The sequence below is a fragment of the Parabacteroides sp. AF48-14 genome (assembly GCF_003477465.1).
Taxonomy (GTDB): Bacteria; Bacteroidota; Bacteroidia; order Bacteroidales; family Tannerellaceae; genus Parabacteroides; species Parabacteroides acidifaciens.
Window position 1 is genome coordinate 57,672 of the sequence record NZ_QUDI01000018.1, and the last position, 43,309, is coordinate 100,980.

33 protein-coding genes, 2 tRNA genes and 4 pseudogenes (1 of these 39 running past the window's edge) are annotated in these 43,309 nt (G+C 46.4%); 21 read left to right on the forward strand and 18 right to left on the reverse strand.

Features of this window, described 5'->3' with window-relative positions; translation table 11 throughout:
• Positions 1 to 1,771 carry the 3' portion of a membrane protein insertase YidC gene (gene yidC / locus DW083_RS10165; protein WP_122332306.1) on the forward strand. Its footprint begins 134 nt before the window's first position, so only the last 1,771 of its 1,905 coding nucleotides appear in the window; its start codon lies beyond the left edge, outside the window; its stop codon occupies positions 1,769 to 1,771.
• A 302-nt stretch (positions 1,772 to 2,073) separates the two neighbouring features.
• Positions 2,074 to 2,901, forward strand: a complete 828-nt coding sequence (locus DW083_RS10170) for a DUF6057 family protein (RefSeq protein WP_122332307.1) — start codon at positions 2,074 to 2,076, stop codon at positions 2,899 to 2,901.
• On the opposite strand, the pseudogene kdsB reads toward DW083_RS10170, so the two are convergent.
• Positions 2,876 to 3,639 (reverse strand): annotated as a pseudogene (gene kdsB / locus DW083_RS10175) (3-deoxy-manno-octulosonate cytidylyltransferase). The gene DW083_RS10170 and the pseudogene kdsB overlap by 26 nt on opposite strands.
• Positions 3,640 to 3,680: 41 nt before the next feature.
• Positions 3,681 to 5,948, reverse strand: coding sequence for a cation:proton antiporter (locus tag DW083_RS10180; RefSeq protein ID WP_122332308.1), 2,268 nt, complete (start codon positions 5,946 to 5,948; stop codon positions 3,681 to 3,683).
• A gap of 70 nt (positions 5,949 to 6,018) precedes the next feature.
• On the opposite strand from DW083_RS10180, the gene DW083_RS10185 reads away from it, so the two are divergent.
• Positions 6,019 to 6,657 carry a helix-turn-helix domain-containing protein gene (locus DW083_RS10185; protein ID WP_115498196.1) on the forward strand — a complete coding sequence of 213 codons (639 nt, stop codon included), beginning with the start codon at positions 6,019 to 6,021 and terminating at the stop codon, positions 6,655 to 6,657.
• Positions 6,658 to 6,681: 24 nt separating this feature from the next.
• Here the strand turns inward: DW083_RS10185 and DW083_RS10190 are convergent, their stop codons facing one another.
• Positions 6,682 to 8,028 (reverse strand): nodulation protein NfeD, encoded by a 1,347-nt coding sequence (locus DW083_RS10190; protein WP_233552124.1) that lies wholly within the window; start codon positions 8,026 to 8,028, stop codon positions 6,682 to 6,684.
• Between the two features lie 303 nt (positions 8,029 to 8,331).
• Between DW083_RS10190 and DW083_RS10195 the strand changes: the two genes are divergently transcribed.
• The 5 genes from DW083_RS10195 (at position 8,332) to xpt (ending at position 13,932) form a co-directional block, all read left to right on the forward strand.
• Positions 8,332 to 8,841 (forward strand): RNA polymerase sigma factor, encoded by a 510-nt coding sequence (locus tag DW083_RS10195; RefSeq protein ID WP_115498198.1) that lies wholly within the window; start codon positions 8,332 to 8,334, stop codon positions 8,839 to 8,841.
• Positions 8,842 to 8,937: 96 nt separating this feature from the next.
• Entirely contained in the window at positions 8,938 to 9,987 is a 1,050-nt protein-coding gene (locus tag DW083_RS10200) for a low specificity L-threonine aldolase (RefSeq protein WP_122332310.1), read from the forward strand.
• 190 nt (positions 9,988 to 10,177) lie between these two features.
• Positions 10,178 to 12,013: a metallophosphoesterase gene (locus tag DW083_RS10205; RefSeq protein ID WP_233552147.1), complete on the forward strand. Its 1,836-nt coding sequence runs from the start codon at positions 10,178 to 10,180 to the stop codon at positions 12,011 to 12,013.
• Between the two features lie 19 nt (positions 12,014 to 12,032).
• The gene (locus tag DW083_RS10210) at positions 12,033 to 13,364 is read left to right on the forward strand and encodes a nucleobase:cation symporter-2 family protein (RefSeq protein WP_122332312.1); all 1,332 of its coding nucleotides are present in this window, start codon (positions 12,033 to 12,035) and stop codon (positions 13,362 to 13,364) included.
• 1 nt (position 13,365) lies between these two features.
• On the forward strand, positions 13,366 to 13,932 hold the full coding sequence (xpt, locus tag DW083_RS10215) for a xanthine phosphoribosyltransferase (RefSeq protein WP_115498202.1): 567 nt from the start codon (positions 13,366 to 13,368) through the stop codon (positions 13,930 to 13,932).
• Positions 13,933 to 13,953: 21 nt separating this feature from the next.
• On the opposite strand, the gene DW083_RS10220 is transcribed toward xpt, so the two are convergent.
• The 5 genes from DW083_RS10220 to DW083_RS10240 form a co-directional block, all read right to left on the reverse strand.
• Positions 13,954 to 14,478, reverse strand: a complete 525-nt coding sequence (locus DW083_RS10220; RefSeq protein WP_122332313.1) for a histidine phosphatase family protein — start codon at positions 14,476 to 14,478, stop codon at positions 13,954 to 13,956.
• Positions 14,479 to 14,544: 66 nt separating this feature from the next.
• Positions 14,545 to 14,619, reverse strand: a tRNA-Met gene (locus DW083_RS10225).
• A 135-nt stretch (positions 14,620 to 14,754) separates the two neighbouring features.
• Positions 14,755 to 15,072 carry a chaperone modulator CbpM gene (locus DW083_RS10230; RefSeq protein WP_115498204.1) on the reverse strand — a complete coding sequence of 106 codons (318 nt, stop codon included), beginning with the start codon at positions 15,070 to 15,072 and terminating at the stop codon, positions 14,755 to 14,757.
• A gap of 15 nt (positions 15,073 to 15,087) precedes the next feature.
• The gene (locus DW083_RS10235) at positions 15,088 to 15,999 is read right to left on the reverse strand and encodes a DnaJ C-terminal domain-containing protein (RefSeq protein ID WP_122332314.1); all 912 of its coding nucleotides are present in this window, start codon (positions 15,997 to 15,999) and stop codon (positions 15,088 to 15,090) included.
• A gap of 335 nt (positions 16,000 to 16,334) precedes the next feature.
• Positions 16,335 to 16,406 (reverse strand) — tRNA-Met (locus DW083_RS10240).
• 264 nt (positions 16,407 to 16,670) lie between these two features.
• On the opposite strand from DW083_RS10240, the gene DW083_RS10245 reads away from it, so the two are divergent.
• From DW083_RS10245 to rseP, 10 genes and pseudogenes are all read left to right on the forward strand, one after another.
• Positions 16,671 to 17,264, forward strand: coding sequence for a TetR/AcrR family transcriptional regulator (locus DW083_RS10245; protein WP_115498206.1), 594 nt, complete (start codon positions 16,671 to 16,673; stop codon positions 17,262 to 17,264).
• A 14-nt stretch (positions 17,265 to 17,278) separates the two neighbouring features.
• Positions 17,279 to 18,223, forward strand: a complete 945-nt coding sequence (locus DW083_RS10250) for a 3-oxoacyl-ACP synthase III family protein (RefSeq protein ID WP_115498207.1) — start codon at positions 17,279 to 17,281, stop codon at positions 18,221 to 18,223.
• 19 nt (positions 18,224 to 18,242) lie between these two features.
• On the forward strand, positions 18,243 to 18,989 hold the full coding sequence (gene fabG / locus DW083_RS10255; protein WP_115498244.1) for a 3-oxoacyl-[acyl-carrier-protein] reductase: 747 nt from the start codon (positions 18,243 to 18,245) through the stop codon (positions 18,987 to 18,989).
• A gap of 3 nt (positions 18,990 to 18,992) precedes the next feature.
• Entirely contained in the window at positions 18,993 to 19,667 is a 675-nt protein-coding gene (locus tag DW083_RS10260; protein WP_122332315.1) for an RluA family pseudouridine synthase, read from the forward strand.
• Between the two features lie 106 nt (positions 19,668 to 19,773).
• Positions 19,774 to 20,385 (forward strand): DUF4290 domain-containing protein, encoded by a 612-nt coding sequence (locus tag DW083_RS10265; RefSeq protein ID WP_115498209.1) that lies wholly within the window; start codon positions 19,774 to 19,776, stop codon positions 20,383 to 20,385.
• Entirely contained in the window at positions 20,382 to 21,686 is a 1,305-nt protein-coding gene (gene murA / locus DW083_RS10270) for a UDP-N-acetylglucosamine 1-carboxyvinyltransferase (RefSeq protein ID WP_115498210.1), read from the forward strand. Before DW083_RS10265 ends, murA begins: the two co-directional genes overlap by 4 nt.
• A gap of 11 nt (positions 21,687 to 21,697) precedes the next feature.
• Entirely contained in the window at positions 21,698 to 22,219 is a 522-nt protein-coding gene (gene rimM, locus DW083_RS10275; protein ID WP_122332316.1) for a ribosome maturation factor RimM, read from the forward strand.
• 15 nt (positions 22,220 to 22,234) lie between these two features.
• A pseudogene (locus DW083_RS10280) lies at positions 22,235 to 23,106 on the forward strand (M23 family metallopeptidase).
• 5 nt (positions 23,107 to 23,111) lie between these two features.
• Positions 23,112 to 24,260 carry a 1-deoxy-D-xylulose-5-phosphate reductoisomerase gene (locus DW083_RS10285; RefSeq protein ID WP_122332317.1) on the forward strand — a complete coding sequence of 383 codons (1,149 nt, stop codon included), beginning with the start codon at positions 23,112 to 23,114 and terminating at the stop codon, positions 24,258 to 24,260.
• 26 nt (positions 24,261 to 24,286) lie between these two features.
• On the forward strand, positions 24,287 to 25,612 hold the full coding sequence (rseP, locus tag DW083_RS10290) for an RIP metalloprotease RseP (RefSeq protein WP_115498214.1): 1,326 nt from the start codon (positions 24,287 to 24,289) through the stop codon (positions 25,610 to 25,612).
• 272 nt (positions 25,613 to 25,884) lie between these two features.
• Here rseP and DW083_RS10295 read toward each other — a convergent pair whose 3' ends face one another.
• The 10 genes and pseudogenes from DW083_RS10295 to DW083_RS10335 form a co-directional block, all read right to left on the reverse strand.
• The gene (locus tag DW083_RS10295) at positions 25,885 to 26,418 is read right to left on the reverse strand and encodes a hypothetical protein (RefSeq protein WP_233552134.1); all 534 of its coding nucleotides are present in this window, start codon (positions 26,416 to 26,418) and stop codon (positions 25,885 to 25,887) included.
• A 151-nt stretch (positions 26,419 to 26,569) separates the two neighbouring features.
• Positions 26,570 to 27,673, reverse strand: coding sequence for an alanine dehydrogenase (ald, locus tag DW083_RS10300; protein ID WP_122332318.1), 1,104 nt, complete (start codon positions 27,671 to 27,673; stop codon positions 26,570 to 26,572).
• 132 nt (positions 27,674 to 27,805) lie between these two features.
• Positions 27,806 to 31,163: pseudogene (gene secA, locus DW083_RS10305) on the reverse strand (preprotein translocase subunit SecA).
• Positions 31,164 to 31,278: 115 nt separating this feature from the next.
• Positions 31,279 to 32,879: pseudogene (locus DW083_RS10310) on the reverse strand (alkaline phosphatase family protein).
• Positions 32,852 to 34,051, reverse strand: a complete 1,200-nt coding sequence (locus DW083_RS10315) for a DUF4105 domain-containing protein (RefSeq protein ID WP_122332326.1) — start codon at positions 34,049 to 34,051, stop codon at positions 32,852 to 32,854. Before DW083_RS10315 ends, DW083_RS10310 begins: the two are co-directional and overlap by 28 nt.
• Positions 34,052 to 34,209: 158 nt before the next feature.
• On the reverse strand, positions 34,210 to 34,593 hold the full coding sequence (locus DW083_RS22745) for a hypothetical protein (RefSeq protein WP_233552136.1): 384 nt from the start codon (positions 34,591 to 34,593) through the stop codon (positions 34,210 to 34,212).
• 2 nt (positions 34,594 to 34,595) lie between these two features.
• Positions 34,596 to 35,924, reverse strand: coding sequence for an ABC transporter permease (locus DW083_RS10320; protein WP_233552142.1), 1,329 nt, complete (start codon positions 35,922 to 35,924; stop codon positions 34,596 to 34,598).
• Between the two features lie 49 nt (positions 35,925 to 35,973).
• A complete protein-coding gene (locus DW083_RS10325) occupies positions 35,974 to 36,861 on the reverse strand; it encodes a slipin family protein (protein WP_122332319.1) in 888 nt (295 codons plus the stop codon).
• 5 nt (positions 36,862 to 36,866) lie between these two features.
• Positions 36,867 to 37,247, reverse strand: a complete 381-nt coding sequence (locus tag DW083_RS10330) for a GntR family transcriptional regulator (RefSeq protein WP_115498221.1) — start codon at positions 37,245 to 37,247, stop codon at positions 36,867 to 36,869.
• A 263-nt stretch (positions 37,248 to 37,510) separates the two neighbouring features.
• Positions 37,511 to 39,064: an ATP-binding protein gene (locus DW083_RS10335; protein ID WP_122332320.1), complete on the reverse strand. Its 1,554-nt coding sequence runs from the start codon at positions 39,062 to 39,064 to the stop codon at positions 37,511 to 37,513.
• 217 nt (positions 39,065 to 39,281) lie between these two features.
• On the opposite strand from DW083_RS10335, the gene DW083_RS10340 reads away from it, so the two are divergent.
• The 3 genes from DW083_RS10340 (at position 39,282) to DW083_RS10350 (ending at position 42,600) form a co-directional block, all read left to right on the forward strand.
• Positions 39,282 to 39,683 carry a hypothetical protein gene (locus DW083_RS10340; protein WP_122332321.1) on the forward strand — a complete coding sequence of 134 codons (402 nt, stop codon included), beginning with the start codon at positions 39,282 to 39,284 and terminating at the stop codon, positions 39,681 to 39,683.
• Positions 39,684 to 39,737: 54 nt separating this feature from the next.
• The gene (locus tag DW083_RS10345) at positions 39,738 to 41,327 is read left to right on the forward strand and encodes a PQQ-binding-like beta-propeller repeat protein (RefSeq protein WP_147382124.1); all 1,590 of its coding nucleotides are present in this window, start codon (positions 39,738 to 39,740) and stop codon (positions 41,325 to 41,327) included.
• A 151-nt stretch (positions 41,328 to 41,478) separates the two neighbouring features.
• Positions 41,479 to 42,600: an energy transducer TonB gene (locus DW083_RS10350; RefSeq protein ID WP_233552148.1), complete on the forward strand. Its 1,122-nt coding sequence runs from the start codon at positions 41,479 to 41,481 to the stop codon at positions 42,598 to 42,600.
• Positions 42,601 to 43,309: the final 709 nt, after the last annotated feature.

Here is a 43,309-nt window from a genome sequence, read left to right on the forward strand (position 1 = left end):
TGCAAAGCAGTTGGAGCAGCAGAAAGAATTGAATAAGGAAACAAAGGCGGACGACGAACTGGCGGATGTGCCCGATTCTGTACGGGTGGCACGTCTGCAGGGTAGTTTCGGAGTTTTTGCCGATGCGATGGTAGGAGAGGACGGTTCCACTGTTTTGGAAAACGAGCTGATTGAAGTCCGTTTGGAGAATAAGGGAGGACGTGTCGGTTACGTTCGCCTGAAAGAGTATGATAATTATAAGGATGAACCTTTGGTGTTATTCGATGCGAAAGATTCGAAGTTCGATTTCACCTTGGTGACAGCCACTAACCGTGTCGTAAATACCGGTGACCTCTATTTTACTCCGGTGAAGGGATCTGATCCCAACAGTGTGACCATGCGCCTGAACACAGGCGAAGGAAGCCATCTGGACTTCATCTATACATTGAAGCCGGACGATTATATGTTACAGTTCTCTATCAAGGGAACCGGCCTGAACGGTGTCTTGGCGCCAAGTACGACAGCTTTGGACCTGCTGTGGCAGCAGAAGATAACCCAGCAGGAGAAAGGGCGTAAGTTTGAAGATCGTTATGCAACGGTGTATTATAAATTTGTGGCGGATGATGTCGAGTACCTGAGTGAGACGAAGAATGACAGCAAACAACTGTCCAACCGTTTGAAATGGGTCGCTTATAAGGATATGTATTTCTCTTCTATCCTGATTGCCGGGAATGAAGGTTTCGAGTCGACGACGATCGATTCGAAGATGCTTCCTGCCGATGGCCCTTTCCTGAAAGAGTATAAGACAACGACCTCCGTGCCTTTCGACTTGAAAGGGAATGAAGCGACAGACCTGCGTTTCTACTTCGGTCCTAACCAGTTCTCATTGCTGAAATCGTTTGACAAAGGTGTCGAAAAGGCAGACCAGTTGGATCTGGAAAAGATCGTCCCGTTAGGATGGGGTATTTTCCGTTGGGTGAACCAGTATTTCGTTATTCCGTTGTTTAACTTCCTCGGACAGTTTATCCATAGTTACGGTTTGTTGATCTTCCTGTTGACGGTTATCGTGAAATTGATTTTGTTCCCGTTGACGTATAAGTCTTATATGTCGTCTGCCAAGATGCGCGTGTTGCGTCCTCAGGTGGAAGAGCTCAATGCGAAGTATCCGGGGCAGGATAAGGCTGTGGAACGGCAGCGGGCAACGATGGAGCTGTATAGCCGTGCCGGTGCAAGCCCGATGGCGGGATGTATCCCGATGCTGTTACAGATGCCGATTCTGGTGGCCCTGTTTATGTTCTTCCCGTCGGCGATCGAATTGCGCCACCAGAGTTTCCTTTGGGCGCACGATTTGTCTACCTATGATGCGATTGTAAGCTGGAACACCTATATTCCTATTATTACGCCGTATTTCGGTAATCATATCAGTTTGTTCTGTATGCTGATGACCATTACGAACATCATTTATACGAAGTTCAATATGGATCAGACCAATACGGGCCAGCAGCAGATGCCGGGCATGAAGGCCATGATGTATATGATGCCGGTGATGATGTTGGTGTTCTTCAACCAGTATGCATCCGGTCTGACTTACTACTACTTCATTTCGACTTTGATCACGATCCTGCAGACGGTTATCTTCCGTTATACGATTAACGAAGATAAATTACTGGCTAAGCTGGAGGCGAACAAGAAGAAGCCGATGAAGAAGTCCGGTTTTATGAAGCGTCTGGAAGAAGCACAGAAGGCACAACAGGCCCAGTTGGATAGGCAGAAACAACAGAGAAAGAGATAATAAAACAGCATTTTAATTTGTTGCTGTAGACATCAAAAGGATGTTTCAAAAGTCTGTATTTTAGAATACTGCTTTTGAAATATCCTTTTTTTCTTGTGTGCGGAAAGGATGCATTTTTTCTGTTATGCTTTGAAAATAAATAGGAGTCGGGATTTGCACCGTTATGAAATGTTTGTATATTTGTGATGTCTATCAATAAGTCAGTGAGTTGAGCTGTCTATGGATGATTAGGGCTTATATAGATCTTAGTTTTGTGGTGTATTGGGTTGTTTATAGGGTATAAATTTATCACTGATGGCTAGATGGCTAAAAGAGAAGTCCTTTTGCAAAGTATTGCAGTTGTTATATTTGCTGTGATATGTTTCGTCTTTTTCCGGTTTGCATGTTCTGCTGATCTTTTCCGGAAAGAACAAGTCGATGATTTGTTTACAATGAGTACCTTCCTTTCTTATCTGAACAAGCCGGCATGGTTCGTTTGTTATGCCGGAAACGCCTTGATTTCGATTGTGGGATTGTCCGGCGCTCCTGCCCTGGTCACATTTGTTTTGCTTCTTGAATGGTGGATATTGATTTCTGTCCTGAAACGTTTTCGTGTAGGAGAGATGGCACCTTTATATGCTTTCCTGCCGATTGTGCTGGAATGGGGAACCTATTGCCATCCCGGCTATTTGTTGCATTCCATTTTGTCTACGATAGTGGCACTTTTCATTTTTTGGAGATATACTTATATAAAGAATAAGTGGTTGAGTATGCTGGCCGGTTTATTGGCATTGCCTGTCATCTATTTTCTGGCCGGTAACAGACTTAATATTTTTGTGTTGTTGGTCCTTTTTTATGAGACATGCAAAGAGCCCAAGCGCTGGTTGTACTGGTGCCTGCTCTTGGTAGCGGGAAGCATCGTGCCCGTTTGGATGGGGCATTTTTATTCATTGACACAAGAACAGGCTTATTTGTATCCGCATAACGGGTTACCGGCTTTCTTCCCTCCCATATTGTTTTGTTTCAGCTTACTGCTTTTGCAGATGAAACGGTTCCGGGAGATGCCGTGTCGTGTTGTGCCAGTAACGGTTATGACTTGTGTTTTGCTGGCTCTGCTGGGCTCCATTATTTATACGTATGCTGATTTTTGAGGAATACTAACGCCTTTTTCATATCTTCCGGCGTGTCGATACCGATCGTTTCTTGCTGGGTGATACCGACTTTTATCTTATACCCGTTTTCCAGCCAGCGTAGTTGTTCGAGCTTTCGGCCAGTTCCAGCGGGGATTGGGGCAGATGGGTGATCTCGTTTAATGTCGTCGCCCGGTAAGCATACAATCCGATATGTTTGTAATAGGTATGATTCGGCAGCCATTCGGTATAGTTCTTGCCTCTCATATAAGGAATGATCGAGCGGCTGAAGTACATGGCTTCGCTATTCTTATTCAGAACTACTTTCGGCGAGTTGGCGTTGAATAATGTAGTCTCGAAGTCATCGTCCGGGCGAAAAGGCTTTACCAAAGTGGCGATCTGAATGCTGTCGTCCGTGAAACAAGCCTTTAAAGTCTCGATTTGTTCCGGTTGGATGAAAGGTTCGTCGCCCTGTATGTTGACAACCACGTCATAACCGTTGCCTATTTTGCAATAGGCTTCATAACAGCGGTCTGTGCCGCTTTTGTGGAGCTCTGATGTCATAACGACATTTCCTCCGAACGATTGGACGGCTGCTTCTATACGGCTGTCGTCTGTTGCGACGCAAACGGCGTCGAGAACTCCCTGGACCTGTTCATATACCCGCTGGATCATCGGTTTCCCTGCCATGTCAGCGAGCGGCTTTCCCGGAAAGCGGGTGGAAGCGTAGCGTGCCGGTATTATTCCTATAAATTTCATGTTTACGAATTATGAATTGTGTATCTATTAACTTTTAATTTTCAACTATTTCCAACCGTTTTCCCTTCACTCAACCTGAGCACCTTGTCGTGTTCCCCGACAATCCATACAATGTCCCCTTCTTCGAATACTGTTGTAGGAGACGGGTTTTTGATGGATGTTTCTCCCCGTTCGATACCGATGACGAGGCAGGTAGCTTTATCCCGTATGCCGGATTCCAGGATGGTACGGCCGATCAGGCGTGATCCTTCGGCAATGGTGAATTGTTCCATATTGACTTCCTTCGTCTCTTTCTTGCTGGTCTGGGCTGTTTTATACCGTTCCACCAGGTATTGGCGGAAGTGCTCCAGGTCATCGTCCGCACCGACTACAACCAGTTTGTCGAAAGGATAGAGGCGTTCTTCCCCGCCGGGGATATTGATTCTTTTTTCTCCCCGTATGATTGTAACGATGTTGACGTTGCATTTCTGGCGGAAATTGAGCTCTTTCAATGTTTTTCCCATACTGGGTGAGTTCTGTCTGACTTCGAAATCGGCTAAATGGAGATCACGTTCCAACAGGTGGTTGGCGAATCGTTGGTTGATCGGCGCTTTCCGCTCGTATTCCAGTTCCCGGGCTGTCAGGTTACTGAAGAAATGCCGCTCCATCAGGATCGATTGCCTTTTCAGCCGTTTGGACAAAATGACAATAACAATGACTGTCGCAGCGATTGCAAGTAAAATGCCGACTGCAGCATTCAACAACCGGGTAACGGGCAACATAACCAGGCCGATGCATAATATGATACGCAGTATGATCAGCGAAACCAGCGGCCCCCGGTTATATTTGCTATCCAGCCATAGTTGTTGGAACTCGGCCGAATGGTTCTTTTTCATCATGATGGCGCGTAGCATCGGTGCGATTAACAGTAAGATCAGAACAAGAGAAATAATAGCTCCCCGCAGGCCGGATATTTCTTTCATGATGAAAGGCGCAACGAATTGCAGCCAGATAAAGATCAGGACAAGGGTGACGGCCGTATAGGTGCCGACTATCCGGGTCAGTGCTTTCAACAACTTATTCCAGGCACTTTTCTGGTGTATGGTGTTGGAACCGGATGAATACCGTTCGAGGAATTTCATCCATGATTTGGGGATGATCCGGTCGGCAATCCGGCAAGCCGGTTCCGCCATGCGGATCATATAAGGAGTAAAGAAAGTGGTTATGACCGAAACTGCTACAACAATGGGATATAGAAAGTTATCGGTCACACCTAACGTTAACCCCAATGAGGCGATGATAAAGGCAAATTCGCCTATTTGTGCGAGCGAGAAACCGGAATGTATCGCTATTTTGACCGGTTGCCCGGACAGCAATACGCCAAAACTGGCAAATAATATCTGCCCGACCATGACAACTAAAGTCAGGATCAGGATCGGTATTTTGTACTCCCACAGTAATGCCGGGTCTATCAGCATTCCGACAGATACGAAAAAGATGGCACCGAAAAGGTCCTTTACAGGTTTGATAAGATGTTCGATATGTTCCGCTTCGATCGTTTCAGCCAATATGGAGCCCATGACGAATGCGCCCAATGCGGAAGAGAATCCCGCTTTTGTCGCAATGATAACCATTCCGAGACATAATCCTAAGCTGACGATTAGCAAAGTCTCGTCATTCAGGAATGTCCGGGCTTTCTTCAGGAAAGACGGGATCAGGTAGATGCCGATAACGAAACAGAATAGCAGGAAAACGCCTAACTTGATGACGCTGTTCAGCAGCTCCATACCTTCCACATGCTTGCTGACAGCCAACGTGGAAAGTAAAACCATCAGCAATACGGCAAACAGGTCTTCAACAACCAGGATGCCGAAAACGACTCCTGCAAACCGTTGGTTACGCAGCCCCATATCGTCGAATGCCTTGAAAATAATTGTAGTGGACGACATCGAGAGCATTCCGCCGAGGAAAAGGCTGTTCATATGCCCCCAGCCTAAGGATAATCCTGTAGTATAGCCGAGCGTCATCATGCCGATTACGATGGTTATAGCCCCGATCACAGCTGTCCCGCCGACTTTCATCAGTTTTTTGAAACTGAAGTCGAGCCCTAAAGCAAACAGAAGGAATATAACACCTATATCCGCCCAGATACGGATGCTTTCGACGTTTGTGACGGTTGGTATTTGTGTAATGGCCGGACCGGCAAGAATGCCGGCTACAATATATCCGAGTACGACCGGTTGCTTCAATCTTTTGAAAAGCAAGGTCACTAATCCTGCTGAAATTAGTATGACGGCAAGATCTGATATGAGAGATGGTATTTGCGACATGCTTTCATTCTTTTTCCGTTGGCAAAGTTATGTATTTATTTTAATTTTGCCGGTCAAATGAATTGCCAAAATGAAGAAGATACATCCGATAGAAGCGTTGATTGAACAGGGGGAGCATCAGCAACTCGATTTCAAGTTCGAGGTAAGCGACAGTAAGAAGATTGCGCGTACGTTAAGTGCTTTTGCCAATACTGACGGCGGACGGCTGCTGATCGGTGTGAAGGATAACGGAAATATATCGGGTGTCAGGAGCGAAGAAGAATATTATATGATAGAAGCCGCCTCCAAGATGTACACCCGTCCGGAAGTCCCTTTCGAGGCGACCCGCTGGGAGGTGAACGGCAAGACTGTCCTGGAAGTCTATATTGCGCCCAGTCCCGATAAACCGCATACAGCCCCGGATAAAGACGATAAGTTCAAGGCATATATACGGGTGGCGGACGAAAATATATTGGCAAACGAAGTGTTAGTGCTTGCCTGGCAGAAAAAGCATAAGCCCGATGGCACTTTACTGAAGATAAGCAAACCGGTGGAACGCCTGTTTGCCTATCTGGATGAGCATTCCCATATCAATATCAGCCAATTTTGCCGGATCGGGCGAATAAACTATTACACTGCCAAAAACATAATAAGCGACCTCCTGGCGATCAATGCTTTGCAATATATTGTAATAGACAAGCACATCCTGTATCAGCGTGTTCCCGCATAAAATTCGCCTTTTGAGACAGCCGGTTTACGGGATGATATTTTCCACATAAACCTGCGCATTTTCAAAGCGGACCACTTTTACCCTGCGTCCTTTCTCGATAAAGCCGGAATCAGACACGCCATCGTAGAACTCTCCATCGATCAACACTTTGCCGGAAGGGCGCAATACGGTTGCCGCTATTCCTTCCTTTCCGATCAACGGAGATAGATCGGGTGAGGAAATTGCATCTTCCAAATCTGCATTCAATGCCACTTTCCGGAACATGCCCCGGTGGCCGATCTTATTGGATAGCCAGATCATCAGGATAAATCCGGCTACAAGCCCGACCAGAACAGTCAATGTCGCTTCACCGAACTCTTTTCCGCTGACTTCTTCAAAATTAAAGTTCGTATTGTTCAGTAGTGCCATGATGAGTCCTCCGACTACCAAAACAATCCCGCTTATTCCGGCCACTCCGAATCCGGGAATGATAAATATCTCCGCCGCAATCAGTAGTACGCCTATAATAAAGATCAGAATCTCCCAGTTGGCCGCTAATCCGTCAAGATATAAAGGAGCGAAATACAAGATCGCAGCCAAAAGGGCTGCCGCGGAAGGGAAGCCCAGGCCGGGTGTCTGCATCTCGAAATAGATGCCGCCTATTATAATAATGATAAGAATAGACTGGAAGATAGGATTCATAAGGAAGCCTTTCAGGTCGTCATACCAGCTTGGCGTATAGCTTTTCATTTGATAGTCTTTATAACCTAAGTATTGCGTGATCACTTCGTCCGGTGTTTCGGCTATGCCGTCGCAGTATCCCCATTTCTGGGCTTCCTGTGCGGTAAAGGTCAGGACTTTCCCCGTATCGATCAGATTGGGGATGGCAACCCGCTCGTCTACCATTGCTTCGGCAATCAACGGGTCCCGTTTCCATTTGTAGATGGTATCGTTTTTCTGGATGATCGTGTCCTGTCCATGCGCTTCGGCTGTGGACCGTATCATAGACCGCATGTAAGACTGATATTTGTCCGGCATGGCGGCTCCGGTTTGATTTACAACAGTGGCGGCTCCAATATTGGCCCCTTTCCGCATGTATATTTTTTTACAGGCAATAGAGATCAACGCTCCGGCAGAGGCTGCATTGTTGTCGATAAAGACATAAACGGGAATCGGGCTGTATAAGATTGCCGTACGCATGGAGTCGGCTGCATCCACTTGCCCTCCGTAAGTGTTCATATGGATCAGGACGGCATCCGCCCTCAATGCGTTGGCTTCAGCCAAACCGTTGCTAAGATACAGGCGGGTGGTATTGCTGATTTCTTTTTTTATATCGATTTTGTACACCAACGGATGCGAGACATTGTCAGCCGATATAAATTGTGCAATCATTGCAAAAACGAATCCACAAAAAAGTCCTAATTTTTTCTTCATTTTATATTATTCTCCATCTCTTTTACATGTAGTTTGAAATTGTAACATACATGTTGTGAATTTTACATTTTAATCGTTAGAAAACTTGTAAATACTGCTCATATTCAAGGCCGTTTGCTATAAATATATTAAGTTACGGTTTTTAATATTAATAATTCTCAAACCGCATTGTTTTTAAAATATTATTCATACATTTGTGATGTCCTTCAATGCTGAAGGATAATACTAAACCGGTATTAAACCTTATAAAAAAGTAATAATATGAATGCGTTGCAATTTCAGAAAAAATTATTGAGCATGCAAGAAAACATGATGAATTTTGCATTGATGCTCACTGCAAATAGGGATGACGCCCAAGATTTGATGCAAGACACAACGCTGAAGGTTTTAGACAATCAGGAAAAGTTTGTAGACAATATTAATTTCAAAGGATGGGTCTTGACCGTAATGCGTAATATCTTCATAAATAACTACCATAAAATCGTACGTACACAGACCGTTGTTGACCAGGGGGTTGACTTGTATAATTTAGATGTAGTGAACGACTCGGGTTTTGATTCTCCTGATGGCGCTTATCAAATAAAAGAAATAACAAAAGCAATTAATGGCTTGAATGACGAGCTGAAAGTTCCGTTCTCCATGTTTTTGAGTGGCTATAAATATAATGAGATCGCTGAAAAGCTTTGTGTTCCTCTGGGAACGGTTAAGAGCCGCATTTTCTTTGCCCGCCAGGAATTACAGAAAATCCTGAAGGATTTCCATCAAAGTTGAGGTGAAGTTTAAAATAAATATGTGAAAAAATAAACGGGAGTATCCGATGGGTGCTCCCGTTTATTTTTATTACTTTTGGCGCAAAATGTAAAAGAAATGAGAAGTTTTGCAAGTGACAACAATTCGGGTGTGCATCCTTTGGTTATGGATGCAATTATAAAAGCGAACGATAATCATGCGGTAGGATATGGCGACGATCCCTGGACAGCAGCGGCTACTGCTAAGATAAAAGAAGTGTTTGGTGAGGCTGCATCGCCTTTTTTTGTTTTTAACGGAACCGGTGCAAATTCGGTGGCTTTGCAAGCCGTCACTCGTCCGTTCAATAGTATTTTGTGTGCAGAGACAGCCCATATCAATGTGGATGAATGTGGCGCTCCTGCCCGTATGACCGGTTGTGCAGTCGTTACGATTCCGACTCCGGACGGTAAACTTACGCCGGAACTGATCAAGCCTCGCTTGCATAATTTCGGCGTTTGCCATCATTCGCAACCGAAAGCGGTTTATATTTCGCAAGTGTCCGAATTAGGTACGATCTATACGGTTGAAGAGGTAAAAGCAATTGCCGATCTGCTGCATTCTTATAATATGTATCTGCATATGGACGGGGCGCGTCTGGCAAATGCCTGCGCTTACCTGAACTGCTCGATGAAAGAGGTGACTGTCGATGCCGGAGTGGATATTCTGAGTTTCGGCGGGACTAAAAACGGTATGATGATGGGCGAGGCTGTTGTCTCTTTCCGTCCGGAAATAACTGAAAACTTGCAGTATTTCAGAAAACAATCTGCCCAGTTGGCCTCCAAGTTGCGCTATCTTTCCTGCCAGTTTATCCCTTATCTGGAAAACAACCTGTGGCTGGAAAATGCACGGAAAGCGAATAATAGCGCGTATCGTCTGGCGGAAGCCCTGAAAAAATACCCGCAGATTCGGTTTACCCAGAAGATTGAATCCAACCAGCTTTTCTTTACGATTCCGGCGGAACCGCTGAAGAAGTTGCAGGAAAAATATTTCTTCTATATGTGGAATGAAGAAACGAATGAAGCCCGCCTGGTCACTTCCTGGGATACGACAGAGGCAGATATTGATGACATAATACAGACGTTGGATATCGTTTCGCATAATCTGTCAGTAACAGTTCCCTGCCCATGAAATAGAAATTCCCTGCCCATGGAATGAAAATTTCATGGGCAGGGAATTTTTTTAGCCCGGAGCTGTTGGAAAGCTTGCCTGCTTTTTAGTAACTGCCATTGTGAACCGACCGAAAGTTTGTACATTTGTCCGCAACTAATCACAAAATGCAGATAAAATGAGACAGGCCGTTTGGTTGGCAATGGCAATTATGTTGCTGTTGCCTGCGGGAAAAGTTTACTCGAGAAATAAAAGCGAGCGCGAGAACAATACCTTGCGCATCATGAGTTATAACATTCGTAATGGCCGGGGAATGGATGATGCCGCCAATTTCCAGCGTACGGCGGATGCAATCAATAAGGCTTGTCCGGATCTGGTTGCCGTACAGGAAATCGATAGCGTGACAGGACGAAGCGGAGGAAAAGACGTCTTGCGTGAATTGGCCGGGCTGACGTTAATGCATTATGTCTATGCGCCGGCTATCGATTATGACGGCGGAAAGTATGGCATCGGTATGTTGAGCAAAGAAAAGCCGCTCAGTCATCGTTACCTGCCGCTTCCCGGAAGAGAAGAAGCCCGCGCACTGCTTGTCGTGGAATTTGAAAGATATATTTATTGCTGTACGCATTTGTCGCTGACAGAGGAAGACCGGATGCTTTCACTTCCGATTATAAAGCAGATGGCCGCTTCCGCAAACAAACCTTTCTTCATAGCCGGTGACATGAATGCACATCCCGATTCGGAATTTATCCGGCAACTGCAAAAGGATTTTGTGATCCTGACCGACCCGAAGAAGCTGACTTTCCCTGCCGATAAACCGGATGAAACGCTTGATTATATCGCAACTTACGCAAAAGATACAACCGCTTTTACCCGTATTTCAACCCGCGTATTGGATGAACCGGCAGCTTCTGACCATCGTCCTGTCGTAACCGATATCATTTTTGTGCAGCCCGCAGCCAAGATATTCCGTACGGAACCTTATTTGCAGAATCCGGTTGGAAACGGCATTACTGTGATGTGGCAAACAACCGTTCCGACTTATAGCTGGGTGGAATATGGAACAGACAAGGAACATTTGCAGAAGGCCCGTACTATTGTTGATGGACAGGCCATTTGCAATGACCTGCAAAACAAGATCCGGTTGGATAACCTCGAGCCGGGCAAGACCTATTATTACCGTATTTGCTCCCGGGAAATCATGGTGTACCAGGCTTATAAAAAAGTATTCGGCGAGACGGCCGTATCCGATTTCTACAGCTTTACATTGCCTGCCTCCACCGATACTGATTTTACAGCTATTATCTTTAACGACCTGCATAAACATTCGGAAACTTTGCAGGCCCTTTATAAGCAGGTGAAAGGCTTGGACTACGATTTCGTTATTTTCAACGGCGACTGTATCGACGACCCTGCCGATCACGACGAAGCGACCCGCTTCCTGAGTGAATTGAACGAAACCGTCGGCGCCAGTAAAGTGCCTGTCTTCTATATCCGTGGAAACCATGAGATACGGAATGCCTATTCAATCGGATTGCGCAGCCTTTTCGATTATGTAGGCGATAAAACATACGGCGCATTCAATTGGGGAGATACCCGTATCGTGATGCTGGACTGTGGCGAAGATAAGCCGGATACGCATTGGGTTTATTACGGTTTGAACGATTTTTCGGAGCTGCGCAAAGCACAGGCGGGGTTCTTGAAGGAAGAATTGGCTTCCGGCGCATTTAAGAAAGCGTCCAAACGTGTATTGATCCATCATATTCCTGTTTATGGGAAGGGAGAAGCGTATGACAGTTATAATCCTTGCCGGGACGAATGGGGAGCTATTTTGGAAAAGGCTCCGTTTGCTGTGAGCATCAATGCACATACACACCGTTTTGCCTATCATCCCAAGGGAACTGTCGGCAATAATTATCCGGTTGTAGTCGGTGGCGGCTACCGAATGGACGGGGCGACGGTTATGGTTTTACAGAAAAAAGGGAAAGAGATGACGCTCAGTGTGCTGAATGCGAAAGGTGAAACACTCCAGAAACTGAATTTATAAAAGACAAACAAATACAAGTATGAATCTTAACTCCGATCTTATCTACGGCATAGACGACCGTCCCCCTTTTAAGGAAGCTCTGTTTGCGGCGTTGCAGCATCTGCTGGCTATTTTTGTGGCGATTATCACTCCGCCGCTTATTATTGCCGGAGCTTTAAAGTTAGATTTGGAAACGACCGGTTTCCTGGTCTCGATGGCCCTGTTTGCATCCGGGATTTCCACCTTTGTCCAATGCCGCCGGATCGGACCGGTCGGAGCAAAGTTGCTTTGTATCCAGGGGACGAGCTTTTCTTTTATCGGACCGATTATCTCTGCCGGGTTGGCAGGCGGGTTGCCTCTTATATTCGGGGCTTGCATTGCTGCTGCTCCGATCGAGATGGTGATCAGCCGTACATTTAAGTATATGCGTTCTATTATTACGCCGCTGGTGTCCGGCATCGTGGTGTTGCTGATCGGATTGAGCCTGATTAAAGTAGGAGTTGTTTCGTGCGGCGGCGGATATGGTGCGATGGATAATGGTACGTTCGGAAGTATCCGGAATATAGGAGTGGCGGCGGCTGTATTGTTGAGCGTGTTGTTCTTTAACCGTTGCAAGAACAAATATCTCCGGATGAGTTCTATTGTGCTTGGATTATGTATCGGGTATGCGTTGGCTTATTTCCTGGGCATGGTCGACATGGCGGCGGCTTCTTCGCAAAGCCTGATGGGATTCAATATCCCGATGCCGTTCAAGTATGGGCTGGACCTGAATATCTCGGCTTTCGTGGCAATCGGCCTGGTCTATCTGATTACAGCGATTGAGGCTACGGGTGATGTTACGGCAAACTCTATGATTTCGGGGAAATCGATAGAAGGAGACAGTTATTTGAAAAGAGTGTCGGGCGGCGTATTGGCAGATGGGGTAAATTCCTTTATCGCCGGTATCTTTAATTCCTTCCCGAATTCGATATTTGCGCAAAATAACGGCATTATCCAGTTGACGGGTGTTGCCAGCCGGTATGTCGGATATTATATTGCCGGTATGTTGGTGTTGCTGGGGCTGTTCCCGATCGTAGGCGTTGTCTTTTCGCTGATGCCCGATCCTGTGTTGGGCGGGGCTACCTTGTTGATGTTCGGTACGGTTGCGGCTGCCGGTATCCGCATTATCGCTTCCCAGGAGATCAACCGGAAAGCGACTTTGGTATTGGCTGTCAGCCTTTCCCTGGGGTTAGGCGTGGAGATGATGCCGGATATCCTGAACACGGCGCCTCAAGCCATTAAGGGCATTTTCTCTTCCGGCATTACGACCGGAGGACTTGCAGCTATTGTTGCAAATGTATTGATACGAGTAAAAGAAGATAAAACAGAATAAAATGGAATTACTTAAACAACGTATTTTGCAGGACGGCAGATGCTATCCGGGAGGCATCCTGAAGGTCGACAGTTTTATTAACCACCAGATGGACCCTATGCTGCTTTATAAGGTGGCTGAAGAATTTATTTATCGTTTCCGGGATGCTGATATCAATAAGATCGTGACAATAGAAGCAAGCGGTATTGCCCCGGCTATCATGGTCGGATACATTATGCATCTGCCTGTTGTCTTCATCAAGAAAAAGAAGCCGAAAACAATGGAAAATATGTTGTCTACCGTTGTTCACTCGTTTACGAAGGACCGTGATTATACAGTCTGTATCAGTAATAACTTCCTGACTCCCGATGACCGTATCCTCTTTATCGACGACTTTCTGGCGTATGGTAACGCTGCAATGGGAGTGCTCGACCTGGTGAAACAGTCCGGTGCCAAGTTGGAAGGAATGGGCTTTATTATAGAAAAGGCGTTCCAGCATGGACGCGATGTGCTGAACGAGGCGCAAGCGCGTGTTGAAAGCCTTGCTATCATCGACAGTCTGGAAGATTGTACGATTACGATCCGTTAAAATAAAATACCCGTCGGAAGATTACGGCAGCGTGAAACGCATACATGCCGTATTCTTCATGATCGGCAATTCAAGCATCTGTTCAGGAGCCCGGTTTTCCAGTCGTACTACGATGGCGCGATTGAAACCGCCGTGCCCGATTGCCAGAATCCGTTTTCCCGGGAACTCTTTTTTCAGGAAATCGATAAACTCTCCGGCCCTCTTATACATCGCTTCGATTGTCTCCACACTTTCCGGCAACGTGGTGAAATCCATTTCGTCCGCCACTTTTCCGGTATAGACGCCCCAATCCATTTCCCGGAGCAGGGGAGTGGCTACCGGTTGTAATCCTTTCTTGCGTGCGACAGCCATCGCCGTGTCGTAGCTGCGTGCCAGATCACTGCATACGATCACATCTAACTCTTCGTTATTCAGCTTTTCGGCCAATGCCTCGGCCTGCTGCTTGCCCAGTTCCGACAGGTGGCCGGGTAGCTGGCCTTGCATGATGTGCTGTTTGTTTTCTTCCGTTTCGCCGTGACGGCTCAGGATTAATTCTATCTGTTCCATGATTGTTTCTTATTTGGCGGCAAAGGTAAATAAAAAAAGAGAACCAATTGCTTGATTCTCTTTTACTGGTTGCGGAGGCAAGACTCGAACTTACGACCTTTGGGTTATGAGCCCAACGAGCTACCACTGCTCCACTCCGCGATATAGTTGCGATCATTCCTGATTGCGAGTGCAAAGGTACAAAAATATTCTTACAAACCAAATTTATTTACAAATAGTTTGTAATATATTCTTGTACCCAGTCTACTGGAGCCTATGAAACAGCAATTTGACAGTTTATAAATCTGCAATCGATTCATGATTACCCGTTTCGTATAACCTCAGTTTGCTCTTCAGATGATTAATTTCCTGCTGCATGGACTTGATCCGGTCCAACAGATGATGGATGGCGTCTATTCCTTCCACATTGATGGACAGGTCGTAGTACATACGGGTGTATCGTTCCACATCGTACAGTTGGGATGCAGGCAGGTAGCTTTCTCCTTCTACGGTGTCGATCTCTATCAGTCCGCCCTTTTCCAGCATGTAAAGGAATGACGGTTCGATATGGCATATCTGGCAGTATTCACTGACTATGATTAAATCTGTTTGCATAACAATCTTGTTTTTTTAATTAAGACTCTGTATCTCGCGGAACAGCTCTTTCTGCTTGTCCGTCAGGTTAGTCGGGATATCGATAGAGTAGGTGACTATCAGGTCGCCAAACTTTCCGTCCTCTTTGTAAACGGGGAATCCTTTTCCTTTCAACCGTACCTTGCTGTTGTTTTGGGTTCCCGGGTTTACTTTGAGTTTTACTTTTCCGTCCATTGTCTCTACAATCTGTTCCCCGCCGAGGATCGCCGTGTAGAGGTTTAACGGAGCGGTGATGTAAAGGTCGTCGCCCACCCGCTTGAACCGGCTGTCTTCGGGAATGTGGAATATGATGTACAGGTCGCCTGCCGGTCCGCCGTTCACACCCGGACCGCCCTGGCCTTTCAGTTTGATGGTCTGTCCGTTTGTAATACCGGCCGGGATCGTGATACGCAGGTTCTTGCCGTTTACCGTAATAATCTGCTTGTGTGTCTTGGCTGCCTCTGTCAGGGAAACCTGCAATTCTGTCGTATAGTCCTGACCACGGAAGCCATGGCTGCCTCTGCTGCTGTAGCTGCTTCTGCCGCCCATGCCTCCGAACATTTGCTCGAAGAAGTCGGAGAACTCGCTGCCGTCGCCTGATGTGCTCCAGTAAGTGCCGCCGCCCTGTCCGCTCTGGCTCTGATATTGGCGGTATTGTTGTTGCTGGGCTTCAAACTCGTCGGCATGTTTCCAGTTCTCTCCGTACTGGTCGTATTTCTTACGTTTCTCCGGGTCGCTCAACACCTCGTTGGCTTCATTTATTTCCTGAAACTTGCGGTGTGCATCCGGATCATTCGGGTTCAGATCGGGATGGTATTTCCGCGCCAGCTTCTTGTATGCCTTTTTGACATCTTCCGGCGAAGCGCTCTTGTCCACTCCTAAAATCTTGTAATAATCTATATAGGCCATATTTATATATGTTGTTAAGTCTGCTTTTTCTTTGTTTCAATACATATATAAAATAACAACAAACGTGCCAGAGAGTTCAAACCGGACTTCATGTGTATGTTTGTGCCGTAGAGGAAGGAACAACCCGGCAGATAGAATGAATGATGCGGAATGTGTGGCCCCTCCATACCTGCCTGCTATTCATGTTACAGCTGTGAAACAAAAGAAATCCAGCTGTAACATAGAAGGAAGACAGTTGTGACATGGAAAGAATACAGTTGTGACATGCAAAAGAGGAGCATAGTTAGGTGGTAATAAGAAAGCCTCCGGTTCAAAAGAACCGAAGGCTTTTATTGTTGCGGAGGCAAGACTCGAACTTACGACCTTTGGGTTATGAGCCCAACGAGCTACCACTGCTCCACTCCGCGATATAGTTGCGATCATTTCCTGATTGCGAGTGCAAAGGTACGGATTATTTTTAATAAAACAAACTTTCCGGGTATTTTCTTTCGTTTTGGTCTGGAAGTAATCTCCGGGAAGGCTTTGTCTGCATAAGTTCTGTCTTATTATAAAAGGATTGGTCCATATCTCTATTATAAAGGTTTGTTTGGATAAAATGTAAACATGTTTTTGGTAGTTAATAATTTTTCCGGTACTTTTGCGCACAGTTTTAATCAAAATGTGCAATACAAATGCCGATGACAGTTTCTAAAACACGTGAGATGTTGGTGGATGTGGCCAGACAATTGTTTGCCCGCATGGGGGTGGATAATACGACAATGAACGATATTGCACAGGCATCCAAAAAAGGAAGACGTACGCTTTACACGTACTTTAAGAGTAAGAACGAGATTTATCTGGCAGTGGTCGAATCCGAGTTGGACCAGTTGTACAAGATGCTGCAGGATGTGGCTGAGAAAGACCTTCCGGCAGATGAGAAGTTAATGACGTTTCTTTATGCCAGGCTGGATGCTGTTAAAGCGCTGGTGTTCCGTAACGGGACGCTGAGAGCAACCTTTTTCCGTGATATATGGCGTGTAGAGAAAATCAGGAAGAACTTCGACATCCGTGAAACAGAGATGATACACGGTATTCTGGACGCCGGGGTGAAAGAAGGTATCTTTGATATGCCCGATACTGAAATTACGGCAATTGTTCTTCATCATGCCCTGAAAGGGTTGGAAGTACCGTATATACGTGGAATCATGGGAGACAACATCAGCCAGCGGATTAAACGGAGAGATAATGTAATGAATTTAATATTCAATGGTATAAAGATAAAGTAACACAATACTGAGGAATGTTTATTAATGCAACAGGGTTTTATGTGCCTGAAGAACGGGTAGATAACCAACATTTTTTAGAGTTAAACGGGCTGACAAGCGAGTGGATTGAACAACGTACAGGAATTCGTTCCCGCTCCAAAGCAAAAGCGGAGGAAAATATTAATACGATGAGTATGGATGCTGTCCGCAATGCCCTTCCCAAATTACCGTATGACATCACGGAAGTAGACTTGATTATATCAGCCTCTTATTCCCCTTATGATACGGTAGCGACTGCTGCCCATCTTGTCCAGCACGAATTTAATATCGAGAACGCAAAAGCACTCTATCTTTCTTCCGCCTGTTCTTCTTTCTTGAATGCGCTGGAAGTAGTGGAGGGATATTTCGCTATGGGAAAAGCAACAAAAGCATTGATTCTTTCTGCGGACAAGAACTCTGCTTATTATAATGAAACGGACCCGAAAGCCGGTCACCTCTGGGGCGATGCGGCAGCAGCTTTCTTTATTTCAAAGGAACGTGTGTCGGATACAGACCCGGAAGTGGTGGAAGTCTTTACGCAAGGACTCGGCCATCTGGGCAAAGCACCGGATGCCGTGCATCTTCGTCCGTGCGATGGCGGTATCATGATGCCGGAAGGACGTGATGTCTTTATCCAGGCTTGTACCTATATGCCGAAGAATGTGCTTTTCCTGTTAGAGAAGAATGGTTATACACTGGACAACCTGACTTACTTCATCGGTCATCAGGCTAATATGCGTATCATGTCCAATATAGCCAAGCAACTCGAACTGCCGGAAGAAAAGTTCCTGCATAATATTGAAGAATTAGGCAATACCGGTTCTGTTAGTTCCGCATTGGTGTATGCTCAGAACGACCATAGTTTCAAGAAAGGCGACCTGGTGGCTATCACCGTGTTCGGCGGTGGTTATTCGGCAGGAGCCTGTCTGATTAAATGTTGAATCTAAAAACGAAATGAATATGAAATTATTAGAAGGAAAAGTGGCAATCATTACCGGTGCCGCACGCGGTATCGGCAAAGCTATCGCATTGAAGTTCGCAGCCGAAGGCGCAAACATTGCATTCACGGACCTGGTGATCGACGAAAACGGTCTGGCTACCCAGAAAGAGATTGAAGCATTGGGCGTAAAAGCAAAAGGTTATGCTTCCAACGCTGCCAATTTCGAAGAAACACATAACGTGGTCGCTGAAGTGGTAAAAGACTTCGGTCGTGTTGATATTCTGGTGAATAACGCCGGTATCACGAAAGACGGCCTGATGATGCGTATGAGCGAAGGCCAGTGGGATGCTGTTATCGGTGTCAATCTGAAGTCTGCTTTCAACTTCATCCACGCTTGTACTCCGGTGATGATGAAACAGCGTTCAGGCAGTATTATCAATATGGCATCCGTTGTCGGTGTACACGGTAATGCCGGCCAGAGCAACTATTCCGCCTCCAAAGCAGGTATGATCGGTCTGGCTAAGTCTGTTGCACAGGAATTAGGTTCACGCGGCATCCGTGCCAACGCAATCGCTCCGGGCTTTATCATGACAGATATGACGGCTGCCTTGTCGGAAGAGATTAAGGCCGAGTGGGCAAAGAAGATCCCTCTGCGTCGCGGCGGTACGCCTGAAGATGTGGCTAACATCGCTACATTCCTGGCTTCCGATATGTCTTCTTACGTATCCGGCCAGGTGATCCAGGTTGACGGTGGCATGAACATGTAATATATGGAAGTTATCTACGAAGACAATCATATTATTGCGGTAAACAAGACTTGCCGTGAGATTGTACAAGGAGATAAAACCGGTGATACTCCTCTTGCAGACATGCTTAAGGCGTGGCTGAAAGAGAAGTATTGTAAACCCGGTAATGTCTTTGTAGGCGTTACGCACCGGCTGGACCGCCCGGTCAGCGGTGTCGTTCTGTTTGCCAAGACAAGCAAGGCGCTTTCCCGCCTGAATGAAATGTTTCGTGTGGGTGAGGTGAAGAAGACCTATTGGGCGATCGTCAAGAACTGTCCGCCGGCGGAAGAAGGCGAACTGGTGAACTGGCTTGTCCGCAATGAGAAGCAAAACAAGAGTTATGCTTACGACACGGAACGGGCGGATGCCAAGAAAGCAATCCTGCACTATAAAGTAATTGCCCGCTCGGACAATTATTATCTATTGGCCATAGACCTGAAAACCGGCCGTCATCATCAGATCCGTTGCCAGCTTGCCAAAATGGGCTGTCCCATCAAAGGCGACTTGAAATATGGTTTCCCCCGTTCCAATCCCGACGGCGGCATCAGCCTGCATTCCCGCAGCGCCGAATTTATCCATCCTGTCTCAAAAGAACCGGTCAGCATTGTTGCTCCTGTTCCGGAGGATGCGCTTTGGAAAGCGCTTACAGTTGAAAGTTGAAAACTGTAAAAACTATAAAAACTTCCCCTGCCGTATTTCCTGTTACGGGACCGTCTTGCTTAAGTCAATTATAATCTGTAACTTTGTCGGATAAACTGAATTTGTAATGAAATATAATACAGAAGAAAAGAAATTAGTGATGCCTGAGTACGGACGTAATATACAGAATATGGTAGATTATTGTGTCGCTATTCAGGATAGGGAAGAACGTAAACGCTGTGCCGATTCTATAATTAACATCATGGGAAACATGTTTCCCCATTTGCGCGATGTAAATGACTTCAAGCATATTTTGTGGGACCATCTGGCTATCATGGCTGATTTTAAACTGGATATCGATTATCCGTATGAGATCATACGCAAGGAAGACCTTTACTCGCGTCCGCCGCGTTTGCCGTATAACAACCAGCGCATCCGGTATCGTCATTATGGAAAGACGCTTGAAAAGATGATCCAGAAAGCAACGGAATTTGAGCCGGGAGCCGAGAAAGACCAACTTGTCAAATTGTTGGCTACCCAGATGAAGAAGTCGTTCCTGACCTGGAATAAGGAGTCAGTTGACGACCGGAAGATATTTAAAGATTTGGACGAACTGTCGGAAGGACAGATTGTGTTGGACGAAGAGGTGCACAAGCTGGCGGAAAGCCGTGACATCCTCGCACGCAACAATACAAACAGCGGCGGCAGCAAAAAGAACTATTCACGTAAAGGCCGATGAGTTCATTTGTCATAGAAGGCGGTTACCGGCTGTCCGGTGAGATTGTACCCCAGGGCGCGAAGAACGAGGCCCTGCAGGTGATCTGCGCGACACTGCTTACGCCGGAGAAAGTGACGATTCATAATGTCCCCGATATCCTGGATGTGAACAACCTGATCCAGCTCTTGCGTGAGATGCAGGTGAAGGTGGAGCGTCCGGCAGCCGATACTTATACTTTTCAGGCGGATGCCGTCGACTTGAATTACCTCGAAACGGACGAGTTTCTGCGTAAGAGCAGTTCCCTTCGCGGTTCGGTGATGATTGTCGGGCCTTTGGTCGCCCGTTTCGGAAAGGCATTGCTCCCGAAACCGGGAGGAGATAAGATCGGACGTCGCCGTCTGGATACCCATTTTGTCGGCATACAGAAATTAGGTGCCAGCTTTGGTTATGATCCGGACCGTCAGTTATACGAAATTGAAGCCAAGAAGCTGAAAGGTGCGTATATGCTGCTCGACGAAGCTTCTGTGACCGGTACGGCTAATATCCTGATGGCTTCTGTGCTGGCGGAAGGAAAAACAACGATATATAATGCTGCCTGCGAACCATACCTGCAACAACTTTCCTCCATGCTGAACCGCATGGGAGCCCGTATTTCGGGTGTCGGCTCCAATCTGCTGACGATTGAAGGGGTTGAGGCGTTGGGCGGTACGACACATACGATCCTGCCGGATATGATCGAGGTCGGCAGTTTCATCGGAATGGCCGCTATGACCGGTTCCGACATTACGATTAAGAATACAGGCTATGAAATGTTGGGAATTATTCCCGATTCATTCCGCCGCCTCGGGATCACCGTCGAACAGATGGGAGACGATATCCATATCCCGGCACACGATTCTTACGAGATCGAGACATTTATCGACGGTTCTATCATGACAATTGCCGATGCGACCTGGCCGGGACTGACGCCGGACTTGCTGAGTGTCTTCCTTGTTGTAGCGACACAGGCGGTCGGCAGCGTGCTGATCCATCAGAAGATGTTCGAGAGCCGTCTCTTCTTTGTCGACAAACTGATCGATATGGGAGCGCAGATTATCCTTTGTGATCCGCACCGGGCAACTGTGATCGGTCTGGGAAACCGCTTCAAACTGCGTGCTTCCAATATGGTGTCTCCGGATATCCGTGCCGGTATCGCCCTGCTGATTGCCGCCATGAGCGCCGAAGGGACCAGCCGTATCCATAACATCGACCAGATAGACCGCGGATATCAGAATATTGACAAACGGTTGAATAGCATCGGGGCGCGTATTACCCGACTTTAAACATTCTTGTCATGATAAAGAAAGAAGACGTTTTCAAGATAGGACAGTTTGCCAAACCTCATGGCATAAAAGGGGAGATCGCATTAGTGACGAACAGTGACGTATTCGATGATTCGGACGATCCGTATATCGTCTGCGAGATGGACGGAATCCTGGTTCCTTTTTTTATCGAAGAGTACCGTTATAAGACGGACACAGTCATTTTGCTGAAGTTGAAGAATGTGGACGATGAAAAGGCAGCCCGCGAATTTTCCAACCGCGAAGTGTTCTACCCGCTCGATGAGGTGGACGAAGATGACCTGGTCGGAGATATGACATGGGACAGCTTTATAGGCTATACCGTCATAGACGGGGTACATGGCGAGATAGGAGAGGTGACCGATGTCGACGAATCGACGCTCAATGTACTCCTGCAGATCGACCATAATGGCGAGGAACTCCTGTTGCCGGCTGTCGAAGAGCTGATCTTGTCGGCTGATCACGAGAATAAAAAGCTGGTCGTGTCCATTCCGGACGGCTTGCTGGATTTATGAAATTGATGAATACACATGGCACGTAAGCAAAAACGAACAAACACAAAATCATTCTGGCACCGGATCCGGTTTAAATATAAGCTGTCTTTCTTCAACGAAAGTACGTTGGAGGAAGTGTGGTCGTTCCGTTTGTCGCAGCTTTCCGCGTTTGCCATGTTGGGCTTGTTCGCTTTCCTGCTGATTGTTTTCACATCGTTGATCATTATTAAGACGCCGATACGAAACTACCTGCCGGGTTATCTGGATGTGGAAGTCCGGAAAGAGATCATGCAAAACGCCTGCGTGCCGATTCGTTAGAAAGGATGATACAGATTCAATCTCTTTATCTGAATAATGTCGCCGGTATCCTGTCGGGGACGATGCCGATCGATTCGATTCGCGAGATCGATTCGCTGGCGCGTGTCAATCCGGATTATGAGATTCCGCGCAGCAAGGAAGAAACGAAATTTGTAAAAGAGTTTGAGGAGGCGGAGAAATATAACCTGGCTGTGCTGGACCCGAACCCGGTTCCGACCGACGGGGTCTTCTTCTACAAGCCGGTAAACGGTGTTGTCTCTGCCCATTATGATGCCAATATCCGCCATTACGGGGTTGATCTGGTGGCCGCTCCGAAAGAGAGTGTGCTGGCAACGTTGGACGGCACGGTGATCTTTGCCGGTTTCGATCCGAACAGTGGGAATGTGATACAGGTACAGCATAAGAACGGTTTTTTATCGATCTATAAACATAATGAACTATTGCTGAAAGAGGTGGGCGACCGTGTTGTGGCGGGTGAAGCCGTCGCTCTGGTAGGCAATACGGGGAAACTGTCGACAGGCCCTCATCTCCATTTTGAGTTGTGGTATAAAGGCAGTCCGGTCAACCCCGAAGAATATATAGCATTTTAATACGCATGAAAAGAAGCTTGGCCATATTAGGCTCTACAGGTTCTATCGGGACGCAGGCACTGGAAGTTGTCAGCGAACATCCCGACCTTTTTGAAGTATATGCTCTCACTGCCAATAATCAGGTCGATCTCCTGATCAACCAGGCACGTAAATATATGCCCGAAGTGGTGGTGATCGCCAACGAGCAGAAATATCCCGAATTGAAAGAGGCGCTGGAAGACCTTCCTATCAAAGTGTGGGCGGGTTCGGATGCAATAGCCCAGGTGGTTCAGTCGGAACCGATCGATATGGTCCTGACGGCTATGGTGGGCTATGCCGGTCTGAAACCGACGATTGCCGCTATCAAAGCAGGCAAGGCGATCGCGTTGGCAAACAAGGAAACCCTGGTCGTGGCAGGCGAATTGATCACAGCGTTGGCTGTCGAACATAAGGTGCCGATCCTTCCTGTCGATTCTGAACATTCTGCCATTTTCCAGTGTTTAGCGGGGGAATGGGAGAATCAGGTCGAGAAGATATTACTGACGGCTTCCGGCGGTCCTTTCCGGACGAAGACTATGGAAGAACTGGCTGTTGTTACCAAGGCGCAAGCATTGAAACATCCGAACTGGAGTATGGGCGCCAAGATCACGATCGATTCGGCTTCCATGATGAATAAGGGTTTCGAGATGATCGAGGCGAAATGGCTGTTCGGAGTGACTCCGGAACAGATACAGGTCGTTGTACATCCGCAATCCGTGATCCATTCGATGGTTCAGTTCGAGGACGGCGCAGTGATGGCACAGTTGGGTATTCCCGATATGAAGCTGCCGATCAGCTATGCCTTCTCTTATCCTAAACGGTTGCACAGTAAAGCGCCCCGTCTGGATTTCAGCCAATATGCAACGCTTACTTTTGAAGAGCCCGACATGGAGCGTTTTCGCAACCTTGCGTTTGCTTTCGATGCCATCCGGAAAGGCGGGAATATGCCTTGTATCCTGAATGCGGCTAACGAAGTGGTGGTGGCTGCTTTCCTGCGCGACGAGATCGGCTTCCTGCAGATGAGCGAAGTGATCGAAAAAACAATGGCAACAGCCACCTTTATTCCTGTCCCCACCTATGACGACTATGTGGCGACAGATGCGGAGGCGCGGCGCATAGCGGCGAGTTTGTTTTAAAGAATATATAAATTAAAGAATAATAGATGGAAACATTTTTGGTTAAGGCACTACAGCTCATTCTGAGCTTATCGATATTGGTCCTGGTCCACGAGTTCGGGCATTTTATCTTTGCCCGTATCTTTAAGGTCAGGGTAGAGAAGTTCTACCTCTTTTTTGACCCCTGGTTTTCGATATTCAAGTTCAAGCCTAAAAACAGTGAAACGGAATACGGCGTCGGCTGGCTTCCCTTGGGAGGTTATTGCAAGATATCCGGTATGATAGACGAGAGCATGGACAAGGAGGCGATGGCACAACCGCCCAAGCCTTACGAGTTCCGCTCCAAACCAGCCGGGCAACGGTTGATGATTATGATTGCCGGCGTATTGTTCAATTTCCTGCTGGCTCTCTTTATCTATTCGATGGTATTGTTTACCTGGGGTGATACATACCTGCCTTTGAAGAACGTGAAAGCCGGTATGGATTACAGCGAAACTTTCCATAACGTAGGCTTTCGTGACGGCGATGTCCTTTTGCGGGCTGACGATACGGAGCTGGAACGTTTCGGTGAAGATTGCTTGCGCCATGTGCTCAATGCACAGACCGTAACAGTTCTGCGCGACGGTGTGGAAACCATCATTCCCATCCCCGAAGATATGGCACAGCGTTTTATGCGTGACAAGCAAGGCTTTGCCGCTTACCGTTTCCCGATGGTCGTGCGCGAGCTTGCCGGAAATGATTCGCCTGCCGCTATTGCCGGGCTGCAACCGAAGGACAGTATCGTGTCGATCAATGGTGTTATGACACCTACTTTTTATGAAGTCGGAGAAATATTGGCGCAGAATAAGGATAAAGATATCACGGTCGGATTTTACCGTGCCGGCGCCCCGCAGTCCTTGACATTGCGTACTGATACGGCAGGCAAGTTAGGCGTTTATTCTCTCTCTTATTTTGATATATATCAGACCGTGACTCGCAAATATAGCTTCCTTGAATCATTCCCCGCCGGCGTTATGTTGGGCGTGAATACGTTGAAAGGCTATGTGAGCGACATGAAATATGTCTTTACGAAAGAAGGCGCTTCCAGCTTAGGTGGTTTCGGAACGATCGGAAACCTGTTCCCTGCCGAATGGGATTGGCAGACATTCTGGATGCGGACGGCATTCCTTTCCATCATCCTTGCCTTTATGAACATATTGCCTATCCCGGCATTGGACGGCGGACATGTGATGTTCCTGATCTATGAAGTGATTGCCCGCCGCAAGCCGAGCGACAAGTTCCTCGAATATGCGCAGGTCACCGGCATGTTCCTCCTGTTCGCCTTGTTGATTTATGCGAACGGAAACGACATCTTCCGGTACTTCTTTAAGTAGCGGGAAGCACAAGCATTTATACAAAAAAAGGCGGATCGCAATGATCCGCCTTTTTTGTTCTATTGTTTTCTGAATTATTTTGTCATTTGATAGCATCCAGAATCTTTTTGGAATTGGCATCTGCCGGATTCAAGGCGATTGCCTGCTCCAGGTAACCTTTTGCTTTTGCCATCTGGCGTCTGCTTTCTTCTTTTCGGCAGCGTATTTGTCCGGATCGGATGTTGCGATAGGAGTGGCATCTGTCAGGATTTTAGCACCTGCATTGTAAAACATTACGCCGAGGCTGTAGAGGCGTTGCCTTTATATGTCTTGTTACCGACAACCAGTACGTCTTTGAACAGTTCTTCCGCTTCGTCTGTCTTGCCGGCTTTCTGGGCTGCCTGTCCTTTTTTCATGCAGTAACCGTAGAGTAATTTCTCCAAATTGGTATTTTGCGGGTTGACTTTTAAACCTGCTTCGACTGTTGTTGTGAAATCGGCTGCTTTGTCCTGGCTACGCAAAGACATTGCTTTCCCTACGTAAGCGTCGTCGACTTTATAGCCTTTCTGGATGGCCATGTCGTAGAATTTGATAGCGTTGTCAAACTGTTTTGCATTAAAGGCAGCAAAGGCGCAGTTAAAGATACGGCTTTCATCTTCATAGTTTGTTAGTTTCAGAAATTCGCTGTACTTGGTGACAACTTCAGGATAGTTTTTAGCAGTCATGGCTGCATCTCCTTCTTCACGCAATTTGTCTGCGTTCGCGTCTTGAGCGAATAAATTGCCTACGCTCAGGCAAAAAGCCAGTAATAAGATAATTTTCTTCATGGTGATTAAATGTATATTTTAAAATTAATTCGACTAAGGTAGTAAGTGTGATGTAAGGGACAAAAGGTTTTTGTGTTTTTTTAGATTTATAAAGAATATGAAGGGGCAACGTTTTCGCTGCCCCTATGTTTTTTATATTGTTTGTATCATTTTATAGAACGGTGGAGCAAGGCAATTCGAATGCTTCCGCTACTGCCGGATAGACGATGTTGCCTTCCACGATATTAAGACCGAGCGCCAGCCCTTTGTCTTCTTCGCAAGCCTTCCGCCATCCTTTGTCTGCCAACTTCAGGACGTAGGGAAGCGTGGCGTTGGTGAGGGCGAGGGTGGAAGTCTGCGGAACGGCCCCCGGAATATTGGCTACGCAATAATGTACGATCCCATCCACTTCGAAGATCGGATCGGCATGGGTCGTCGGGTGTGAGGTCTCGAAGCAGCCGCCCTGGTCGATGGCGACGTCTACCAGCACACTGCCTTTCTTCATCAACTTGAGCATTTCCTGGGTTATGAGATGGGGCGCTTTCGCTCCCGGAATTAGCACGGCACCGATCACAAGGTCAGTTGTCGGAAGTTCCTGTTCGATGTTATGGGTGGAAGAATATAATGTCTTGACATTGGCCGGCATGATCTCGTCCAGATAGCGCAGGCGTGGCAGGGAAATATCAGCGATCGTGACATCCGCACCCATACCGGCAGCCATCAAAGCCCCGTTATGTCCGACCACGCCGCCGCCTAACACCAGTACTTTGGCAGGCTTGACACCCGGAACGCCACCCAGCAGGATGCCTTTTCCGCCTTGCGGCTTTTCAAGGAAACGGGCGCCTTCCTGTACGGACATGCGGCCGGCGACTTCACTCATGGGGATCAGCAGCGGAAGCGTGCCGTCCGGATTCTCGACCGTTTCGTATGCTAAGCAGATAGAGCCGCTTTCCATCATGGCTAATGTCAGTTTCTCGTCGGAAGCGAAATGGAAATAGGTGAATACTAATTGTCCTTTTCGTACGAGCGGATACTCGGCTGCGATAGGTTCTTTTACTTTGACGATCATCTCGGCAATCTTATATACATCTCCGATAGAGGGAAGGATCTGGGCGCCTGCCGCCTCATAGGCTGCATCCGGAAATCCGCTGTTTTCACCGGCTGTATGCTGTACATACACGGTGTGTCCTCGTGTTACCAACTCCTTTGCACCGGCGGGCGTAAGTGCCACGCGGTTCTCATTGTTCTTAATCTCTTTAGGAATTCCGATGATCATATTGTTAGTATTTAATGGTTTATTGGCCTCCAATATACGAATAATATGACAAAATGATATTTCGGCAATGTTATTTTTTCGAAACAACAAAGGCGACCTTTTGGGCCGCCTTTGTTTATAGCAGGGAGAGGATTATAAACCCTGTCCGTGACAGTTCTTGTATTTCTTACCGCTTCCGCAAGGGCAAGGATCGTTGCGGCCTACGCGTTTTTCGGCGCGAACCGGTTCCTGGCGCGGCTGTTGCGGGGCACGGGCTTCCGGATCGTTGTTGCCGGAGATATCGGTTTTTACTGCACGATATTTGCTCATGTCCTGATGACGTTCGGCCTCGGCTTTCTGGATGGCGATACGCTGGCGGGCTGCTTCTTCGGCTGCTGCCTGGCGGGCTGCCATAGCTTGCTTTTCTTCTTCGGTCGGTTCTTCGCGGACAGGGATCTGGCCACGCATCAGGACGGCTGCTGTCTTGCGGTTCATCACATCTACATGTTCTTGAACAGGTTGTATGATTCCAGCTTGTAGATCAACAGAGGATCTTTGTTTTCGTAGCTGGCGTTCTGTACCGAGTGGCGCAGTTCGTCCATTTCACGCAGGTGTTCTTTCCAGGCTTCGTCAATTGTATGCAGGACGATCGATTTCTGGAATGCCTTTGTGATGGCTTTGCTTTCTGTTTCGTATGCTTCTTTCAGGTTGCAGGAGACATTATACATGCGTTTGCCGTCTGTGATCGGGATCATGATGTTTTCATACATCGCTCCCTGGTGTTCGTAAACCTGTTTGATAACCGGGTTGGCAACCTGTGTCATGCGTTCCATACGGCGTTTGAACAGTTGCAGTGCTTCGTCAAACAGTCTGTCGGCCAGTTTATCAGCTTTTTCGCTCTTGAATTCCTCTTCTGTGAACGGACATTCCATAGCGAACGTCTTGAACAGTTCCAGCTTGAAGCTTTCGTAATCGCCATCCGCATGTTGCTCAACGATTGCAACGGAAGTATCGTAAATCGTATTCAACACGTCCAGGCCGATACGTTCTCCCATCAGGGCGTGACGGCGGCGGGTGTAGACAACGTTACGTTGTGAGTTCATCACGTCGTCGTATTCCAACAGGCGTTTACGGATACCGAAGTTGTTTTCTTCCACCTTCTTCTGTGCACGTTCCACAGACTTGCTCAGCATGCTGTGCTCCAACACTTCGCCTTCCTTGAATCCTAACTTGTCCATCAGTCCGGCAATCTTTTCGGAAGCGAACAGACGCATCAAGTCGTCTTCTAAGGAAACGAAAAATACAGAAGAACCCGGGTCACCCTGACGTCCGGCACGACCACGCAACTGGCGGTCTACACGGCGGCTTTCGTGACGTTCCGTACCGATGATAGCCAAACCGCCGGCAGCTTTCACTTCCTGCGACAGCTTGATGTCGGTACCACGACCGGCCATATTGGTTGCGATGGTGACTGCGGCTGTCTGTCCGGCTGTTGCCACGATCTCGGCTTCCTTCTGGTGCAACTTGGCGTTCAACACGCTATGTTTGATCTTACGCATCGTAAGCATACGGCTCAGCAATTCGGAGATTTCGACGGATGTCGTACCGACCAGTACAGGACGTCCGGCTTCGGTCAACTGCACGATCTCTTCGATTACGGCGTTATACTTCTCGCGCTTGGTCTTGTAGATGCGGTCGTTCATATCGTTACGGGCGATCGGGCGGTTTGTCGGGATTACGACAACATCCAGTTTATAGATGTCCCAGAATTCGCCTGCTTCCGTCTCAGCCGTACCGGTCATACCTGACAGCTTGTGATACATACGGAAGTAGTTCTGCAGGGTGATCGTGGCGAATGTCTGTGTGGCAGCTTCCACTTTCACACGTTCCTTGGCTTCGATAGCCTGGTGCAGACCGTCCGAGTAACGGCGTCCGTCCATGATACGGCCCGTCTGTTCGTCTACGATCATGACCTTGTTGTCCATCACCACGTATTCGTCGTCCTTTTCAAACAAGGTGTAAGCTTTCAGCAGCTGGTTGATCGTATGCACACGTTCGCTCTTGACAGAATAGTTGGCGAGCAGTTCGTCTTTCTTGGCCTGTCTTTCTTCCTCGTTCTGGATGTGCTCCAGTTCGGAAAGCTGTGAGGTGATATCAGGCAATACGAAGAATGTCGCGTCGTCCGAGTTACCGGTCAGCAGGTCGATACCTTTATCTGTCAGTTCGATGCTGTTGTTCTTTTCGTCGATCACGAAGTACAGTTCGTCTGTCGCTTCGTGCATATGGCGCATGTTTTCAGACATGAAGTATTCTTCCGTCTTCAACATCTGGGCCTTAACGCCCTGTTCGCTCAGAAATTTGATAAGTGCCTTGTTGCGTGGGTATCCCTTGAAAGAGCGGTAGAGCTGGATGGAACCTTCTTCCACCTCTTTCTGGTCGCTGCTTGCCATTTTCTTCTTGGCTTCGATCAGGAATTTGGAGCAAAGGTCTTTCTGTGCATTAACAACCACTTCCACGTTCGGACGGAACTGTTCGAACAACTGTTCCTCACCGCGGGGAATCGGACCGGAGATGATCAACGGCGTACGGGCATCATCGATCAATACGGAGTCGACCTCATCGACAATCGCATAGTTGTGTTTGCGCTGTACCAGGTCGTTCGGGCTGATCGCCATATTGTCGCGCAGGTAGTCGAAACCGAATTCGTTGTTTGTACCGAATGTGATATCTGCATTGTAGGCAGCACGGCGGGCATCGGAGTTCGGCTGGTGTTTGTCGATACAGTCAACGGAAAGTCCGTGGAACATATAGAGCGGGCCCATCCATTCCGAGTCACGTTTGGACAGGTAGTCGTTCACGGTTACGACATGCACGCCGTTGCGTGTCAGCGCGTTCAGGAATACTGGCAGGGTTGCCACCAATGTTTTACCTTCACCGGTCGCCATTTCCGCAATCTTACCTTTATGCAGAACGACACCACCGAACAGCTGGACATCGTAGTGGACCATGTCCCAGGTTATTTCGTTACCGCCGGCAACCCAATGGTTGTGGTAGAGGCTTTGTCGCCGTCTATTTCCACAAAGTCGAATTTGGTAGCCAGGTTGCGGTCGAAGTCATTTGCCGTCACTTCGATCGTTTCGTTTTCTGTGAAACGGCGAGCCGTATCTTTCATGATGGAGAATACTTCCGGAAGAGATTCTTCCAGTACGACTTCCATCTTTTCTGTGATTTCTTTTTCGATCTTGTCTACTTCAGCCCAGATCGCTTCACGTTCTTCCAGTTCCTTGTCGTCGATGCCTTTGCGCAGTTCTTCCACTTTGGCGCGTTCATCGGCTACATAGTCCTGGATACGTTGTTTGATCTCGTCTGTTTTTGCACGAAGCTCGTCGTTCGAGAGCTTTTGGATTGACGGATATACGGCCTTGATCTTATCCACATACGGGGTAATTTCTTTCAGGTCACGCTGCGACTTGTTGCCGAACAGCTTCGTCATAAATTCATTAAATCCCATGATATAATTATTGAATTGAAGATTAAGAATTCTCCTAATCTTCGGACGTTATTATTCTTTTATTTAGTTTGTAAAATAGTATTGTTTGAAACCGGGGGAACTGATGATTCAATCCTTATTTTTTGATTGTCAATTCCCGGAGCGGCAAGCTGAGGGATGCGTTTGGCGGTCTGATCCTCAGCACGTGGGTTACCGTAGGGGCTACCTCTGTGGCTTTTACTTCACGGTAGATATGCTCCGGTTTGAGACCGTTGCCCATAAATACCAGCGGGGTTATCACTGCATTATTTCGTATTACTTTTACTTTCGCTTTCGGATCGTCGTTGTTGATGGTCCATCCCGGTTGCAACTCGATGATCAGGTCGCCACGGTTTGACAAATGCGTACCGTGCAGGTATTGGGAAGTCTTTTCGTTCCAGTTGCCCGTGCGGAGCACATTTTCCGTTGCAACGAACTGTACGCCGCTGAACTCGCGCAGGAATTCGGCAGCCTTTTCCTGTATCGTGATCAGTTCCAGCTTGGCATCTTCTATCGCTTTGCGATTCAGATAAATCTGGTTGTTATAGAAACCTTTTACCCAGTTTGTGTGCTGGCCGTAGAGAGCCATCAAGTACATATTGAGCAGGGCGACGCACCGTTTCGGGTGGAATTCGCCGTTTGTCAGCTGCATCCCTTCCGGGTATTCTTCTTCGCTCTTGTAATAGCCGGAACCGGTGAATACGATCAGCGTATTGTTGAGCCCGACCTTCTTGTCGATCTTGTCCAGCAATTCCTCCAGGTCCTTATCCAGTTGATAGTAAGTGTCCTGTATTTCGCGGGTGTATTCCTTGTTCATGTTTCCGCGATAGTTGCCGGCATAATAAGTGATGGCAAGCATATCCGGACAAGAACGTGTACCGAAAGCTCCGTATTCGAGGAATTGAAGCGCCAAGCGGTTGACCTCCTTATTGATAAAGGGTGAGGTCTTCAAGTTGAAGAAACACTCGTTTGTGTTTTCCTTAAATGTATATTTGAAAGGAATTTCATCCAGCACATACGGGAAAGCATTGAATTTGTCCAACGGCAATGACGGCGTCCAAGCCATCTGTTCCAGGCGTGCCGACAAGGATTCCGGCCCGTTATTGTAGCGGTCGACATACCAGGGAAGCCCTTTATAGTAAGTCGTTGTCGCCCATTTCCCGTTGTAATCGTCCATCCAGAATGCACCGTTGGCCGCATGTCCGGCCGAGATGATGGCGCTCTCCGGATTGGGAGCGATGGAGTAAACGTCGCTTCTTCCTTTGGAGGCGATTTTCAGTTCGTCTCCGATGGTGGAACTGATTAGTTTGCGGGGGGAATAATGCTCTTTAGTATAGTTGCCGAGATAATCCGGATCGTTCAGGATCGAAACTTCCCTGTCTTTATCGAAATCGTATGTGTTAGTCCCGGAGATCCCGTTGAAGTTCGGGTTGCTTCCGGTAAACAGGGTGGCAAAGGCGCTGGCCTCGTCGATATCGGAAAATTCAAACCGGATATTGCTATACACCAGTCCTTCATTCATCAACCGCTTGAATCCGCGCTCGCCGAATGTATTGTAGAAGTATTCGATGTAATCGCCACGCAACTGGTCAACCGTGATGCATACAACCAATTTGGGCGTACTCTGTTGAGCTCCATATTGGTCGCTGCCAGAATTGCGATGAGCGATGTTAGTATTTTCCGTACCCGATGTTCCATATTTTTCTGTAAACGCCATATCCCGAACGCAGCCAAAGGCTCATTACCAAAGGGATGAATGCTGTATTTAAGTGCTGTGGAATGAAATACCAGCCAGCCAGCATTAGCGTAAGCGCCGCAAAGTTAATAAAATGATAGTAATATGCAGCCTTTCTTAACTTTTTTACTGCAAACAAAATAACAGCTATCAGATCAAATGGTTGTAACCAGACGATCGACCAGTTCGGCCAGATGCTCGGATGCGTTGAAATGAAGCAGAGGAAGAACATCACGACACCTGCCATTCCCGCCATGAAAAACAGGACGCAGTCGACAATGCGGAAATATGTTTTCCGGCGCCATTCGATAAAAATGACCGCTAACACAAGCAGGAAAAACGTCCAGCAGCAGACAAGCGGAGTGAAGAGATCGCTCTCCACGTCGGTATCGTCCGTGATCCCTTCCGTCAGGATTTGTTCCGAGCCGACCAGATTCCGGACAGAACCGTCTGCCCCGTTGATGGTAGCCTTCCCGAAAGCCTCTTTCAGGTAGACCGGCAGGAACATCTCTTCGCGGGGTGTAGCGACGCGGTCGGTCGGGCTTCCCAGCGCCAGGTCGCATCCGAATGTCAGCCAGGGATGATTGCGGGTGCAATCGTTTATCATATCGCGGAACGTCTGTTTCCTTCCCGGGTCGGGGAAATGGATCTTGCCTTCTACGTTCGCCTCCACGATCGCTGCCGGACGGGTTGCGCAGTTATCGAAAAAGAAATTATACCGGTAGACTCTGTTTTCCGGCCGGCTATTGATGAGCAAGGCCTCCCAGATCTGGTTCTTCGTGATGGAATCGAGGTCCAGCACCTGTTCCGTCACTTCGCTTCCACGCATCTCATATTCGATCATAAAGTCGCGGAAGTGTTCCACGCCTAACCGGTAATCCGTTTCCCCTTTGGCAAAGCGGTAAATGAAATTAGGTTTGGCAAAAGAGAATATCCCGTAGTTGAACACCGCATCGATCTTTTGCGCCGCGTCCTGCACCCGGAGTGCCGAATGCCCGTAAACCGTATAAACCGCATCATCCGACGGCGAAACCGTCAGCAGGCTGATCTTCGCATCTTTACTAAGCCGTGGAATCTGCGCCTGAAGCGGCAGCAGGAAAAAAAGCAATAAAGAAAGGATTAGGTGCTTATTTATTTTATTCCCCATAATTTGTAGTCTTTGTTTGCTCGTTCGATAGATTTTGCTTATTCCTATTTCCAGACTATCCGCCAGTAAATTTTTATGTACTGCACGCGATTGTCTGCGCAACAAAGATACGACAGAACAGGAGAAAAAAGTGCCGGAGATGCGGATTATTTTCTCCGCCCTTCCAGTCTTCTTCCGAATACTCCTGCGATCAAGATGAAGATAGCGGCAAAGCCGGACAACGTAATCAGTGAGTCAAAGTTCGACTCCAGCTTGTAAGTCTGCTGCAGCACTTCGTCGTAGCTACGGACATCGAAAGAAGATTCGTTGTCGAACCCGGCTAACGATTCGCGTACATGTTTCATCCCCGCGCGCAGGTCACTGCCCGCCTTGAACTTCACGTAGGCGACGTCGTAGAAATGGCCTTCCTGTCCCCACTGGTACTTGCCCCACACGTAAAAAGCCATTGGTGCAACTTCCTGGCGGAAAGAGGCGAACTTGATGTCGGGGACGAAGCCGATAATTTCTGCCCCTTCTATCTTTTCATTCAACTTCAGGCCATATTCGGCCCGCGCCTTTTCGTTAAACAGATAGCAACCTGTTTCCTTCTGATCGTCTTCCGGGCGGAAATCCCGGCCTCCGTTACTTTTATTCCCATGACTTTCAGGAAGGAAGATGATACGGGAATACATTGGAAAGTAATAGGTTTCCCATTGTAATCGCGCCCGTAGCCCATGTATTGCTTCTGGCTGGATAGCAGGAATTGGGAATAGGTGACGTCTTTTATATCCTCGAATGCTTTCAATCGGTTCGTGAATGCCTCCCGGTTTCTGTTGATCTTAACATTCAAATGAGCGACAACAGTTTCGTTTTTGTCATAACCTAACGGCGCATGCCGCATATAGTAGTTTTGCAGGTGAATGAACAAAGCTCCGGCGATTAACACGAGAGAGGCCGCGAGTTGGAAACCAATCAGCATGTTCCGCATCCGGCGTCCTATCCTGCTGAAGTTCGTAAAATTAATTCCGGCAATGATAAGGATGATAAAGGCGATGGAGATTAGAACGAATATCGTCTGGCGGCTCGCCTTCGGCATCGTGTCGAAATCCACGTTAGTCAGGAAATGGAGAGCCGGCAAAGAGGTCAGATGGTAGACGATCGCGTCCTTGTCTTCTCCGAACAAGTTGCTTTCGAGGATTTCTTTCGCATTGAAGTTCTTCCTGAAATTGTCCAGGACACTTTCTTTATTGGCTGGATCGTCGAGGCGGAGGAAAAACAGATAGCCCCAGTTTTCCCAATCGTCGTAGCTTTCTTTCGGATTCATGGATGCGTACATCGAGTTCTTCAGGGAAGAATTGCTGGGAAAATCCTTGTAGACGCCTTTGACGGTCATCGGAGCCATTTGCGGAATGTAAACGTGCAGTTGTTTGTTTATCGCCGATTCGTTGCCGAAGAGTCTCCGGGCTGTACTTTCAGGGATGATAACGCTGTTGGGCTCGTCTAACGACTGTGCGTCGCCTTCCAGCATGTCGAAATGGAAGACCTGCATGATTTCGGGCGAAACGCTCCAGACATCTTCATCGTAGTTCACCTGTTTTCCGTTTTGTTCCACATAGAGCAGGAAGTTGTTCGACCATGCCGACATGATGCATCCTCCTTTTATATGTGGAGACGATTCGGTAAACGCCCGTGCGAAAGGGCGGCAGACGATTGCTTTTGCGCTTCCGCCCTGTTCGATATCCAAACGGAATATCGACCCGGCATTCTTCTGGCAGGAATCGAACCCCAGGTCATAATTCACTTGTATCATGATAAGCATAAAGGCCACAAAGGCAATGCTCAATCCCAGCACACTCAGGAAGTTTTGCGCAATTGTTTTCATATCCGATGTGATTTAAAGTGAATTAATAGTTGTTGTTATCCGGTTGTTCTCAGACCGGTGTTTCGCCGCTCTTCGCTAACGAAACCAAGCCTCCCATAGCGCCCAGGTTCATAGAATCGAGTGCCGAACTGGGAACGATGACCATAGAGCCTTTTTCTTTCAGGCCCTCAAATAACATATTCATACCTCTCAGATGCAAGGCGACAGGATTATTGGTGTACTTCCGGCTTGCCAGCTCGAACTTTTCGGCAATCTCCGTTTCGGCCGTTCCCAAGATGACACGCGCTCTTCTTTCACGCTCGGCCTGCGCTTCTTTACTCATGGCGTCGGCCAGAGCCTGCGGGATGGCGATGTCGTTGATGCCGACGGTTTGACAGGTGATGCCCCAAGGGCTTGTGTTATGGTCTAAAACTTGTTGCAGGTCTTCGGCGATTTTATCGCGCTCCTGCAAGAGAGTCGACAGCTCATGTTTGCCGATCGTATCTCTTAAACCGGTTTGGGCGATGTGTTCGATGGCTTTCTGGTATTCCTGCACTTCCAAGGCTGCTTTTTCGGCATCCCAAACCGTCCAGTACACGACTGCATCCACATTGACCGGCACCGTATCTTTGGTAAGCGTCTGCTCCGCCTTGAAAGAACTTACCCGCACCCGCTGGTCGATATAACCCGAGACTGTGTCGATGATCGGGATGATCATAAAAGGACCGGGGCCTTTTAACCCTTTGTATTTTCCCATACGCAACACCACAGCACGTTCCCATTGGTCGGCAATGCAGATGGCGGAAGCCAGTAATCCGGAAAAGATAACCAGAAGCACCAGCATCGGAATGTTTATGATGTGCAAAACATACAACACAACCGATACGCAAAGCAATATCAGCAACACGGAAAGGGAAATGGGATTGAACCGCCCCTTGTTAATTACACTTGTTGTCATAATCTTTATTTTTTAGAAGTTCCTATATTCTTTAGTTCTCGTATGACTTCATTTAGGCTGAAGCCGTAACTGTGTGCAACGGAAGAAAACTGTATGCAAATTTCTTTCAGTTTATCATTCCTTTCCTTTTCCGGCATCACGTTTTCCGTCTTGTTGATAAAAGTTCCGGTTCCTTGTTGAGTCTCTAAAATGTCTTTAATCTCCAGTTCTTTATATGCTTTGGATACCGTGTTGAGGTTTACTTTTAACTCTACGGCAAGCGCTCTGACCGTAGGAAGCTGTTCGCCCAATTTAAGTTGTCCGGATGCTATACCGAATATAATCTGGTCGATAATCTGGCGGTAGACCGGCACTCCGCTGGAATAATCTAATACAAACTTAATCATAAATTCCTATATTATATTATACAAACATTGTACTATTGTTATATGACAAAGGTACGGAAAGATTTTAATCTTCCAAATCTTTTGTGAGATTTTTTGCACGTGATTCAAATATCTTGCAATTTTTATTGCTGTTATTAATAAGGCGCAGGATTACAGGGACAAACGTATGGCATTCCCACGATACACGGCGGAGTAGAAGAAATCCGCCCCTATGTGGATGAGTTTATCAGGAAAGGTTCCGGAAGATTCTGTTGGAGATGTAACTATTCAACAATCCATTTTTCTATATTCCGGCTTTTTGCGCTGAAGTTTACTCCGATCTTAAATAGTTTGCGTTTGTCGGTTTCAAATGGTTGTGTGTAATGTTTGTCGTTGATTTGCTGTAAAGCCTCTTCTGCTGTGCCGTTCAGTTTAAATTCCATGATGTAAATAAACTCATCGGTTTGCAAAACCAGGTCGATGCGTCCTTCACTGGTATGATATTCTGCCTTAACATAGAAACCAACCAGTTTGAATATAATGAAAAGTACGTTTTGGTAATGGAGCTCCAAATCACGGGCTAACTCGTAAGGTGTATCAGCAAAGAAGCTTTTCAGGCGACGGAAGAAAGAATCATAATCTCCAGCCTCTATTTCCCGAACGAATTTTTGGATTTCAAAGTTGGTCTCTACTCTGTCGATGTTGTTTGCATAAAAAGGAAGTAGAAAACGGATGAACCCTTCTTCGACTTCACGATTCGGAAATCCAAGGCGATACGTCCCAAAACGATTGTCATATCCTTTAATAGTCAGATACCCACTCTGGTAAATGACAGGGATAGGATTGGTTGAGGCTGAATCTATGCTGTTTAATACGTCAGCTGTGGTTTCTTCATGTGCCATCTGTTCCAGGTCGTAATGATGCAGTCTCAGAAGTGTTACCAAATAGGTCGGTGTGCCGGTCTCGAACCAGTAACTACTGAATTCTTTATATTTAAATGCGTTCAACAGGCTAAACGGATTGTAGATGCCAACAGTATTATATGTAAAGTGATAGCCGTCGTAATACATTTTCAATTTGTGGCAAATCTCTTCATATGTTATATTTTGTGCATTTGCAAATTCATGAAGTTCTTGTTCTAAATTGTCATGGAGCTCCTGCTCGCTTATGCCACAAACTTCAATGTATTCTTTCCGCATCGAAATATCGTCCAAGTTATTCAAGTCGCTGAAAACACTTACTTTTCCGAATTTGGTTACTCCGGTCAGCATCCCGAACTTAATATAGCCGTCTTTACTTTTCAGTGCTCCATAAAAAGATTTCAACGTTTCGCGGAAGCTTTTTTGGAGTTCTTCGTTGCCAATGGCTTGCAACATCGGCTTATCATATTCGTCAACTAAAATAACAACGCGCTGCCCTTTTTTCCGGCAAGCCCGCTCGATAATTCCTTCAAAGCGCATCGCTAAAGACTTCTCGGCTGGAGATGTGCCGTAAAGGCATTCCCATTCGTATAACACGCCGTTCAATTTATCTTCCAGGCTTTCCGGTGTATCATATTTCTGAGTGTTCAGATCAATGTGTAATATCGGATATTTAATCCAGTCTTTTTCTAACTTTTCCATAGCCAGCCCTTCAAAAAGCTCCTTTTTCCCCTGAAAATAGGCTTCAAGCGTGGAAATCAGCAGGCTTTTCCCAAAACGACGCGGACGGCTCAAAAAATAGTAGCTGCCTGTCTTTACAAGTTGGTAAATCCAGGCTGTCTTATCTACATAGAAATACCCGTCTTCACGAATCTTTTCAAAGTTCTGTATGCCGATAGGATAAATTTTGCCGTTCATAGGATATCTATTTTTGAATATTGATAGACAAAGATACTAATCTTCCAAATCTTTTGTGAGATTTTTTCGGATAATTTCTGTACTCGTACATTTGTCCTTGTTTTCGGATATTTCCTACAGTGGGCATTAGGTTACATTCAAAACAATATATCTTCGTCGTTTGAGTTTTATATATATATGATAATTAAGGATATATTTGTCAACTAAATATTACAAGATGAAGACAAACAATCAGAAACGAATTACAGACAATCGGATCCAGGAACTGGAACCAGGAGAAATATTTGTGTTTGGCAGTAACCTGGAAGGCTCTCACGGTGGAGGCGCAGCACTTTTAGCCTTCCGTAAATGGGGCGCAATCTGGGGGCAAGGCGTCGGATTACAGGGACAAACGTATGGCATTCCCACGATGCATGGAGGAGTGGAAGAAATCCGCCCTTATGTGGATGAGTTCATCCGTTTTGCCAAGGAACATCCTGAACTGACTTTTCTGGTAACGGAAATCGGTTGCGGTATCGCTGGTTTCCGCCCGGAAGAGATAGCACCTTTATTCAGAGATGCTGTCCCGGTTGAGAATATTCATCTGCCGGAAAGGTTTTGGAATATATTGTTGGAATAACCGTTCTATATATTAATGTATTAGTGACGAAACTTGGAAATAATCAAATTTAAGATGGGAATAAGACAATTGTATTTACTGTTGGTTGTTGCAGCTTTGAATCTCGTCAAAGGTGAAGCACAGAGTTTTTTTAATGATACGATTGGAATTCGTATGGACAGTACTGCCATAATAGGAGAATGTATTGATTTTCCTTGCTGGATACAATCTGTAAGTGCGGATTCTACAGGGACGCTGCTCTTGGTACAAGGTCGCGATCTGAATAAAAAGGAGACATCTGTCAAGAACACCGGAGATATATGGATGATTTCTCTGCCTGATAAAAAAGTCTTGTGGCAACGTCCTATTAATTATTTTATACAAGAGGCCAAACTTACGGATAAAGGAGTGTCATTTGTTTCAAAGGATAAATACTTTTTACTTGATTTGCAGACCGGAGCAGAGATATGGAAAGGAAAGAAAATGGTCCCTTATTCATTGAATACACAGGGTAATCGTTTGTTGGCTTACAAGGGAAGTACAATGAATGGAGTTTCCAGACAATTGCAAGGCTATGATATGAATACCGGTGATATGTTATGGAAGCGGGAAATCAGCCATCGGTATGGTTGGAATGAAAGTTTAATGCTGGATGATTCGATGAGGCTGATTGTCTCCGACGGACTTCATACTGTGAACTTGTCTGATGGAACAGGTAATAGTTTTCTGATGAAAACCGGAGTTGATGACTATAGAGCGACTGCTGCATTGGGGGCATTAGGCGTTTTAAGCGGTGTTTTAACAGGAATGGTTGTTGTTCCTTATGGAAATAACGTAGTGGTTGATCTCGTTTCAGATGTGTTGCTTGATGATTCTTTGCTTTATGTAGCAAACCGGGAACAACTTCTTTGCCTGGACCGGCAACTAAATATGAAATGGGGATATCCGATTCCTGAAAGCTCAGCATCCCGCTCAGTACTCTTTTTAAACGGGGATCATTTGTATATGGTTAATTATGGATATGGATATCGTGATAATATAAGGAATCATTCGGATTCTTATGCCAAGAGTCATCTGAGGGCTAAGATCGGTAAACCCTTTATTGCCTGTTTTGATAGGAAATCAGGTAAGAATATCAGTTTTCACTTTTTATCGGAAAAGAAGGAAATGGTTGAGGACTTGTGGATTGACAGGGATAACGAACGTGCTGTTTTACTGTTTGAAGACCGGATGGTGGTAGCTCCGTTTGAGTCGGATTCCGTAATGGAGTATCGATGGGATATCGAAACGGATGGCAAAATAATAGGCATGGTGAAACGTCCTTTTTATTTGGAAGATAAAAACAGCTCCGGTTTTAAGAAATGCAATGAAACGTTGGGGACTCCGACTTATTTTATTTACACGGATAAAGGGCAGATCTTTGATGTCGATCAATCTTTGAATCGTTTGCAAACATTCTCTTTTGAGGAAATCGGATTTTACAGGTTGCTGCAGGATGACTTGTCAATAGTCGATTATAAAAAAGGTGTTTATTTGTTGAACTCTGATGGAGATAGAAAAGCGACTTTACGTGTTTCCTCTGATTTATTTACTATTGGAGATAAAATCTATGCTTTCAGTCCTGATCGAAAACGGCTTGTTGAAATATCGGGAATAGAAGAATGAAATACTGGTTGAATATATTATTAAGTTGTAGTCTGTTTGTGTTGCTGCACAAACAGATACTATCTCTGTTCAACAGGAAGACTTCTTAATTACTGCAGTTTCTGAGCCTCCTTGTTTCGATGGGGATATAAAAGCCTTTATTCAATCAAATATATCTTATCCTGTTGAAGCGCTTCATGATTCCGTAGAGGGACGGGTTTCTGTTGAATTTTGGGTTGACACTGCCGGTAATACGGTTAAACATGAGATTCTTCGTGGCGTGCGTGATGATTTGGATCGGGAGGCGTTGCGAGTTGCCCGCTTGATTAAATTTGTTACTCCGGCGAAGCAAAAAGATCGGCCAGTTGCTGTCAGATATGTTATTCCGGTTGATTTTTTTCTCGATGAACAAATGAATCGCAGGGTATTCTTTGACAAGGATACATCTGATTGTTTTGAAGAATTTAATGAGAGGTATGGGAAATGGATGGAGAACTCTCTTGTTACATTTTGGGCTGTACCTCCAAGTTTGAAGAGGTCGTCTAAAAAATATGCAGACTTGATTTGTGAAAGGCTGTCTGAAATAAACTATGAAAATCAGTACTTGCAGACTATGATATTGATAGATGAAAATGGAAAGCCTTATTGTTGCTCGCTTTCATCCCAAGAGAGTTTGGAAGGAGAGGATAGGCGTGCTATACTGGGACTTTTGAAGTCGTTAAGGTTTAATCCGGCGAACAATGGCAAACGGAATGTCAAGAGCTATTACCGTTTTTCTCCCAGAAAAAATAAAAAAGACGGTCGATGGTTTTATCCTGAATCGACAAATTGGGGAAAAGAACGTAGGCATGGCAAGTCTCAGTTTGAAGGAAATATTGTTGAGTCTATGAATTTTACAGCATCCTTTAGCCAAGATACTATTTTGATGGGAGATACAGTACATGTAAGGTTACAATTTAAAAATGTAACAGAAGTTGAGAAGCTTTTTTACCCAGGAGGTTCGATTATAGTCTTAGATAAGTCAAAAGGAGCACAAATTGAGATGTTTAATGGCTGGGGGGAAGATACTTTTATTTTGTTAACCGGGAAATCATCTGTTTTACGACGATTGGCTCCAGGTGCTGTCTATGAGATAGACTATCCGTTAATAATATCTCCTTCGTCTTTTAAGAAAGGGGTAAATAGGCTGATTTTTAGATATAGCTTAGGAATATCAAAGGGCGATGTGAATGCCGATTTGCTTTTTGGAACGGTATATGCACCGGAGGTTCAAATATTTGTTGATGAGTTCTAACATTTGAAAAAGAGATCCGATATGAGTATGTTCGTGAACTGTTTGGTGAGAATCCTCAGATATTTTCATCTTTCAACTACTTAGGGGGCTTATTGTATAAAACGTATTTTTCAGGTTCAAAAGACATCCGAAACCAAACAAATGTTAATCCGCTTTTTGGGCCTCGAAAAGGGACTTTTTTGCCTTTTTTGAGCGTTTTCAGCAATTATGACCGTCCTCTTTGCCATTGCGACCGTGCTAATGTGTAGTGCACTCGGCACCTCGCAAAGATTAGGACGGTCGTAATGGCGATTATGACCGTCCTAATTGAAAAGAGGACCGTTTTCATGGCGAAAAAGCACCTAAATTTCCTTGCGATATTTGGGACGCCGTCCGTTTTATTTTCAAATATTCGATTCTCCGGGAGTTAAGGTTTATCACATTGTCGGCGTTTCCGCTTTTTAGTAATCAAATTGTACGCTTTCCGAGACGGACTGCGCACCTCATTTTTTCTATTGTCATTCGATCTGATTAAAACTGTGAAAAGAGTCAATCCAAAATGGATCAAGATTTCGGATGAAATAGAAAAACGGCCGAAATAGGGGGTTATTGTAATCTGTTAGGTTTGCAGGAGGTTCAAAACTTGGCATATTTGAAACACACAAACCTCGTAGGGGCGGTTCGCGAACCGCCCTTCGTGTCAACAAATATGTCCTTCGTCGTTACCCGG

Bases quoted from the DNA above. Each gene is read 5' to 3' on its own strand.
- DW083_RS10170 (WP_122332307.1), top strand. From the start codon at position 2,074: ATGGCTAAAAGAGAAGTCCTTTTGCAAAGTATTGCAGTTGTTATATTT.
- DW083_RS10330 (WP_115498221.1), bottom strand. From the start codon at position 37,247: ATGATTAAGTTTGTATTAGATTATTCCAGCGGAGTGCCGGTCTACCGC.
- DW083_RS10245 (WP_115498206.1), top strand. From the start codon at position 16,671: ATGCCGATGACAGTTTCTAAAACACGTGAGATGTTGGTGGATGTGGCC.
- DW083_RS10200 (WP_122332310.1), top strand. From the start codon at position 8,938: ATGAGAAGTTTTGCAAGTGACAACAATTCGGGTGTGCATCCTTTGGTT.
- DW083_RS10180 (WP_122332308.1), bottom strand. From the start codon at position 5,948: ATGTCGCAAATACCATCTCTCATATCAGATCTTGCCGTCATACTAATT.
- rimM (WP_122332316.1), top strand. From the start codon at position 21,698: ATGATAAAGAAAGAAGACGTTTTCAAGATAGGACAGTTTGCCAAACCT.
- DW083_RS10345 (WP_147382124.1), top strand. From the start codon at position 39,738: ATGGGAATAAGACAATTGTATTTACTGTTGGTTGTTGCAGCTTTGAAT.
- DW083_RS10235 (WP_122332314.1), bottom strand. From the start codon at position 15,999: ATGGCCTATATAGATTATTACAAGATTTTAGGAGTGGACAAGAGCGCT.
- DW083_RS10250 (WP_115498207.1), top strand. From the start codon at position 17,279: ATGTTTATTAATGCAACAGGGTTTTATGTGCCTGAAGAACGGGTAGAT.
- DW083_RS10295 (WP_233552134.1), bottom strand. From the start codon at position 26,418: ATGAAGAAAATTATCTTATTACTGGCTTTTTGCCTGAGCGTAGGCAAT.
- DW083_RS10285 (WP_122332317.1), top strand. From the start codon at position 23,112: ATGAAAAGAAGCTTGGCCATATTAGGCTCTACAGGTTCTATCGGGACG.
- DW083_RS10190 (WP_233552124.1), bottom strand. From the start codon at position 8,028: ATGATTGCACAATTTATATCGGCTGACAATGTCTCGCATCCGTTGGTG.
- DW083_RS10230 (WP_115498204.1), bottom strand. From the start codon at position 15,072: ATGCAAACAGATTTAATCATAGTCAGTGAATACTGCCAGATATGCCAT.
- DW083_RS10335 (WP_122332320.1), bottom strand. From the start codon at position 39,064: ATGAACGGCAAAATTTATCCTATCGGCATACAGAACTTTGAAAAGATT.
- fabG (WP_115498244.1), top strand. From the start codon at position 18,243: ATGAAATTATTAGAAGGAAAAGTGGCAATCATTACCGGTGCCGCACGC.
- DW083_RS10265 (WP_115498209.1), top strand. From the start codon at position 19,774: ATGAAATATAATACAGAAGAAAAGAAATTAGTGATGCCTGAGTACGGA.
- DW083_RS10195 (WP_115498198.1), top strand. From the start codon at position 8,332: ATGAATGCGTTGCAATTTCAGAAAAAATTATTGAGCATGCAAGAAAAC.
- xpt (WP_115498202.1), top strand. From the start codon at position 13,366: ATGGAATTACTTAAACAACGTATTTTGCAGGACGGCAGATGCTATCCG.
- DW083_RS10210 (WP_122332312.1), top strand. From the start codon at position 12,033: ATGAATCTTAACTCCGATCTTATCTACGGCATAGACGACCGTCCCCCT.
- DW083_RS10325 (WP_122332319.1), bottom strand. From the start codon at position 36,861: ATGACAACAAGTGTAATTAACAAGGGGCGGTTCAATCCCATTTCCCTT.
- DW083_RS10220 (WP_122332313.1), bottom strand. From the start codon at position 14,478: ATGGAACAGATAGAATTAATCCTGAGCCGTCACGGCGAAACGGAAGAA.
- DW083_RS10185 (WP_115498196.1), top strand. From the start codon at position 6,019: ATGAAGAAGATACATCCGATAGAAGCGTTGATTGAACAGGGGGAGCAT.
- DW083_RS10340 (WP_122332321.1), top strand. From the start codon at position 39,282: ATGAAGACAAACAATCAGAAACGAATTACAGACAATCGGATCCAGGAA.
- DW083_RS10320 (WP_233552142.1), bottom strand. From the start codon at position 35,924: ATGAAAACAATTGCGCAAAACTTCCTGAGTGTGCTGGGATTGAGCATT.
- DW083_RS10205 (WP_233552147.1), top strand. From the start codon at position 10,178: ATGTTGCTGTTGCCTGCGGGAAAAGTTTACTCGAGAAATAAAAGCGAG.
- DW083_RS10260 (WP_122332315.1), top strand. From the start codon at position 18,993: ATGGAAGTTATCTACGAAGACAATCATATTATTGCGGTAAACAAGACT.
- rseP (WP_115498214.1), top strand. From the start codon at position 24,287: ATGGAAACATTTTTGGTTAAGGCACTACAGCTCATTCTGAGCTTATCG.
- murA (WP_115498210.1), top strand. From the start codon at position 20,382: ATGAGTTCATTTGTCATAGAAGGCGGTTACCGGCTGTCCGGTGAGATT.
- ald (WP_122332318.1), bottom strand. From the start codon at position 27,673: ATGATCATCGGAATTCCTAAAGAGATTAAGAACAATGAGAACCGCGTG.